The 57,671-nt window shown below is 51.8% G+C and carries 50 protein-coding genes, 3 riboswitches and 1 other annotated feature (2 of these 54 cut by a window edge); of the genes, 22 read left to right on the top strand and 28 right to left on the bottom strand.

Features of this window, described 5'->3' with window-relative positions; all coding sequences use genetic code 11:
- Positions 1–1,442, bottom strand: partial view of a phosphatase PAP2 family protein gene (locus DYE26_RS24130; protein WP_082207614.1) — the 5' portion only. Its footprint begins 850 nt before the window's first position; the window shows 1,442 of its 2,292 coding nt (coding positions 1–1,442); it begins with the start codon at positions 1,440–1,442; the stop codon falls past the left edge of the window.
- Positions 1,443–1,652: 210 nt separating this feature from the next.
- Between DYE26_RS24130 and DYE26_RS24125 the strand changes: the two genes are divergently transcribed.
- From DYE26_RS24125 to DYE26_RS34725, 3 genes are read left to right on the top strand one after another with little or no spacing between them, the layout of a single operon-like run.
- Positions 1,653–3,968: an AraC family transcriptional regulator gene (locus DYE26_RS24125; RefSeq protein ID WP_036618485.1), complete on the top strand. Its 2,316-nt coding sequence runs from the start codon at positions 1,653–1,655 to the stop codon at positions 3,966–3,968.
- Positions 3,969–4,019: 51 nt separating this feature from the next.
- Positions 4,020–5,261 carry an extracellular solute-binding protein gene (locus tag DYE26_RS24120; RefSeq protein ID WP_307719318.1) on the top strand — a complete coding sequence of 414 codons (1,242 nt, stop codon included), beginning with the start codon at positions 4,020–4,022 and terminating at the stop codon, positions 5,259–5,261.
- A gap of 46 nt (positions 5,262–5,307) precedes the next feature.
- Positions 5,308–5,649: a hypothetical protein gene (locus tag DYE26_RS34725; RefSeq protein WP_307719317.1), complete on the top strand. Its 342-nt coding sequence runs from the start codon at positions 5,308–5,310 to the stop codon at positions 5,647–5,649.
- Between the two features lie 30 nt (positions 5,650–5,679).
- Here the strand turns inward: DYE26_RS34725 and DYE26_RS24115 are convergent, their stop codons facing one another.
- Entirely contained in the window at positions 5,680–6,585 is a 906-nt protein-coding gene (locus tag DYE26_RS24115; RefSeq protein WP_036618482.1) for a methyl-accepting chemotaxis protein, read from the bottom strand.
- A 136-nt stretch (positions 6,586–6,721) separates the two neighbouring features.
- Positions 6,722–7,852 carry a MerR family transcriptional regulator gene (locus tag DYE26_RS24110; RefSeq protein WP_218568200.1) on the bottom strand — a complete coding sequence of 377 codons (1,131 nt, stop codon included), beginning with the start codon at positions 7,850–7,852 and terminating at the stop codon, positions 6,722–6,724.
- Between the two features lie 201 nt (positions 7,853–8,053).
- On the opposite strand from DYE26_RS24110, the gene DYE26_RS24105 reads away from it, so the two are divergent.
- Positions 8,054–8,371, top strand: a complete 318-nt coding sequence (locus tag DYE26_RS24105; RefSeq protein ID WP_371860980.1) for a stalk domain-containing protein — start codon at positions 8,054–8,056, stop codon at positions 8,369–8,371.
- A gap of 187 nt (positions 8,372–8,558) precedes the next feature.
- Here DYE26_RS24105 and DYE26_RS33620 read toward each other — a convergent pair whose 3' ends face one another.
- The 3 genes from DYE26_RS33620 to DYE26_RS24095 form a co-directional block, all read right to left on the bottom strand.
- The gene (locus tag DYE26_RS33620; RefSeq protein ID WP_164815219.1) at positions 8,559–8,729 is read right to left on the bottom strand and encodes a hypothetical protein; all 171 of its coding nucleotides are present in this window, start codon (positions 8,727–8,729) and stop codon (positions 8,559–8,561) included.
- A 431-nt stretch (positions 8,730–9,160) separates the two neighbouring features.
- Positions 9,161–12,616 (bottom strand): collagen binding domain-containing protein, encoded by a 3,456-nt coding sequence (locus DYE26_RS24100; RefSeq protein ID WP_227877068.1) that lies wholly within the window; start codon positions 12,614–12,616, stop codon positions 9,161–9,163.
- A gap of 306 nt (positions 12,617–12,922) precedes the next feature.
- Entirely contained in the window at positions 12,923–13,723 is an 801-nt protein-coding gene (locus DYE26_RS24095) for a transglutaminase-like domain-containing protein (protein ID WP_036618470.1), read from the bottom strand.
- 13 nt (positions 13,724–13,736) lie between these two features.
- Positions 13,737–13,824: riboswitch (cyclic di-GMP riboswitch) on the bottom strand.
- 55 nt (positions 13,825–13,879) lie between these two features.
- Positions 13,880–13,965, bottom strand: a riboswitch (cyclic di-GMP riboswitch).
- Positions 13,966–14,213: 248 nt separating this feature from the next.
- Between DYE26_RS24095 and DYE26_RS24090 the strand changes: the two genes are divergently transcribed.
- Positions 14,214–16,571: a glycoside hydrolase family 16 protein gene (locus DYE26_RS24090; RefSeq protein WP_036618466.1), complete on the top strand. Its 2,358-nt coding sequence runs from the start codon at positions 14,214–14,216 to the stop codon at positions 16,569–16,571.
- Between the two features lie 75 nt (positions 16,572–16,646).
- On the opposite strand, the gene DYE26_RS24085 is transcribed toward DYE26_RS24090, so the two are convergent.
- The 4 genes from DYE26_RS24085 to DYE26_RS24070 all read right to left on the bottom strand — a co-directional run bounded on the left by DYE26_RS24085 (position 16,647) and on the right by DYE26_RS24070 (position 18,976).
- The gene (locus DYE26_RS24085; protein WP_036618459.1) at positions 16,647–17,231 is read right to left on the bottom strand and encodes a uracil-DNA glycosylase; all 585 of its coding nucleotides are present in this window, start codon (positions 17,229–17,231) and stop codon (positions 16,647–16,649) included.
- Positions 17,232–17,568: 337 nt separating this feature from the next.
- Positions 17,569–18,027, bottom strand: a complete 459-nt coding sequence (locus DYE26_RS24080; protein ID WP_036618456.1) for an SRPBCC family protein — start codon at positions 18,025–18,027, stop codon at positions 17,569–17,571.
- Between the two features lie 2 nt (positions 18,028–18,029).
- A complete protein-coding gene (locus tag DYE26_RS24075) occupies positions 18,030–18,473 on the bottom strand; it encodes an SRPBCC family protein (protein ID WP_036618453.1) in 444 nt (147 codons plus the stop codon).
- Positions 18,474–18,475: 2 nt separating this feature from the next.
- Complete coding sequence (locus DYE26_RS24070) at positions 18,476–18,976, bottom strand: MerR family transcriptional regulator (protein WP_036618451.1); 501 nt, start codon at positions 18,974–18,976, stop codon at positions 18,476–18,478.
- A 188-nt stretch (positions 18,977–19,164) separates the two neighbouring features.
- Between DYE26_RS24070 and DYE26_RS34940 the strand changes: the two genes are divergently transcribed.
- The 6 genes from DYE26_RS34940 to DYE26_RS24045 all read left to right on the top strand — a co-directional run bounded on the left by DYE26_RS34940 (position 19,165) and on the right by DYE26_RS24045 (position 23,863).
- A complete protein-coding gene (locus tag DYE26_RS34940) occupies positions 19,165–19,347 on the top strand; it encodes an alcohol dehydrogenase catalytic domain-containing protein (protein WP_371860978.1) in 183 nt (60 codons plus the stop codon).
- Between the two features lie 137 nt (positions 19,348–19,484).
- Entirely contained in the window at positions 19,485–19,799 is a 315-nt protein-coding gene (locus DYE26_RS24065; protein WP_164815218.1) for a zinc-binding dehydrogenase, read from the top strand.
- A gap of 129 nt (positions 19,800–19,928) precedes the next feature.
- Positions 19,929–21,005 (top strand): iron-siderophore ABC transporter substrate-binding protein, encoded by a 1,077-nt coding sequence (locus DYE26_RS24060; RefSeq protein ID WP_082207995.1) that lies wholly within the window; start codon positions 19,929–19,931, stop codon positions 21,003–21,005.
- Complete coding sequence (locus DYE26_RS24055) at positions 20,998–22,038, top strand: FecCD family ABC transporter permease (protein ID WP_036618443.1); 1,041 nt, start codon at positions 20,998–21,000, stop codon at positions 22,036–22,038. Before DYE26_RS24060 ends, DYE26_RS24055 begins: the two co-directional genes overlap by 8 nt.
- Positions 22,035–23,066 carry a FecCD family ABC transporter permease gene (locus tag DYE26_RS24050; protein ID WP_036618440.1) on the top strand — a complete coding sequence of 344 codons (1,032 nt, stop codon included), beginning with the start codon at positions 22,035–22,037 and terminating at the stop codon, positions 23,064–23,066. Before DYE26_RS24055 ends, DYE26_RS24050 begins: the two co-directional genes overlap by 4 nt.
- Positions 23,066–23,863: an ABC transporter ATP-binding protein gene (locus tag DYE26_RS24045; protein ID WP_036618437.1), complete on the top strand. Its 798-nt coding sequence runs from the start codon at positions 23,066–23,068 to the stop codon at positions 23,861–23,863. The genes DYE26_RS24050 and DYE26_RS24045 overlap by 1 nt, the downstream gene beginning before the upstream one ends.
- Positions 23,864–23,884: 21 nt before the next feature.
- On the opposite strand, the gene hprK is transcribed toward DYE26_RS24045, so the two are convergent.
- Together hprK and DYE26_RS24035 are read right to left on the bottom strand one after the other, a co-directional pair.
- Positions 23,885–24,799 carry an HPr(Ser) kinase/phosphatase gene (gene hprK / locus DYE26_RS24040; protein ID WP_036618434.1) on the bottom strand — a complete coding sequence of 305 codons (915 nt, stop codon included), beginning with the start codon at positions 24,797–24,799 and terminating at the stop codon, positions 23,885–23,887.
- 42 nt (positions 24,800–24,841) lie between these two features.
- Complete coding sequence (locus tag DYE26_RS24035; RefSeq protein WP_036618431.1) at positions 24,842–26,197, bottom strand: amino acid permease; 1,356 nt, start codon at positions 26,195–26,197, stop codon at positions 24,842–24,844.
- A gap of 142 nt (positions 26,198–26,339) precedes the next feature.
- Positions 26,340–26,419: riboswitch (glycine riboswitch) on the bottom strand.
- Positions 26,420–26,703: 284 nt separating this feature from the next.
- Here DYE26_RS24035 and DYE26_RS24030 point away from each other — a divergent pair.
- Positions 26,704–27,738 (top strand): helix-turn-helix domain-containing protein, encoded by a 1,035-nt coding sequence (locus tag DYE26_RS24030; RefSeq protein WP_051985168.1) that lies wholly within the window; start codon positions 26,704–26,706, stop codon positions 27,736–27,738.
- A 154-nt stretch (positions 27,739–27,892) separates the two neighbouring features.
- Here DYE26_RS24030 and DYE26_RS24025 read toward each other — a convergent pair whose 3' ends face one another.
- The 4 genes from DYE26_RS24025 to DYE26_RS24010 all read right to left on the bottom strand — a co-directional run bounded on the left by DYE26_RS24025 (position 27,893) and on the right by DYE26_RS24010 (position 32,935).
- Complete coding sequence (locus tag DYE26_RS24025; RefSeq protein WP_036618428.1) at positions 27,893–28,351, bottom strand: C40 family peptidase; 459 nt, start codon at positions 28,349–28,351, stop codon at positions 27,893–27,895.
- A gap of 445 nt (positions 28,352–28,796) precedes the next feature.
- Positions 28,797–29,570, bottom strand: coding sequence for a TerC family protein (locus DYE26_RS24020; protein ID WP_036627258.1), 774 nt, complete (start codon positions 29,568–29,570; stop codon positions 28,797–28,799).
- 297 nt (positions 29,571–29,867) lie between these two features.
- Positions 29,868–31,550 (bottom strand): 2-isopropylmalate synthase, encoded by a 1,683-nt coding sequence (gene leuA / locus DYE26_RS24015; protein WP_036618426.1) that lies wholly within the window; start codon positions 31,548–31,550, stop codon positions 29,868–29,870.
- Between the two features lie 77 nt (positions 31,551–31,627).
- Positions 31,628–31,917, bottom strand: a binding site (T-box leader).
- Positions 31,918–32,014: 97 nt separating this feature from the next.
- Positions 32,015–32,935, bottom strand: coding sequence for an alpha/beta hydrolase family protein (locus DYE26_RS24010; protein WP_036618424.1), 921 nt, complete (start codon positions 32,933–32,935; stop codon positions 32,015–32,017).
- 152 nt (positions 32,936–33,087) lie between these two features.
- On the opposite strand from DYE26_RS24010, the gene DYE26_RS24005 reads away from it, so the two are divergent.
- The 3 genes from DYE26_RS24005 (at position 33,088) to DYE26_RS23990 (ending at position 35,333) form a co-directional block, all read left to right on the top strand.
- Positions 33,088–33,543 (top strand): MarR family winged helix-turn-helix transcriptional regulator, encoded by a 456-nt coding sequence (locus DYE26_RS24005; protein ID WP_036618423.1) that lies wholly within the window; start codon positions 33,088–33,090, stop codon positions 33,541–33,543.
- A 657-nt stretch (positions 33,544–34,200) separates the two neighbouring features.
- Positions 34,201–34,575, top strand: coding sequence for a MerR family transcriptional regulator (locus DYE26_RS23995; RefSeq protein WP_036618420.1), 375 nt, complete (start codon positions 34,201–34,203; stop codon positions 34,573–34,575).
- Positions 34,572–35,333: an SDR family oxidoreductase gene (locus tag DYE26_RS23990; RefSeq protein ID WP_036618419.1), complete on the top strand. Its 762-nt coding sequence runs from the start codon at positions 34,572–34,574 to the stop codon at positions 35,331–35,333. Before DYE26_RS23995 ends, DYE26_RS23990 begins: the two co-directional genes overlap by 4 nt.
- 129 nt (positions 35,334–35,462) lie before the next feature.
- Here DYE26_RS23990 and DYE26_RS23985 read toward each other — a convergent pair whose 3' ends face one another.
- The 4 genes from DYE26_RS23985 to DYE26_RS23970 all read right to left on the bottom strand — a co-directional run bounded on the left by DYE26_RS23985 (position 35,463) and on the right by DYE26_RS23970 (position 39,195).
- Complete coding sequence (locus tag DYE26_RS23985) at positions 35,463–35,984, bottom strand: DinB family protein (protein WP_240534073.1); 522 nt, start codon at positions 35,982–35,984, stop codon at positions 35,463–35,465.
- A gap of 96 nt (positions 35,985–36,080) precedes the next feature.
- A complete protein-coding gene (locus DYE26_RS23980; RefSeq protein ID WP_036618417.1) occupies positions 36,081–37,052 on the bottom strand; it encodes a helix-turn-helix transcriptional regulator in 972 nt (323 codons plus the stop codon).
- A gap of 127 nt (positions 37,053–37,179) precedes the next feature.
- Entirely contained in the window at positions 37,180–38,373 is a 1,194-nt protein-coding gene (locus tag DYE26_RS23975) for a YhgE/Pip domain-containing protein (protein WP_036618416.1), read from the bottom strand.
- A gap of 42 nt (positions 38,374–38,415) precedes the next feature.
- Positions 38,416–39,195 carry a nuclear transport factor 2 family protein gene (locus tag DYE26_RS23970; protein ID WP_036618414.1) on the bottom strand — a complete coding sequence of 260 codons (780 nt, stop codon included), beginning with the start codon at positions 39,193–39,195 and terminating at the stop codon, positions 38,416–38,418.
- A 193-nt stretch (positions 39,196–39,388) separates the two neighbouring features.
- On the opposite strand from DYE26_RS23970, the gene DYE26_RS23965 reads away from it, so the two are divergent.
- Positions 39,389–39,994, top strand: coding sequence for a TetR/AcrR family transcriptional regulator (locus DYE26_RS23965; protein WP_036618413.1), 606 nt, complete (start codon positions 39,389–39,391; stop codon positions 39,992–39,994).
- A gap of 131 nt (positions 39,995–40,125) precedes the next feature.
- Here the strand turns inward: DYE26_RS23965 and DYE26_RS23960 are convergent, their stop codons facing one another.
- The 4 genes from DYE26_RS23960 to DYE26_RS23945 all read right to left on the bottom strand — a co-directional run bounded on the left by DYE26_RS23960 (position 40,126) and on the right by DYE26_RS23945 (position 45,303).
- A complete protein-coding gene (locus DYE26_RS23960) occupies positions 40,126–42,036 on the bottom strand; it encodes a DUF4832 domain-containing protein (RefSeq protein WP_164815217.1) in 1,911 nt (636 codons plus the stop codon).
- Between the two features lie 98 nt (positions 42,037–42,134).
- On the bottom strand, positions 42,135–42,971 hold the full coding sequence (locus DYE26_RS23955; RefSeq protein WP_036618412.1) for a carbohydrate ABC transporter permease: 837 nt from the start codon (positions 42,969–42,971) through the stop codon (positions 42,135–42,137).
- 76 nt (positions 42,972–43,047) lie between these two features.
- Positions 43,048–43,917 (bottom strand): carbohydrate ABC transporter permease, encoded by an 870-nt coding sequence (locus DYE26_RS23950; protein ID WP_051985166.1) that lies wholly within the window; start codon positions 43,915–43,917, stop codon positions 43,048–43,050.
- Positions 43,918–43,992: 75 nt separating this feature from the next.
- Complete coding sequence (locus tag DYE26_RS23945) at positions 43,993–45,303, bottom strand: ABC transporter substrate-binding protein (RefSeq protein ID WP_164815216.1); 1,311 nt, start codon at positions 45,301–45,303, stop codon at positions 43,993–43,995.
- A 213-nt stretch (positions 45,304–45,516) separates the two neighbouring features.
- Between DYE26_RS23945 and DYE26_RS23940 the strand changes: the two genes are divergently transcribed.
- The 4 genes from DYE26_RS23940 to DYE26_RS23925 are packed head-to-tail and all read left to right on the top strand — an operon-like array spanning position 45,517 to position 52,175.
- On the top strand, positions 45,517–47,055 hold the full coding sequence (locus DYE26_RS23940) for a glycoside hydrolase family 31 protein (protein WP_036618407.1): 1,539 nt from the start codon (positions 45,517–45,519) through the stop codon (positions 47,053–47,055).
- A 27-nt stretch (positions 47,056–47,082) separates the two neighbouring features.
- Positions 47,083–48,720: a response regulator gene (locus tag DYE26_RS23935; protein ID WP_036618406.1), complete on the top strand. Its 1,638-nt coding sequence runs from the start codon at positions 47,083–47,085 to the stop codon at positions 48,718–48,720.
- Positions 48,721–48,738: 18 nt separating this feature from the next.
- Positions 48,739–50,469 carry a sensor histidine kinase gene (locus DYE26_RS23930; protein WP_036618404.1) on the top strand — a complete coding sequence of 577 codons (1,731 nt, stop codon included), beginning with the start codon at positions 48,739–48,741 and terminating at the stop codon, positions 50,467–50,469.
- The gene (locus tag DYE26_RS23925; RefSeq protein WP_051985165.1) at positions 50,466–52,175 is read left to right on the top strand and encodes an extracellular solute-binding protein; all 1,710 of its coding nucleotides are present in this window, start codon (positions 50,466–50,468) and stop codon (positions 52,173–52,175) included. Before DYE26_RS23930 ends, DYE26_RS23925 begins: the two co-directional genes overlap by 4 nt.
- Before the next feature lie 167 nt (positions 52,176–52,342).
- Here the strand turns inward: DYE26_RS23925 and DYE26_RS23920 are convergent, their stop codons facing one another.
- On the bottom strand, positions 52,343–53,728 hold the full coding sequence (locus DYE26_RS23920) for an MATE family efflux transporter (RefSeq protein WP_036618402.1): 1,386 nt from the start codon (positions 53,726–53,728) through the stop codon (positions 52,343–52,345).
- A gap of 146 nt (positions 53,729–53,874) precedes the next feature.
- Positions 53,875–54,756 (bottom strand): helix-turn-helix transcriptional regulator, encoded by an 882-nt coding sequence (locus DYE26_RS23915; protein WP_051985164.1) that lies wholly within the window; start codon positions 54,754–54,756, stop codon positions 53,875–53,877.
- A gap of 292 nt (positions 54,757–55,048) precedes the next feature.
- Between DYE26_RS23915 and DYE26_RS23910 the strand changes: the two genes are divergently transcribed.
- Positions 55,049–55,351: a Dabb family protein gene (locus DYE26_RS23910; RefSeq protein WP_036618400.1), complete on the top strand. Its 303-nt coding sequence runs from the start codon at positions 55,049–55,051 to the stop codon at positions 55,349–55,351.
- A 277-nt stretch (positions 55,352–55,628) separates the two neighbouring features.
- Here the strand turns inward: DYE26_RS23910 and DYE26_RS23905 are convergent, their stop codons facing one another.
- The gene (locus tag DYE26_RS23905; RefSeq protein ID WP_240534071.1) at positions 55,629–55,886 is read right to left on the bottom strand and encodes an SDR family oxidoreductase; all 258 of its coding nucleotides are present in this window, start codon (positions 55,884–55,886) and stop codon (positions 55,629–55,631) included.
- A 195-nt stretch (positions 55,887–56,081) separates the two neighbouring features.
- Between DYE26_RS23905 and DYE26_RS23900 the strand changes: the two genes are divergently transcribed.
- Positions 56,082–56,900 (top strand): helix-turn-helix transcriptional regulator, encoded by an 819-nt coding sequence (locus tag DYE26_RS23900; RefSeq protein ID WP_036618395.1) that lies wholly within the window; start codon positions 56,082–56,084, stop codon positions 56,898–56,900.
- 175 nt (positions 56,901–57,075) lie between these two features.
- Here the strand turns inward: DYE26_RS23900 and DYE26_RS23895 are convergent, their stop codons facing one another.
- On the bottom strand, positions 57,076–57,671 hold the 3' portion of the coding sequence (locus DYE26_RS23895; RefSeq protein WP_036618394.1) for a TetR/AcrR family transcriptional regulator. Its footprint extends 91 nt past the window's final position; 596 of the gene's 687 nt are visible here — the last part of the coding sequence; its start codon lies off the right edge, out of view; it ends in the stop codon at positions 57,076–57,078.

Here is a 57,671-nt window from a genome sequence, read left to right as displayed (position 1 = left end):
GCCGTTGCCGAACCGCCTTCAAGCGTGCCGGCGTTGATCCGTGTGCCGCCGGAATACGTGTTATTGCCCAGCAGCTTTAAGGTACCGGTTCCTTCCTTTGTCAGCTTGCCCGTACCGGAAATGTCGTTCCGCCACTGGTCCAATGCATGGAAGCCGCCCTTGCCGGCATCCATCGCCACTGTTACATCGCTGTCAAAAGCGCCGTATCCGTCTGCAGCGGCAAACAGATTCAAACGTCCCCAACCTTCCGGATCGTCCAGCAGCGGATAGCCGGACGGAAGGCCAGTCGTAGCCAGAACCTCACGGCGCTGCTCATCACTCAAATACGGAAGCCGGGTTTCCAGCAATACCTCGGCGCCTTTAGGAACAACCATAGGCTCCGTCGTGGAACCGATCGGCGAGAATCCATAGGTCAACCGCTTGGTAAATTCCGCTTTATTCTTCTCATAATCGCTGAACCGGTCTTCGGCCGTACCGCTCTGCTTCAGCAAAATGTCATGGGCCTGACCATAAGCGGCCTGTTTAAGCGCGGCATTCTCCGGGTCATTGAGGGTAGCCGCCGCCAAAGCCGTTGCCATAACGCGCCCGCCCATCACATCCAAAGGGGAATGCATACCGGCTACAATCCGGTTGTTCCCCATCTCCGATGCCCGGGTCAGCAGCTCCTGAAACCGCTCAGGCACAGCGTAGGCCAGAGACAACGCGGCGAGATACGATGCGTTGGTATGGCCGCTCGGGAAGCCGCCGTCCGTTTCGGGCGTGCTGCTTCTGGCAGGAAGCAAGACCGGCACAATAATGGAAGGATCCGTCCAACGGTACGGGCGAGGGTAGCTGAAATAATTTTTAGCCGGCGTCGTTGAAGCATAATTGCCCCGGAGCTTGCCGATCAAGTCGACCATGCTGCCCAACTGGGAGTTGGAATCGCCGCCTTTGTTCTGACCGTTGCCGTCGTTATATTTTACCGAAGTCGCATCGTCCGGGATATCGGTAATCGTGGTGTACGTTCCCGACATGGAGCGGTACACTTCAGACAGAGAACCCAGCCCATCGGCGGCCCCATAGGTTTGGTTCCTCCGGTCATCGTAATAGGCCGCTTGTTCCTCTTCAGGCGTACGGGCAGCCGCAATATCGGCCACGTATTGAATGTTGTAGTCCAGCACCTCGCTATTCAGCTTGGTTCCGTTATCCCAGGAAGATCCGGGCTTCCAGAGGTTCAGGTATCCGGAGAGTATTCCGATCGCCGGGTTGGAATAGACCGCATCATTCACGGAAGTGTTGTTTTTGTAGCTATCCACAAAGTGCCCCCATGCCGGCGCTGCCGGCAGCCGGGTGGAGGACGCGGCGGATGCGGCCACTGCCGGATTCCCAATCATCAAAGAATTGGAAATGACCGCCAGCCCTACAGCAGTTGACAACAACTTGGTTGTGAGCTTTGTTTTCATAACTTATCTGCTCTCCCATCATATTTTTTTCGATTCGAACCGGTGCTAATGTAGCATCCGGCCATGCCATCCTTCAATAAGACAATTTCTCCATTCTATCAATTTGGGATCATTTCGGCCGATTTCGGCGATTTAACATTCGCTTAACATAAACCGTGAATTAATTTGTCATAGTATGGTGTATAATGCCGCCGGGGAGGAGAGTAAGCTTTGAAAAAGTGGAACTCAGCATTTGCCAGCCTGGTTATTTCATATGTATCCATGGTGCTTGTCATCGTCCTATTGCTCTGCACTGTCTTCTATTTCTATTTCTCGGGCAAATATAAGGAGGAACTGCGCGACAAGAGTCGGATGATTCTTGAGAATACAGCCCATACGATTGAAACTTCGGTGCTTCAGAGGGCCCAGCAGGTCTATCTGGAACTATCGCTGGACAAAACCGCCGATCTTCGTTTATTCGCCGATGCTTCCATACCAAAGCATCCGGCCGGCGCGATCGACCTCCAGGCGCTGCTGAAGTCGGAGGTGGCCGCCCATTCGGATATCGTGCAAGCGGTACATCTGTACGATCCCAAGCGGAATGTCATGCTTTCATCGCTTTACGGGCTAAAATACAATGCCGATCAAGGGGACGGCGCCGAATTTTTGGCGGACTGGATGGACGGAATGCGCAAGCACAAGCAAAACAGCCTGTGGACCCCGGCAAGGTGGATCCCGGAAGATATTTTCTCCAACGTCCCGGGCGGCAACGGCAATAACTTGCTCACTTACGCGCACAGTTATCCCTTTCAGTCCTCCGGCGAGAACAGCGACCTGATCATCGCCATCGATGTGAAGGAAAGCGCGGTGAACGGGATTATCCGGAATATGATGCCTTCGCAATATGAGAGTACGTTTATTTTGGACCGGTGGGGACGCATGATCAACGGTTCGGACAAGGATACATCAGGTCTTCAGAGCGATTTCGACTTCAGCATCGCCAAGGTAACGGAGTCCGGGGCGGATGCCGGAAGCTTTCTCGACAAGATCGGCAGCATCGCCTATGTGGTTTCCTACCAAACCCTTCCGTCCACCGGCTGGAAAATGTACAGCGCCATGCCCTCCAGCTTCTTCTATGAAAAATCGCTGGTCGTGCAAAAGCTGACCCTTGGGATATGCCTGCTTGCCCTTCTGTTGGGCACTCTGCTATCCGGGATTTTGGCCGGAGTCAACTATAGCCCGATCAAACGGTTGGCCATGAAAATCAAGGATCTGACCGGCCATACGCCTGAACCTGCAACAAATGAGTATCGGATGATTGACTCCGCCTTCACCAGGCTTAGCGATAAAGTCAGCAGCCTGGAAGAGACCTTGCAGGCCACTGGCCCGATTATCAAGCGCAATGTTGTAATGAATATTCTGCACAACGATTTTACCCGCGAGACATTGGCGAAAGAGCTGCCATGCCTGGGCATCTCCCGGGAGTTCAAGCATTACTGCTGCCTGCTCCTCAATTCGGGGGGCGCCATTGCCGCATTAAGCTCCGGAGATATGCAGGTGGTCATGCAGCGGATGATCGCCCGGCTGGAGGCGGTTTGTCCGCCGGAGAGCCGGATCATTGCCGAAGAACTGCCGGATAAGAAGATTGCAGTGATCCTTTGCGCCCGTGAAGCGTCCGACGCTCTATTGGAGCAGTTCTCCCGTTTGGTGTTATCGGAGAGCAAGCAGCAGCATCTGGAACTTCAACTCTCGTGGGGCTCTTGGGTGCGGAGGATGGCCGATGTCCACATCAGCTATAACGAAGCCCGGACCTTGATAAAATACGCTTATTTCCTGCCGGAGGTTTCCATTTTGAAGGACCTGCGCCTCTTGGAACGGGAGAACAGCCTTGACGAAATTCCGCAATCGGTACTTGCAAGGTTCAGGGAAAAATTGCACGCGCGTCAGCTCCATGAGATCGAAACGGCGGTCAAGCAGCTTGTTACTGCTATGCGGGAAGGCATGTACCCCGCCGATTACTGCCACTTTGTTCTGGCGAATATCGTGTTCGTCTACTCCGATTATTTAAAAAGCGTCCGCTATACCCCACCTGTTCAAGGACATTTGGATCTGTACAATCAGTACATCGAGCTTCGCAATATCCATGACTTTCGGGATTGGCTGGTGGATTCGGCCGCCGCTTTCATCCATCACACGGAGAAGCGGAATAGCGAAAGAGCCGTCTCCACGATTGAATCGGCCAAGCAGTATATCGAACGCCATTTGTCCGAAGACCTGTCTCTGGAGGCGGTATCCGCCAAAGTGTTTATCAGTCCTAAGTATTTAAGCAAGCTCTTTAAAGAGGAGCTCGGCGTCACCTATACCGACTACGTCACCGGCCGGCGTATGGAACGGGCCAGGGCGCTGATCGAGAACAACAATATGACGGTCGAACAAATCGCGAGTACGGTCGGCTACGGGACGGCGGCCTATTTTATCAAGAGATTCAAGGAAACGTACGGCTGTACACCGGGAAACTATTTGCGAAATACGGTGAACCAGGGTTAGCCGCTTCGGCCGGCCGGCGGAAGCAGGATCATGATGAAAGAAGGACTCCCCATGAAAAAGAAGGAATTACGGCGTTTCACCATCCTTTTCGCTGTGGCCGTGTTAGGTTTGGGCAGCGGCTGCGGCACACCGCCAGGCAACCTGTCTGCCGCCGTGGATATTCAGGAGAAAAAGGCTTCCGTCACCCCGCAGTACAAGATTTCCTGGACGATGCATCAAAACCTGCCGGTGCCGGAGGATGCGGAGATGGTGCGGTATGTGGAAGATAAATTTCACGTGGATCTGGACGTCTGGAATCTGGAAAACAATAAATATGAAGCGCTCCTGGACATCCAATTAGCGCAAGGCGCAATTCCCGATCTTTTCAGGATTCGGCAGCCGCAGGACCTGCTCAAATATCAACAGCAAGGCCTTCTGGCCGAAATTCCCGAAGACAAGCTGATCAAATATGCCCCCTATATCATGAAAGCCATCCGGGAACATGCGCCCGCCTACCGGGATTACGGAAAAATCGACGGGAAATATTACGCCATTCCTGTCGTCAATCCCACGAACATTTATCGCATCCCTGTAGTTTACAGGAAGGATTGGCTGGACAAGCTGGGCCTGCCTATGCCGGAGACGCTGTCCGACTTTGAAAAGGTCATCTATGCGTTCGCGAATGAGGATCCGGACGGCAACGGGATCAAGGATACCTACGGTTTGTCCCTCGAAGGGATGAATGTGGTGTTTGGCGCCTTCGGGCAGATCGTGTTCGCGGACCAGATCTACTTCGGGAGGAAAGACGGGAATCTGGTGATCGGCGCTTTGGAGCCGGAAATGAAGGAAGCCTTGCAGTACCTTCGCAAATGGTACCTTGACGGCATCATCGATCCGGAATTTATTACCGGGGAGAATAAAGGGGGCTATAAACATCTGTCCCATGCTTTCATTAATGGAAGAATCGGCATGACCTCAATGGGCAACTACTATCACTGGATTCAAGACGGCGATTATTCGGCATGGACTTACGACGGCCATTCGGGGGGCAAGGAGACTCCGGTAGAAGCCGCCTATAATGCGAAGGAATTAACCGCCAAAAATCCGCAGGCCCGGATTGTGTTTGGTCAACCCTTTAGCGGACCCGACGGCAAACGGGGTTCCAAAGCCTATGACATGCTGATGAGCTTCACCGCGATCGGCGCGGACGCCGCCAAAGAGCCGGGCAAGCTGGAGACGATCCTGCAGATTCTTGACGATGTCAGCGCCAATCCCGACCCGGAAAGAAGATGCTTCGTTGAAATACGGGGTTAAGGGAAAGCACTGGGTATGGGCAGAGCCCGCAAAGGAGGATGTCATTGTGCTGCCTCCTTATGACCGAATGTTCAGCTATCAGAATACGATCGGCGCCAATCTGGGCATGACGATCCCTGTGATGCCTACAACGCGAAGAGAGCAATGGGCTAAGGCCTTGGGCCTCGACCGGGACGGTGTCTACAATGCCTTGGAAGTGGCGACCCCCTCCCTGATCAAGGATGGCCCCGAGCTCATTAAGCTGCGGAACAAAGCCTACATCTCTTTCATCACAGGCGACCGTCCTTTGGAGGAATTCGATGATTTCGTTCAGGAGTTTATGGCGGCCGGCGGAACCGAGGTCCTGCGGGAAGCGAATGCGTGGTATCATCAGCATGCCGTGAAGTGACTGCCCCGGTTGGGGGAACTAGGCCGTATTTTAAATATTTGCCGCAACGTTCCGTGCCTGCTCGTCCAATTTTTGGGCGGAGGCGGCGATATTGTTGAAGTCTTCCATGGTTACTCGTATCTGTTGCTGACTCTCCTCAATGGAAGATTGGACGCGGTGGATACCGTCCGATATCTCGGTTATCTCCTTTGTAATGCCGCTAATGGCGTTTTGCACCTTGACGATGGATTCCGACACCTCGCCCGACAGCTTGCGCACCTCTGCGGCCACCACATCAAACCCTCTGCCGTACGGCCCCGCATGGGCCGCCTCGATGGCTGCATTTAGGGCGAGCAGGTTGGTCTGAGAGGCAATATCGCGGATCGTCTGCACAATCCCCTGGATTGACTTGGCTTGCTCCTGCAGCCCCTCAAGGGTAAGGGTGTTATCCTCCGAAAACTCGGCAATCCGGTCCACGCTGAGCAGCAGCTCCCGGCTCCTTCCGATTCCCGCTTCCGCATGCTGATTTAAGCCTTGAGAGGCCGCCTCCAATTCTTTAACCACCATGGACAGGCTGAATTGGCGTTGGGTAATATCCGTTGCAATTTTAGAGACGCCGATGACCTCGGACTCCTGTTCATCATAGATCGGCATATAAGTGGCCTCCAGCCACACTGTTTCACCACGGGCATTTTTCCGTTCAATCTTATCCTGAAAGCTTTGCCCGGACAGCAGCGCCGTCCAGAACTGCTCATAAACCGGTGAATTAGCAAATGAGTCAAAGCAGAAGTCCCGATGCCGCATTTTCATTATATCCTCAATTGAATATCCCATGGTATCGGCAAATACCTCGTTTACATAGGTCACTTTACGATCGATATCGAAACGGATCATGGCTAAGTTCTTCTCCATCGCTCTGAAGACCAATTCGTTCGTTACCGCCGGTTTGTTCATCATTTGTGTCCACCTCTCACTGTTAAATAAAGCAGCGCACCCTAATATACCAGTTTAACAACTGCATCTGAACAATAAATAGACATGCTGGCAGCGGAAGCAGGCTGCCGGTTCGTTCCGGCAGCCTGTCGTCCTTTTATTAGGAGTTCTTCAATTTGACCGGGAACAGCAAATCCAATTGATGCTCATCGCTCTCCGGCCAATTGAGATGGCAATGATAAACGTAATTCAAATGTTCCTCCAACAATCCGCCCATAAACTCTCCATGGTCATTCAACATATTGGCTTCATATTTCGGATGATTATGAACCCAATCGGACAGCCACTTCCATTCATGGAAGTTCCCCAATGTTATGGTATGCGCCGCATACATACCGCCGGCAAACCGCTTCTTCACCAGCGGCGCCGGAACTTCCATTTCGGCAGGGATCGTCACCCAAAACTCGTACCCGTAATACGGTTTCTCATCGGAAGGGTTCGGATGATTAAACCCAAATACACGAGCGTCTGGTTTCACGTTATAAAGTCGGCTCTTCTTTAGGAATTCCGCGAGCTGCTCTCCGGCATTCTCCTCAGGGTTCTCCCCCACATAGTGACTCGCCGCGACTGTACAGGGGGGGACGTGGATCATTCTCACATTTTCAAGCTTTTGCAGTTTCGCCGCTGCCGCGTTTAGATCATTCATTGACTTTTCCTCCCTTGGATCGAAATGAGATAAGGATAAGGAGTCAATTTCATGAAGCATGCTTTCATCACACAAAAGATCGCGGTTTATTTCAAGCGCATGGTTTCTTTCCAACTCTTCGATCAGCCTCGTTATGATTTCTTTGATCGTGGCCAACGACTCTATAGTGCTCGTCAGCTCCTTCACTCGTTCTTTAAAAATGTCCACAGCCGCTGCCGCGTCTTCATGTTCAAGGATAATCGCGATCTGTTTTAAGGGAATACTTAATTTCCTTAAAATCATGATTTGTTCGAGACGCCTAAGAGAGGCTTTGTCATATGTCCGGTATGCATAGCCTTCCTTTTTCGTACTGGCGATCAGCCCGAGCTCTTCGTAGTACCGAATCGTTCGAGTCGTTACTTGAAAAAACCTCGATACTTCGCTAATGGTTGCAAGTTCCATAAAAACCCTCCTCCCCTTCAACATGAAGTCTATAGGACGCCGCGACGTCAAAGTCAATGGCACGATCAGCAAAACATAAGGACAGAAAATGCCGCTATTTTGAAGGTTCAGCCGCCGGATTGTCGTTGCAATAGCTGCCAGCAAGTTAGTATCGGTTATCCTCGCATCGCCATTTTTCTTGGGAACCTGCGAATACTACTTCTTTACCAGTAATATTGTTGTAAGGCAAGGAATTTCATCATCAATAACCGTTCAATATTACTAATTCCGCAGGATAATTGTGTCAAAAAAGCGACTTTTGCACCTTGGAGGACACAGGAAAAGTGGGTAGTCTATGCTTAGTTTATCCAAGATAAGATCAGGGAGAATCAGGTACAGCCGATTACGGTCGGGGGTACGACCCTTGTGCAGGTCCGTCCGCTTTTTGAAGCGATGGGACTGGAAGTGAAGTGGGATAAAACCAGCGGAGTATCAAGCGACGGCACGTTCAAGAGCACGGACCTGATCTTGGCCTCACTCGACGCTACGGATACGCTCGTCCTCACCTACGCGGACGGGACCGTCGTCCGCAGCCTTTTCTTCGATCACGCTCCCGGCAGCAAAAATTCGCTCAAGAATATCCAAATCGGGAAAAACAATTTCTATATTTCCGAGGATCAGTAGCGTCTTAAGCAAAGCCCCTTCTGCTGAATGAACAGCGGAAAGGGCTTTTTTAATGGATAATATTCCGGAATCGGCGTTCCCAGTCCTCGGAACATGGATGATTATGGCCAACAAGGCCCTATTCCACTTATTTCCTGATTATAATAATAAAAAAAATCCCGCAATAACTGCGGGATAATAGCTAATTCTAATACCAGCATCTATGCTTTCTTTCATTTTCAGGCAAAACCACTTTAACGGTTGTGCGTTGAATCGCTTTTACTTTGTTAGCGGCAATGTTTCTTGATTTGTTCTTATTTTTGTTTTTAGAAATTCCTTTAGCTTTGCTTGCAGGCGAAAGGATGTAATATTTAGCCATAATATACAGCGCCTCCCTTCCGCTTAATCTAGTATAGAATATGAAAAGTTCAGCAGATAGTTTGTATCGATATCTATAAAACTAAGAATAGTCAGATTATCTGATAAGCGCATCATGAAATGACGTTCATACCGAAAGAAGTTAGCGCCGATATTTTGACCAAATCACCATTTCATTTGACGAATGGCACAGAATTCACCAACATTTACGGAAATTTAATGTCCGCTATGTACGCGGCGGTAACACAGGAAGTATGCGTTATCATTGGGCGGCATGTGAATCTATAAATTAGGCTCATAACTCCCGAAAGCCAACTCCCCCCAATTTTCGATGCCAACTTCAATTTTAGAAATCCTAACTTTCTCAAAAAAAACAACGGCTCCCCCTGCCTGCTACCAGGACAAGGGGAGCCGAAGCACCCGGAAATATTGTTACTTGGTTAGTCGTCTGCGGCTTAACCATACACCGAGAACGATCAGTCCGAGACCCGTCAAATAGTACGGATAACGGCTTTCTTCACCGGTCTTCGGAAGCATGGATACCGGCTTCTCCGAAGCCGGAGTTTGCGGCTTCGGCTTCTCCGGCTTCGGCTCGCCGCGTGGAATATCCTCTTCTCCGACATCAACGGTAGGCGTTTCCGAATCATCCGCCGAAGGCGTTTGAGGTGTTGCCGGTTCGCCTCTCGGGATATCTTCATCCGGCACTTCTACTTCGCCGGTCGGCGGCGTCTCCGGATTTGACGGAGTCGAAGGATCGCCCGGCGTTACCGGAGTCGATGGACGGTCCGGTCTCGTTGGGTTCCCGGGATTGCCCGGATCGGACGGATCGGACGGATCGGACGGATCGGACGGATTCGACGGCTCGCCAGGTTTAACGGGTACCTTGCTGTTCGTTACGGTCATTTTCAGCACATTGCCTTGGCTCGTAATACTGGAGTCGATCGTTACGTTCCAAGTTGCCTGATCGATCTTATATCCTTCCGGAGCGGCTAACTCCTCCAAAATATAATCGTCATACAACAGTTTCGTAAACAGGGCTTTGCCTTCCGCATCCGTAGTAATTACGTTCGGCGCCCGTTTGCCCGCTGCATCGTAAAGCGCGAACTTCGCTCCCGCCAGCGGCTTCGTGTTGTCGTCGCGGTCCACCTTCGTCACTTCCAGGCTGCCCGTTACGCCGCCGCCCGAACCTGAACCGGAGGAAGTACGGACAATGACCTCTTCCGTCGTTTCCCTAAGCTCGGTCTTCAGCTGATCTCCTTCGAGCGCTACCTTATTTTGCACAGCTTCTTTATCTCCAGCGGCAATGAACGACTGGTATTCTAAAATATAAGCCGTGGAGATGGCGTCCGTGAACTTTAATTCAAACGTCTCTTGATCGCCGTCAAGCCTTGTGATGGTTAACGTGTAGTCCTTCCCTTTGGTCAATTCTTCCGCTTTGACCGCTTCACCGTTTGCATTGACCTTGGCTTTGTAGAGGCGGAACGAATCTTCGATCAAAACCTGATTCACGCTTGGATAATCGATAATTTTGGCGTTGGAAATATGCGACTGGCCTTCATTAATGCGAATCGTCCAATCGATTTTATTTCCATTTTGGGCGCCTTTCTTCGTCACGTACTCGCCGCCATGCGGAATCGTCACGCTGGCGTTCCATATCGCCGCTTTATCGCTGCCGTTCCACAGCTCAGCGGTATTATCCATCGTCTTGACAATCAACGTGTCCTGCAGCGATGTTTTGAACTCGATCCAATAGGCCGATGCGATCTTGTTCTTAAATTGAACGGTCAGTTTGTTTCCGTTCGCTTCGGACGGTTCCGTCACCTCGTATTGAGCAGCCGAAACTTCAGCGCCCTTCTTAACGCCATTGCGTCCCCCCGTCAGCTCCATCGCATACACCTTTACCGAATTCGGAACAAACTTCTGCTCCTGCTTCAGAACATCCGTTACGATGGCTTTGTCAAGCGGATCGAGATTGTAATTCATCTTAATGTTCCACGTGATCTCTTTGTTGACAGGATCGTAGCTGCCGTCTTTACCGCCATTGTTTTTCGTATAATCGTCGGAGGAGAAGGCGGCTTCCCGTTGGATCGGCCCTTTCTTCTCGCCGTCCTCGGTCCACGTCATGACAGCTCTGTTCTTAAAATCGAGCTTTCGCTCCTTCAGCCAGCCGATGTTAAACTTCGTTTCATACTCGATCGTATACGTGGTGTCAATGGTCTTCAGGAACTTGATGACAAAGCCGCTGCGTACATTGTCGTACTCAACCTTATAATCGCTTTTAGGAACGAGCTTCCCATCCGCTTTTACGATCATGGAATCCGGAACGAATTCAAGACCGCCCTGCGGGAACGTATCCGTAATGACTACATCCTTCATGCTGTACTTGCCGCCGTCCGGCCGTTTATCGCCGTTGACCGTAATCAGCCATTTCGCCGTTTTGCCGGCAAAATCGATGTTCTGTACGCCTTTCACCAGAGCGCGGCTTCCTTGGGCCGGGGTGGTCACTTCCTTGGACGCATCACCCGACACGACTTTGTTCTTCACCTGCTTCCCGTCGGCGATCGTCCGATCGACCGGCTTCGTCTGGTAAACGATCGTATAAGGCGAATCGATATCCTTCTCGAATTGAAGGCTGAATCCGTTCTTACCCGCCGATTCGGCGGTGTATTCATCCTTGGCAACCAGATCTTTATCAGCCTTCGAATCCCCGTTGTACACCTTCAGCGAATCGGCAATCCATGTATGAATTTCGCTGAATTCATCCGTGATGACCGCTTTCTCTTTTGGAATCTTCTTTTCATTGAAATTGTATTTCACAGTCCAAGTGATGATTCCGGTGCTGTTATCCACGCTAAACGATTTATCCAAAAATTGGCCGCGGTTTACCGTTACCGTAGCGGTCGATTTGGCATCTTCCGTTCCGTCGCCGGACAAGACAGCGGTGTTTTCAAAGCGCGACTGCTCACCGGTAAGCTTCGTCGAAAAGCGAATCTCATAAGCCTTGCCGATCGTCTCATCCTGGAACGCAAGCTCCAGTTTCGCGCCACCGTTCGTTTCGACCTTATATTTGCCGGAATCTACCTTGTCGCCAAGGGCCGCCGATCCGTCACCGTTAACTTGCAAACGGTAAACCTCCACAGAGTCAGCAATAAGCTCCAAACCTTCAGGCAGTGCGTCAGTGATCACCGCGTGCTTGATTTTTTCCAGCGACTTGTTAACTTGAACCGTCCAATCGATCCGATCTTTGCCGATCGCTTTCCCTTGCTTTTCGATCAGCTTTCCGCCCTTCGGCTTCAGATTCACGATAGCGGTCTGCACTCCGCTTTTTACTGGAATGGCAATAACGACTTCCGTACTGCCTTTAAGGACTTCCTTCTTAAATTCCGTACGAATTTCCAGCTTGCCGGCGATGTTGGAATGACTCTCCACGTAATCATTGAAGGTCATCACAACTTTCCCGTTCAGATCGACCGTAAACCGGCCGACTTTCCCTTGATCGGCAAGAAGCGGGGCATCAATATCCGTAAAAATTTCAAACTGCCGCGGCAGCTCGAAGCTGAATGTATCTCCATTCTTGTAGCCGTGTCCGTTTGGAAGCTCCCATTCATAGCTGAGGTTGACGGCCGCGCCGACGTCCAAACTGCTATCGGGATTATACACCGCATCAATCACGGTACCGTTTAAATCGGTTAACACGACTTTGGTTAAAATACTCTCCGCACTGGCGACTGGCCTGGCGACTGGCCTGGCGACTGGCGCCGGCCGGTCATATACGCTATCCGTCACGGATTCTTGCGCGCTGCCCGTTGATTCTTGCACGCCGGCCGCTGCGTTCGCCGTCCAAACGGATGCGCCATACAGCGTCTGCATCAGCAACAGCAATGCCACAACGATTCCACAAACCTTTTTCCTCGTAATCTCTCCCTCTGTCTCTACATCACCCTCATTATATTCGGTTCCGATCCGCCTTCCGTGCGCAATTCGGGCCATGCATCCATCGGACAACATGTCGATAGGGTAATTTTCAGTCCATCACCTCCGCTGATCTTTATTGGCGCACGATGAATTGTGCCTGTATTTTCTTCAGAACCAAATGGGCTTCCGCCATTATATATGCCAATACTATACAATTTCTCAACAACGCCAAATAAGCCTTGGACATATCGTCCAAAGCCTATGTTTATTTCGTAAAAATCAATAGTATTTCACCGGGGAATAACGCGAGGCGTCTTTAATCATGTTGACCCCTGTCTCACTGCTCTTCCAGCCCGCATCGACAGTTGTATCAATGGTTACCCATTGTCCGTTCAAATAAACTTCATTCCAAGCGTGGTAAACATCAACGTATTCCGAAGTTCCCATAACAAGCTTGGCCGGAATTCCGATACTCCGCAACATGGAAGCGAACAAGGAGGCATAGTCGTAACACATCCCTTTCCGCCCTGCCAACGTGCGGTTGCTATCGGGAAGGTAGTCCGTCAATTCGCTGGCTGCCAGAGTATGATCGTACCGGATCGTCCCGACAATATATTCATAAATAGCGTGCACTTTCTTCTCGTCGGACGGAGCGGATTGGGCAAGCTTCTTCGCAAGCTGGGCTGCCTGATCCCTATCGCTCCAATCGACATTTTGCACAGAGTTCAAAAACACTTTGCTGTCATCCGCAAGTTGAAGTGTAACGGCCGCTTCCTGAACGATTTTGTATTTGGTACCGCTGACTTGTTCCAGAACGGTAACCTTATATTCACCATTGCCCATCTGGAGCGGAAATACTTCCTGCCGCTTATCCGGCGAAAGGACATAGGTATATTTGTCATTACCTTTTGCGATCATGAGCTTCGTTTTGGCCCCGGCTTCCGCATCATAACGAATGACGACGGCGCCACGGTCCAACTGCTCCAAACCCAACCAATCTTCGGACGGGGCAGCTTGTACATCCGGAGCCCACATCAATAACGCAAAAAGCCCTACAATAGCGAACACAATGTTGCGCATACTGCAAACTCCCTTCGGCGGCCAGGCTGCCATTGACGTTTCGTCAAGAAGGCCCTGTGGCTTTGCGTCCCTGTCTTTCGACAAGTTTGCTATTTTCGTAATAGAGTTTCACAGATACTGATACATCTTCTCCAAAAAAACAAAAAAGCATCTTCGTTCGGTAGCTGGCTGCCATTGACGTTCGTCAAGAAGGCCCTGTAGCTTTGCGTCCTTATCTTTCGACAAGTTTGCCGTTATCGTGATCAGCTTTTGTGAATCTATCATATCAAATATATGGAATACCATCAAGAGAAAATTTGGAATTTTGTCGAACTATCATTCCTCCCCCGAACTCACTCGAACTCACCCGAAAAAATAGGACCCCACCAAAAAAATAGCACCTGTTCATCCGGTGATCACATTCGATAGAATAAAAATGTACTATAATGTTAGTATTTTCCTGACCGTGTATGGGATAGGAGAATCCACTATTGATTAAGGGAGGGTATTTATGAAGCAAAAAGTTTTCAGTTTGTTCCTGGCGCTAGTTATGATGGCCAGCGTCAGCCTGCTATCAACTTCGCCGGTTCAGGCCGCTGAAGGAGCGGGAACGGCCACTATCACCTCTATGGATTATTTTTCAGCGTCGGACGGACCTGTCATCACAAAATCAGGGGTTGGACAAGCCAGTTACGGATTTGTGATGCCTAAATTCAATGGAGGCTCCGCCACCTGGAATGATGTGATCCAAGACTTGGGCGTTAATGTGAAAGTGGGCGGCAGTTGGGTCGATATTGACAGTGCCGGCAGCTTTGTCTACAACCAAAACTGGGGCCACTGGAGCGACAGCGGCTTTAACGGTTATTGGTTCACTCTTTCCGCGACAACCGAAATTCAACTGTACTCCAAAGCGAATGGGGTTACGCTGGATTACACTCTTGTGTTTCAAAACATCAACAAAACCACCATTACGGCGATGACGCCTACACAAGGGCCGCAAATTACGGCGGATACTACGGGCGGCGCCGGCTTTACCTATCCGGTTTTCAACAATGATCCGGCAATCCCCTTTGCAGCTGTGGCCGATGATTTGAAAGTGTACGTAAAACCTGTAAACAGCAGTGCATGGATCGATATTGACAACAATGCGGCCAGCGGCTGGATCTACGATAAAAACTTCGGCCATTTCACCGATGGAGGCGGCGGCTACTGGTTTAACGTCACGGAGTCGATCAACGTCAAATTAGAATCGAAAACCTCTTTGGTTAACGTCATTTATACCATTATCTTTAATGAACCCGTAAGAAATTCTTATGTCATTACTCCCTACGACGGAACGACCTTCACGGCCAATGAAAGCGGTGCGATCGGTGTGCCGCTGCCTAAGATTGATGGAAACGCGCCGGTAGCCGATGAGCTTGGAAATTTCGTATACCAGATTAACATGGGTGGGCAATGGGTCAATTTAGGGGATTCCGGTCAGAGCGGATTTGTATACTCCGCCAACGGTTACAATAACATGTCCGCCGCCAATCAGTGGGGGTATTGGGTCGACCACATCTACGGGCTATGGTTCCAGCCCATCCAGGAAGATCTGCAGATCCGCATCGGCTATCCATTAAACGGGCAGGCGGGCGGAAATGTCGGTGATAATTTCGTCTACTACACCTTTATCGGAAACCCGAACGCTCCCCGTCCGGATGTAACCGATGGCGAGGATATTTCTGTCGGAACGCCAAGCAACCCGGCCATTGAGGGCATGGAGCTCATCTGGCAGGATGAATTTAGCGAAAATAAGCTGGATACGAGCAAATGGAACTATGAACTGGGTTACTATCTCAATGACGATCCCGGTACCTGGGGTTGGGGCAATGCGGAACTGCAGCACTATACAAACAGTACGCAAAATGTATTTATCCAGGACGGAAAGTTAAACATCCGGGCCTTAAACGAGCCCAAATCCTTCCCGCAGGATCCTAGCCGGTATGCACAATACTCCTCCGGGAAAATCAATACCAAAGATCATTTTTCGCTCAAATACGGCAGAGTGGATTTTCGCGCCAAGCTGCCTGCAGGAAATGGCATCTGGCCGGCCTTCTGGATGCTTCCGCAAGATAATGTCTACGGTTCGTGGGCCGCATCCGGCGAAATTGATGTGATGGAAGCGAGAGGACGGTTGCCCGGCACGTCCAGCGGCGCTATCCACTTTGGCGGACAATGGCCGGCGAATACCCATGTCTCCGGCGAATATCATTTCCCGGAAGGGCAAACCATCGCCAATGATTTTCACGTATATTCCGTAGTCTGGGAAGAGGACAACATTAAATGGTATGTCGACGGCAAGTTCTTCTTTAAAGCTAACAGGGATCAATGGTATTCCGCAGCTGCGCCGAACAATCCGAACGCCCCTTTCGACCAGCCGTTCTACCTGATTATGAATCTGGCGATCGGCGGGAACTTTGACGGCGGTGTGACTCCGAATCCCGGCGATATCCCGGCAACGTTGCAAGTAGATTATGTGCGTGTTTACAAAGACAACGGCGGCGGCCAGCAGAATCCTGAAGAACCGGCGCCCCCTTCCACGATCGTCATCGGCGATGAGGTGAAGGGCCTGAAGAAAACAGGCGATGACTTATTGTTCTATGTAAACGGCGCAACCTTCGCCGACTTGCACTACAAGGTCAATAACGGCGTACAGCTGAACGTGGCCATGACCGGGGCGGGGAACGGCAACTATACCTATGCGGTCAATAATCTGAAACAGGGGGATACCGTCGAGTACTTCTTTACCTATAACCCCGGGCAGGGAGCGCTGGATACCCCTTGGCAAACTTATGTCCATGGGGTAACGCAAGGAACTCCGGAGTAAACCGGGTAATAGTAGAATATTGCCTTACGCAGATGAGAGGGAAGATATATGACTTCCCTCTCGTTTTTCCTGTTGTTATGATGAGGTCGATCTTTCCTTCCACTTCTCTTTCAAAGCTTTCAAGTCCCCTACGAAGAACTTTAGCAAATTGGGCCTCCTTCTTACGGCAAGCGGGTGATAGGTAAAGCCGATAGGCAAGCCTTGGAAATCGTGCCAGCTCCCCCGCAATTCCTTGACACTGGCGTTCTCCTTCTGCGGGAATAAGGCTTGCGCCACGACATTCCCGAAGCCGAACAACACCGACGGCTGCTTCTGAAGCAGCTGCAACTGCAGATGAGGAAAACATGCCGCTCTGGCCTCGGGCTTATTGTAAGCGCGCAGCGGCCGGCATTTCAGTAAATAAGTGACATAAACCGAACTCATATCGATCCCCGCTTCCCTCATGCCGAGTTGGAAGGTCTCCCGGGTACCGCACAAAAACGGATTTCCTTCCCGGTCCTCCCGGGCTCCCGGATTATCCAGGATCATCATCAGCGGGGCTTGCGGATTTCCTTCCCCCCAGACGACGCGATTCCGCTGCTTGGACAGTTCGCAGCATACACAATGCTGAATACCTGCTGGCGCTTGTTCTTCAGGCAGAATTACAAAGGGATGATCCATTTCCGTGTCATGCGGCTCCTTTCTTCTTTTCCTTAGCACACAATGACTCCATTATGCCCATCCCAGACGAAAACTTGCTCTTATTGCCAGTTAACCGCGGCAGAAACTCCAGCGCAACACATAAGGACAAAAAATGTCGTTAATCCAGCGGTTTCGTTTGTTTGAGAGAAATAGCGGCAATTTATGCCGCTATTCCCCCTCGTCGCAAGAAAGTGCCTACGTTCTGGGCCTTTCATAGGAATATAAGTACAAAAAATGCCGCTAATGGGGATGAACAGACCTGGATTCGGACAATAAGCACATAAAGTGCCTCTATTTTGAAGACAACAAATGCCCTTTATTCCGAAGGACGCCCCTTGGTTTGCTCCAACGAAGCTTCCAGCCGGTCCAAGTTTTGTTCATTGCCCTCGGCGCAGTAGCTCTTGGCTTCTTCGAACTCCTCCGTTTTCATAAATAGCTGGCGAAAAACGACCTTTGTTCCGCCGTCAAGGTCCTCGAAAGCAGCCGTTACCAGAAATTCATGGCCGGACAAATGTCTGAGTACGATTCGTTCCAAAACCACGATTTCCTCAAAAACGCAATGGTTGGGATAGTCCACGCCATCCGGCCCGTGCATGACATAACGCCACGCTCCGCCCGGGCGTAAATCGAATTCATGGAACGTATTGGTGAAACCGTTCGGTCCCCACCAACGTGCCAATTGATCGGGGTTCGTCCACGCTTCAAAAACCCGCTCACTTGGCAAATGGAATTGGCGTGAGGAGATAATTTCATTATCACCAATGATAGCGGTCATGGTTATACCTCCTGTTCGAGCGTGTTGCCAAGGGTATCAAGCATCTCACTTGTGCCCTGCTCACGCACTTCCGGCGTATCGTGTCCATCGAAAAAGGCCCCTTGCTCGGTGAAGACCAGCTTCGTCCCGCCCTCGATCGGGATAAGCTCGACCGTGGTGAGCGAAACGGAGATTCGCTCGTCGCCCGAATCCAAAGTGTAGCTATAGACGATGCGCTGCTCCGGTACAATCTCCTGGTAGCAAGCATCAAAGGTAAAGACGGGCCCCTCCGGCGGACCTCCGCTGCTGTATTCGCGTCCTCCGACGCGGAATTCGAAAATATCGGCTTTTGAAAACCACTTTGCTTTGGCGGCCGGATCGGCCCAGGCCCGGTAGACCCTCGCAGGCGGTGCGGCATAAGTCCGCTCCACGACGAAGGTGGCGTGCTTGACAAATCGTTCGGTCACGGTCAGTCCTCCTTAGATTTCGATTGTTCCTCTGTTTCGGCAAGAAAATCGCCCAGTAAATCCAGACGGCGCTCCCAGCTTGCCCGGCGCTCGACGACCAGCTTCTCATGGCTCTTTTTCATCGCTCGCAAGAGTTCCGTGAAGTCTTCAACCGCTAAGGGCGCCTTCCCCTGCATCGCTTTGGATACATGCTGAAGCTGGTCAAGGAGCGTTTGCTGCTGTTTGATTTGCTCCTTGATTCGCGCCATTTGCAGGTTGACGATTTCCAGCGGGCTGATCTGTCCGCCGTTTAAGACGGACCTGACCTCCTCCAGAGACAAGCCCAATTCCTTAAGCGATAAAATCTGCTGCAGGCGCGACAGATCGGATTCATTGTACAGCCTGTGACCGGACTCCGTCTGGCCGGATGGTGAGAACAAGCCGATTTGATCGTAATATCGCAAAGTTCGCACGGTGAGTCCCGCCAGTTTGGCAAGATCCCCGACCTTCCAATGTCGTTTCATAGGAACCCCTTCGTTAGCGCTAACTTGTTTACCGGTAGCTTAAGTATAAAAGATAACGTTGCGTAAGGTTCAACCAAAATATTTATTTGGGAAAAAGACCTTTTATATTTTAGGTTGACGACCACATTAATAAAGAAAGAGAGATAAAAATAGAAAAAGTTGAATGCCCTCAGCCGCAAACGGATGAAGTGCTCGTTCGCATCGTGTATGCTGCAGTCATTCCACTTGACTACATCCCGGGATTCTATGCTTCCGGAGTTGTCGAGGAGGTGGGGCAAGATGTAACGGAGTTTAAGCCAGGGGATCGCAGATTTTTGGTAGTGTCAAAGGGGCCTATGCAGAATATGGCATTGCGAAAGCCCAAGAATTAGTCAAGATGCCAGGTAATCTTACCTTTGAAGATGCGGCAACGACTAAGGCAGGAGCTGAAACGGCCTGGAAGGCGCTGTTCACCGAAGGCGAACTCCAGCCTGGCAAACCGTGCTAATTCATGCGGCGGCAGGCGGTGTTGGTCGATTTCGTGGGAGGCGATACCGAGAATCGTTCCTGGGCCGCTCTCAAGAAAGGGGGGATTCTCGTCACTTTGGCTCAGGATTCATCCCAAGAAAACGCGCAAAAGCATGGCATTACAGCTAAATTCAACACCAAATTCCCAACCTACGCGAATCTGCAGACCATAGCGGAATTAATTGCCGATGGTACGATTAAAGCAAAGATCGATTCCATATTCCCGCTAAACCAAGCTGACAAAGCACTGGAGAAAAGCAAAGCAAGACATGGACGCGGAAGAATTTTGCTGGACATAAACTCAGGTTTAATTTGAAATACGCTCTTACAAATTTTTCATTGACAACCCGGCAAGGGGACTGTATATTGACTTTGATAATCATTATCAATTAAAAGCGCTATTTAAAAATACAGTTCTTGATAGGAAAGGGTATGCCGTATGCCAATGAATGCAAAACGAAATGCCTCATTAGGCACATTACTTGTTTCGATTGTGCTTATATTCTCGCTAGTTGGTTGCTCAAGCCAGCAATCAAGTTCAACATCCGCACCAACTTCGGCCGAAACGTCTAAAACTGAAGCGCCCGCTTCGCCAGATACGAATTCCGCATATCCGATCGTGATCAAACACGCTTTCGGTGAAACTGTCATTGAAAGCAAGCCTGAACGGGTAGTTACCGTTCAATGGGCGAATCATGATGTTGCTCTCGCTCTCGGAGTTGTTCCCGTAGGCTTCTCGGCGGCGAACTTCGGCGTTCAGGATGGCAGCGGGCTTTTGCCTTGGACAGCGGAAAAACTCAAAGAACTTGGCGCAAGCGATCCTAACGTTTTTCAGGATACGGACGGCCTTGATTTTGAGGCGATTTCCGATGCGGACCCGGATGTCATTCTTGCCGCTTACTCCGGGATAACTCAGGAGGACTACGATCTTCTTAGTCAAATCGCTCCGGTTGTGGCCTATCCGACCGCTCCTTGGTCCACCACATGGCGAGAGCAAGTCCTGCTGAATGCAGAAGGCATGGGCATGAAAGCGGAAGGGGAACAACTCATCAAGGTCACCGAGGATATGGTTAACGAAAAGCTAAGTCAATATCCGCAGATGAAAGGCAAGAAAGTGGTTTGGGTTAACTTCTCGGCTGAAGATTTGTCGCAACTGCATATCTATACTCCTGTAGACTCTCGCGTCGCTTTCTTGTATGAGCTGGGAATGGTTTATCCTGAAAGTGTTACGAACCAGATTACGGACCCTACTAGCTTCTCCTTGAATTTAAGCGCCGAGAATGTCGAGGCCCTTTACGATGCCGATCTCATCGTTGGATATGGGAATGACGAATTGTTGAAGACGCTCCAAGCCGATTCACTACTAGGTAAAATTCCTGCGATCCAAAGAGGTTCTGTCGCATTTATCGACAGCGATACACCTTTAGTAGCTGCCGGAACTCCTAACCCGCTTTCGATAGCTTATACCATTGATGAATATCTAGCATTAATAGGAGGAGCTATTGACAAGATAAATGAATAGTTCTTCGGTTTCAAAAGATAAACAGCAAAGCTTCCATATGCCGGAGCACTTTATGACGGTTCTGGTGATTTGTATTGTCTTGCTCGGCGCGTGCGTAGTTGCATCTCTGGTTTTAGGCTCTCGTATGGTTAGTTTTAATGAACTGATAAACGGTTTATTTCATCAAGATATCCAATCCTTCGGGGCTAACGTGGTTCGCAAAAGAATTTCCCGAACCGTGTTCAGTTTGTTTTGCGGTGCGGCGCTCGGAGTCTCTGGAGCGCTTATGCAATCGGTCACGCGCAACCCAATTGCGGACCCGAGTATACTGGGAGTGAACACAGGCGCGTCCTTGTTTGTGGTTTGCGGAATTGCATTTTTGAATATAAGCACCGCAAATCAATATATATGGCTAGCTTTAGCCGGAGCCGCGATCACTGCGGTGTTCGTATTTGGAATCGGCTCTATGGGGCGTGGCGGCGCCACGCCCATTAAGCTTGTTTTGGCCGGAGCCGCCACAAGCGCCGCGCTTTCTTCTCTGGTCACCGCCATCATGATTCCGCGCTCTTATGTCATGGATCAATTCCGGTTCTGGCAAGTGGGCAGCGTCGGCTCGGCAACCTGGAGCGCTATAGCCACATTCACCCCGTTTATGATCGTTGGCATACTGATCGCCGTAATGACTGCACCGGCGCTAAATGCGCTGGCATTGGGGGATGATGCCGCGACCGGACTCGGCGTTCGAACAGGACTACTGCGGTTTGTCGCGGCTTTTGCAGGTGTTGTTCTATGTGGGGCAACTACGGCCCTCGCAGGCCCGATCGGTTTTATCGGGCTATTGGCCACTCACGTCATCCGTCTCATGCTTGGGCCCGATCTGCGTTTGGTAATCCCCGTGTCAGCTATTGCGGGAGCCATCATTTTGACATTAGCGGATGTGTGCGGCAGGCTCATCGGCAGCCCGGGAGAACTTGAAGTCGGTGTGGTTACTGCGTTTATAGGAGCTCCAATCCTAATCATATTAGCGATGAGATCGAAAGTGCGTTCACTATGAAAAATGAATCTATTGAATTTATTATGGCGGGCCGGCGTCAAAGACGCCGCCGGTGGATACTGATCACCGGCTTCCTTGCAGTACTTGCATGCGTGCTTTGCTGCGCTATGCTGTTACTGGGAAACACCATTTATCCGGTTCAAGATGTCATCCGGGCGCTTTCGGGCGAGCAGCTTAAAGGCGTGTCTTTTGCGGTGAATACGATACGTCTACCGAGAATGCTGGCAGGTCTTTTCGCCGGATTTGCTTTTGGTGCAGCCGGCTGCATCTTCCAGACTATGCTGCGCAACCCCCTTGCGAACCCGAATGTCATCGGGATTACCTCCGGCTCAAGCGCGGCGGCTGTTTTTTGCATCACCTTACTTCATTCAAACCGGGCGGTTGTTTCCGTTGCTTCGGTGATTGCCGGTCTTGTTACGGTTATCATCATTTATTTATTGTCCAGGGGGAAGTCATTTTCGGTCGGGCGCTTGATCCTCGTCGGAATCGGCATACAGGCCATGCTTGACGCCCTGATTTCCTACCTGCTGCTGGTTGGCGCTCAACAAGATATTCCCGCAGCGATCAGATGGCTTAGCGGCAGTCTGAATGGCTCGCAAATGCACGAACTTCCGCCTCTTGTCCTAACGGTATTGATCTTTACGCCTATCGCTATCGTCCTGGGAAAACATCTAAGTCTATTGGAACTTGGAGAACAATCGGCCACTTCGCTTGGAGTGAACACGGACAAGACAAGAATAGCGCTTATTTTGAGTTCTGTGTGCATGATTGCTCTGGCTACCGCTACCACCGGGCCAATCGCTTTTGTCTCCTTCCTTTCGGGGCCGATCGCGAAAAGACTGGCCGGAGCCGGCTTCTCGAACATAATCCCGGCTGGTCTTGTTGGCGTAAATTTGGTGTTGGCGGCAGATTTAATCGGACAATTTGCTTTCGAGTACAGATTCCCTGTGGGCATCATGACCGGAATACTCGGAGCGCCGTATCTGATCTTCCTGCTCATCCGAATGAATCGAAAGGGCGAGTTATAATGAAACCAACGCATCTATTTCAAGCCGAACAGCTCGTGGCCGGCTATGATCATAAAACGATTATCCAAGGTGTAGACCTTGTTATCCCCAGTCATAAAATAAGCGTTATTATTGGAGCCAACGGCTGCGGAAAGTCCACGCTGCTGAAAACACTGGCAAGGCTGATAAAGCCTAAGTCCGGCAAAATCACGATTGACGGAAAACCCATCGGCAAAATGCCGCCAAAACAGCTGGCTCGCGTGGTCGGGCTGCTGCCGCAATCCCCTATTGTTCCGGAAGGCATTTCGGTAGCGGATTTGGTTGGACGGGGAAGGTTTCCGCACCAATCGTTGTTCGGCGGATGGACTAAAAAAGATTATGAGGCCGTTGCCGAAGCGATGCGAATTATGGACATAACGGAGTTTGCGAATCACAATATTGACGAGCTTTCCGGCGGTCAACGGCAGCGCGTCTGGATTGCCATGGCTCTGGCGCAACAAACCGACATTTTATTTCTCGATGAACCGACAACCTTTTTGGATATCACCTATCAAGTCGAAATTCTTGACCTGCTCACGGACCTTAACCGAAAACACGGAACTACGATTGTCATGGTTCTTCACGATATCAACTTATCCGCACGTTACGCGGACCATATTTTTGCGCTTCAGCAAGGAAAGCTTGTGGCGGAGGGCGAGCCGTCTCAGGTGATTACAACCACATTGGTGAAAGACATTTACGGGCTCGATTGCACGGTGATACAAGATCCCATTTCCGGCTCTCCATTGGTAGTGCCCAAAGGGCGGTATCATGTATGAGTGATTGTAATCCAACCGCGCCTACTGCATTTTGTTTTCGATCCGCTGCATGAACTCTTCGGCGGCACTATAGCCGAGCTGCTTGAGATACCAATTGTTGGCCGCCGCCTCAATCAGACCGGCCACATCCCGTCCCGGCTGGAGCTGGACCTCGATATGCGGGATCTTGACGCCAAGATATTCCGTGAATTGAGGTTCCAGTTCCAGCTCGTTATTCAGAGAGTCTTCCCTCCATGGCGCTAATTCAATGTCGAGTACAATGCGTGTCTCGTCCTGAAAAGCCCTGCGCCCGTATTGGCGTACGACATTAATCAGGCCGATGCTGCGCAGCGCGAGGAATTCGCGTGTGGTTTCATTATGCGTTCCGAGCAAAGTCGTTGGCCCTAACTTCTTCAGCACCACAATATCGTCCGCAACGAACCGGTGGCCCCTTCTGATGAGCGTGTGGGCGGTTTCGCTTTTGCCGATCCCGGATTTGCCGCGGAGCAGGACGCCAATCCCCGATACATTCACGCATACCCCATGGATCGATATCTCCGGGGCAAGCGCTTTGACCAGATAGCTGTCCAGCTTGGCGATAAACTCCGTTGTCGTCTCCTCCGTCCTTAGCAGCGGAATCCCCTCCTGATCGCAGAACAGGGTCAGATACGGGATCTCCTGCTGTCCTGACGTCACAATGAAGCAGGGCGGATGATATTTGACGATGTTGCCGATATGCAGTTTGCGTTCCTCAATGGATAATGTCAATAGATAGTTAACTTCCTTACGGCCAAGCACTTGCACCCGTTCCATCGGAAAAAAATCAAAATACCCCACAAACTCCAGCCCGGGTCTGTGCGCCCGCGGACGGGTAATCACACGGTCCATACGGCCCGCCCCGGCAAGCACTTCCATATGAAACATATTCGCAAGACTTTGCACCGTGATCGTCTTCATGTTGTTCTCCCCAATGATTAATAATTCTTATGATGACACTGTTTATGATGATTTACCCGCTTTTCTTCTATTCGAATAATACAAAGCAAACAGCAGAATAAACCACAGCGGCGTCAATAATAAGGCCATGCGTGTCTCTTTGGCAACCAGCATAATTATAAGAATTATAGCAAACAACGTGAGAACTGCATAATTAACAAAGGGGGTAAACGGAGCTTTAAATTTCGATTTTGCCTGCAGCTCTGGCTGTGTCTTTTTATACTTGATGTGACAAACAAGAACCACACCCCAGACCCAAATAAAACAAATGGCGCTAATGGTGGTGACGACGCCAAACGCTTGCTCCGGAATAAGCTTGCTCAATAGAGCTCCCCCGGACAAGACAAGCGTGGAGATCAACAACCCGTTTCTGGGCACATGGTTTTTATTCAGCTTGGCAAAATGGGATGAAGCCTGTTTATTCTTGCTTAAATTATATAAAATTCGGCTTGTTGAAAACATCCCGCTATTACAAGCGGAAGCGGCTGAAGTTAATACGACAAAGTTAATAATTCCCGCGGCAATCGGAATCCCGACTAAACTAAACGTTTTAACAAAAGGGCTTTCTGACGGGCTTAGCTCCGTCCAGGGATTGATGCACAATAGGGCAATAATGGCGCCGACGTAGAAAAATAAAATTCTAAGCGGAATTTTATTAATCGCCGAAGGGATATTTTTTTCCGGGTTGGATGTTTCCGCGGCCGATACCCCCACCAACTCCACACCAACAAAGGCAAACACAACCATTTGGAAGGAAAGCAAGAACCCGGGAACTCCGTTTGGAAATATGCCGCCATGTCCCCAAATATTTTTGACCGTAACCATTCCCGCATCCGTTTTAAATCCAATCACCAGCAAGACGACCCCAATGGCAATTAAAGCGAGAATCGTCACTACCTTAATTAGGGCAAACCAAAACTCCAATTCGCCAAAATTTTTTACGGTTAACAGATTAAGTCCTAATAAAACAACTAAGCAGATAATTTCAGGCACCCATTGCGGGATATCAAACCAATATTGTACATACACCCCAACCGCGATCACATCGGCCATAGCCGTCATAATCCAGCAAAACCAATAGGTCCATCCGGTTACAAACGCGGCCCGCGGTCCAAGATAGTCTTCGGCAATGTCCGTAAAAGATTGATATCCGGCTTTGGACAACAGGAGTTCTCCCAGCGCCCTCATCACAAAAAATATGGCGATCCCCACGATGAAATAAGCAAAGATAATGGACGGACCCGCCAGTTGAATGGCTTTGCCCGATCCGAGAAACAATCCCGTACCAATGGTGCCGCCAATGGCAATCAGTTGAACATGCCGATTTTCTAAATCCCTCTTTAATTCTTGTTGTGCCAAACCAAACTCCTCCTTAACGTGAAAAGTTGAACAATGGATTAAACCCAATAAAAAAAGAGACTGGATGCGCTCCAATCTCCTGGTCATAAGAATAACTAAATAGACTTGTTATTAATTATTTTCGAAATAACAAATAGATATTCAGTACTCTTCTGTCCTTTTGCCTGAGATTGTGAACCCTTCGGCGCCGCGGAGTCCCGCGGTCTCTCCAGAAGCTGCTCCTGCTATAGTACGATCCATAGCCGTCATAGCTTGCCAACTATTTAATTTTTTTATTGTAACAACCCATTTAAATATTTTTCAATATTACTCGCAGTGAAAAAATTTGTCAACGAGATAATTCCCATTCGCCCAGGTTTGATTACGGCAGTGTTTCCCCGGGCTGTCTGTAACGGTAAACGTAACGGATAGGTTCATCCATTTAACCGGGCGGTCATTGAGAGCATATTTAACAAACAGTTACAATGCAATTGACTAGTCGAAATAGTAAAAACGGGAGGTTCTCAATGAATATTGAAATAGGCAAAAAAATCAAAGCACTCCGTTTACAAAAAGGAATGACTCAGGAAGAACTTGCGGCAAAACTGAATATGTCGTCCCAAGCCGTATCCAAGTGGGAAAACAATGTAACCATGCCCGATATCCAATTGCTTCCCAGGTTATCTGCGATTTTAGGGGTTACCATCGATGAACTGTTTGCATTAACCGATGATATCCACTTTGAACGGATTGAAAACATGATTGGACATGAACATTTTATATCAAAAGATGATTTCACCTATGCTGAACAATTTCTTAAGGAAAAACTTAATGATGACGCAAAAAAGCCCCGATGCCTCACATTGCTGGCCGAGCTGCACATTCATCGTTCACAGGAGCATCGTGAATTGGCTTCTCGTTACGCCAAGGATGTTTTAATATTAGCTCCAGATAACAAAAGAAATCACAACGCTTTACGGGATGCGGAGAATGGAGTTATTTTTGACTGGAACCTCTCCAACCATCGTAAACTCATAGAGTATTATATAGATTTTGTGACAAATCATCCGGATTACTGGCCGGCTTATGTATGGCTTATGAACTACTTGCTTGCAGATGGCAGATGCGCTGAAGCCAGGGGAATTCTGGAAAAATTAAACGAAACCCATCCAGGTTATTTATATCAATTATATGGGGGCCTGATATGCAAAGAAGAAGGCAACCTTTCTCAGGCATTCGTTCTCTGGGAGCAGATGACCGAACTGTATCCTCATGATTGGCAGGCATGGTCCTCCAGAGGAGACTGTATGGCGAAGCTATGCAGATACGATGAAGCCGTTAAGTATTATTCCAAAGGTTACGAACTGCAGCCCAATCCCAAATATACAGATTCATTGGAAGCAATTTCCTATATCTACAAAATTCAAGGGAAGTATGACAAAGCCATTGAAAAGCTCAAAGAAATCCTTGCACTTTTGAGCAGTGATTGGAAAGTGACGGAGGGGAAGACAGTCGATTTGTATAAAGAAGAAATAAAGCTTTTAAAAACATTGCTGAAATAATGAACGACAGAACAAGGTCCGATGTGAGATTTCTCCGAAAAAATACCGTTACAAATGATGCGCCCAGCTTAAGGGCCGCTTCGGCAAATACGAAAGGAACTGCTGCGGCAGTTCCTTTCGTAACTGTATTGGTTACGCAAAAGCCGGCCTTTTCTTATCTTACTCGGCGAGCAGTAACGTAATGGTCTTCCCAATAACCGGAGTTCAGCTTACTGAATCCAACCTTGTTAATAGGAGAGCTGTGAATGAAGCGGCCATTCCCCATATAGATACCGACATGGTTGATCTTACCGTCGTTGTTTGTATCAAAAAATACCAGATCGCCTTTTACCAGATTACGCTTGGCTACATAACGTCCCGTTTTGGCCTGTTCTCGGCTTGTACGCGGAAGATACACGCCTTCACGCTTAAATACCAGCTTTGTGAAGGAAGAACAGTCGGAATACTTATACCCGCTATTCCACGGTTCAGAGCCAAATCTGTATTTGAAATCCCCTAAATAATTGTCAGCCCGACTTGCGATTTCAGAACCGGTGGCCGCGAACGTCAATGTTCCGAACAGCATCGATCCGGCCAATAATGAAGCGGTTGTACTAACTAGCTTCTTGAACATCTGTATTCACTCCCCTTCTGTATTGCTGCATCCCCTTGTTGTATTCTGGCGGATTCTTCAGAACACCCAATGGATATATCCGAATTATTGCCTTGCCTGCAGGGCTAGTCCAAGTGAATGCGCTAACCCATGCTAACATATATGAATAGCAGGCTAAACCCCACATCATTTACCAAATCCCTGAATTTATGATCGCTAAAAACTCCGAACACCTTGTGACAACTGGCTGAATTGACGCTGAAAGCCGCGCAACACCGAAAGGTAAATTCCTTATATTACCTGGGGTTCCAGGTTACACACATTCCCTTCATATTGAAATTTTGGTATAAAATATTAGTTTGGCTAGTAAGCCCACGGTATTAATTGTGAATTATTCAACAAAAAAAACGCCCCCGAATTTATCGAATTGGCGTTTCTCTCTAATTGAAAATCGGCGAATGTTCCGTTAGGCATTACCTGCCTTAGACGGTTTGTTGCTGGGTGCAAACCACCCAATTAGGGCAATCGCCACCAAGACAGCGTAAAAAATAATCGTCCAGACCGTGCTATGGGGAAAATGAGGATCCAAAACCCCAATATCCTCATGGGCAAGGGTGATGACGGCGAGCTTTACTCCAACCCATGCAACGATCGCATAAGCCGTCGTCTCAAGCGCCGGACGTTGGGCTAAAAGTTTTACAAACCAAGTCGCCGCAAATTTAATTAAGATAAGGCCCGCAATTCCGCCGAGCAATACGACCATAAACTGGCCTGCGTCCATCCCCCCGAATTCGCCAAGCGGCGAGTCCGGCAGCCCTAGCGCAAGCGCCACCGCAGCCAGGATGGAATCGATCGCAAAGGCAAGGTCTGCCAGCGCAATTTTTCCTACTGTAGGCCAAAAACTTTTCCCTGCCGACTCTTGTTTCGTGTCCTTGTGCACATCCTCATTCTTCTTGCCGAACCGCGCTTGGATGATGTGCTTCAAGCCCAAGTATAGGAGATACGCCGCACCAATCGCCTGCACCTGCCAGACGTTAGCAATAAAGGAAATCGCAAATAACGCGGCAAAACGAAAGACAAAGGCCATCATGATTCCATAATTAATCGCTCGTTTCTTCTGTTCGTCCGGCAAATGTTTCGCGATAACCGCAAGAACGAGCGCATTGTCGGCCGATAACAATCCTTCCAAACCGATAAGAATGAGTAGTGCCCAGGCATACTCCAACCACATTTGCTCCATCTCCCTTTGTAAAGTAAGTTGTATCAACCCGACAATGCCGCACGTAAATAATATTGACTTGTACAGCAATGGGTATACGAGATGTTATACGAAATACCCCCCCGATAGAGTTCCATTTTTTTACGATGAGAATAACATCGCTACTTCCTCCTGAAACACCTCTCGATCTTTTCCGTCCATCCATGTTCGTAAATGCCGGGCCAACAGGGGATAACAGGCCCTTTATAACCAATCTGACATTAAAATAAGAAGACAAAAACATAAAAGGAGCTGCCAAGCAGCTCCTTAGTTATTGAATCATATATTCCCCCAGTTTGCGGTATTGCGGCTAAACCGGTTCACGGCGCTAAACAGGGCTTTCACGGAGGAGGTCATAATATCAACGTCAACGCCGCAACCCCAATATACGCTGCCGTCGGATGCCGTGATGCCGATATAAGAGACGGCTTGCGATTTAGAGCCGGTTTCCAGTGCGTGCTCCGTATAGACCAGATCGCTGTATGCCAACCCCAGATAGGATTGCAGCGCATTGCTGATCGCATCGAGTCTGCCGTTTCCGGTGCCTTCGATTTCCTTGACTTCATCGCCGGTCCGGATCGTGACGATGGTTTGAAAATCTTCATTGTCCGTAATGCGGTATTTGATAAACTCGACAGGCGTTTTAATGTTCACATATTCCTTCAAGAAAATATCGTAGATTTCCTCGGGCAGCAGTTCTTTTTGCTGCTGATCCGATACGTTTTTAACGAAATATCCGAAGTTTTCGCGCATTTTTGCCGGAAGATCGAGTCCGTACTTCAACTGCAGCACGTATCCGATCCCGCCTTTGCCGGACTGGCTGTTGATGCGGATAATATCGCCTTCGTACTCCCTGCCGATGTCCTTGGGATCAATCAGCAGATAAGGGACCGACCAATGCCGGGGTTCTTGTTCCTCGCGCCATTTCATGCCTTTGGCAATCGCATCCTGATGCGAGCCGGAGAAAGCGGTGAATACCAGCTCGCCTCCGTAAGGATGTCTTTCGCTGACTTTCATTTTGGTCAGCCGTTCATAAACGGAGGCGATGGCAGGGATGTTCTCAAAATTCAGCCTCGGGTCCACCCCGTGGGAATACATGTTGAGAGCCAGCGTCACAATGTCTACGTTTCCCGTTCTTTCCCCGTTGCCGAACAAAGTGCCTTCGACGCGCTGGGCGCCGGCCAGCATCCCCAGCTCCGCGTCCGCTACCCCCGTTCCCCTGTCGTTATGAGGATGCACCGACAAAATCACATGCTCCCGGAAGTTCAGGTGATTGCTCATATACTCGATCTGGCTGGCGTAAACGTGAGGCATCGACATGGACACCGTTGCCGGCAGGTTGATGATGACCGGGTTCTCCGCAGTCGGCCGCCATACACCCAGCACGCTGTTGCAGATGTCCAGGGCAAAATCAATCTCTGTACCCGTAAAGCTTTCCGGCGAATACTGGAACTGAAAATTCCCCTCCGTTTCCTCCGCGCACTGCTTGAGCAGCTTGGCGCCGCTTAAAGCGATGTCGATAATTTCTTGTTTGGATTTGCGGAATACCTGTTCCCGCTGCGCCACGGAGGTCGAGTTGTACAAATGGACTACGGCTTTTTTCGCGCCTTTCAGCGATTCGAACGTTTTGCGGATGATGTGCTCTCTCGACTGGGTCAACACTTGGATCGTAACGTCGTCCGGGATCAAATTCTGCTCGATCAATGTGCGCAGGAAGGTAAACTCCGTTTCGGACGCTGCGGGAAATCCAACCTCGATCTCCTTGAACCCGATCTTCACAAGCATTTTGAAGTACTCCAGCTTTTCCTCCAAATTCATCGGAACGATTAAGGCCTGATTCCCGTCGCGAAGATCGACGCTGCACCAAATCGGCGCCTCTGTAATGTATTCCTTCTTGGTCCAATTCAAGCTCGTCTCCGGCGGCATAAAATATCCTCTGGCGTATTTTTCAACATTTTTCATGGCGATCCTTCCCTTCATCAATTTTCCGTACTTATCTAACAAAGATCGGATGCGAAAAAAAGCCTTCCATCTCCATTAACAGAGACGAAAGACTTTGACATCTTACGCGGTACCACTCCGAATTCACGCCACCCTTTGGCATGCCCTCTACGGATACGGGTTTGCCAAAACGGACAAACCTGGCATCCTCCTGATGATAACGGTCAGGCTCCGGCTCCGCCTACTTAAAGAGGTTGTGCAAAAACCGTCTTTGGGGTTCAGCGGGCAACTCCAAGGCGAGTTCCGATTTCCCCCGCGGCTGTTTCACACCGCCCAACAGCTCTCTGTTCGCTCGGAAAACCGTACTATTCCTTCTCAACGTATTTCAAATATTAGAGATAATGTTATATCAGCAAAACGATGATGTCAATTATAATCTGATACCATTCCTGCCCGCGACTGTAGTTCGATACTCCCCTAGTCCCTTATTTGGACTCGATGCGCCCCAGCGGGTGGGCGCTCGCTTCCAGAGCCGCGCGGGCTGCCGGCCAGCTGGAATCGTCGAGATCGAGCGCGGTGAGGAGGTAAGCCCGCGTCAGCCGCTGGATTAGGGCGACTCGTTCGGGGTTCTCATCCGTTGTTTCCGTAACGTTGTATCCGGGAATTCCGCCAAGCGAGTGTTCGGCCCCGAAGAGGGTAAGCAAGCTCTTACTGCCCGGGCTTAGGAAATACGGGTCAGTGAACCAATCCGGCCCCCGAGTGGACAGATGGGACTGGTCATGGTCCCCTGCAACCACAAGGGCTGGCGTGCTCATATTCGCGAAGCTCGGACTCATGAAGGGAAAGTGCTCGGCCGCGAACGGAGTCAAATCAGCTCCACCCTTGCCGGTTGTGGCAAGCAATACGCCTGCCTTGATCCGTGAGTCGGACATGTCCTCTCCCGGTTCGCCGCGGGCGTCGAGGACTCGCGCGCCGAGCAACATGCTCGCCGTCTGGCCGCCCCAGGAGTGTCCGGCAACAGCGATGCGGCTTCGGTCAAGGCGCCCGCTGAGACCGGGAACGGAAGCTTCAATGAGATCAAACTGGTCGAGGATGCGTTTCATGTCCTCCACCCGGAACCGCCAGATCAGCGGTGTACGCGGATCGTCAGGAGGAAGGTTCAGCGTCCTCGAGTCGAGATGGGTGGGCTGAACGACCACGAAGCCGTGAGCAGCCCAGAAGTCGGCCAACGGGCTGTAGCCGTCCAACGACCAGCCATAACCGTGCGAGAAAACAATAATAGGCAATTCGCTTCCAATCGCAGGCGCAGACACTTGCACTTGCAAATTCTCACCGCGGCCCGGAGCGGATAGCACTACCGGTTTCACCGAGACGACTGGAGCGGGTGCACTAACTTTAATATCCATAATAAATGTTCCTTTCTTTACGGGAGATTGGCTAAACCGTTTATGGAGGAAGCGGTCAAGCGTGCTTTGCATTATTAATATTGGTTGATACGTCAACCCGGACTTACTGTATCATGTTGTGGTTGATGTGTCAACCATGATATTATGTTCTTATGGATAAAAACGAGCTGAATGAAGAGGAAATGCGAATATGGCATATGTGGAAAGGCACCTTTCAGAGCATCTTCGGCCGCGTTGTCAAAGAGATGTCCGAGCACACAGGACTATCGGAGGGTGATTACGGGGTATTGGACCGGTTAGCCCTTCTGGGGAACGGCAGCCTTCGCCAACAGGAATTGGCCGACTCGATGAACTGGGATAAGAGCCGATTGTCACACCATCTGACGCGGATGGAAAAACGCGGACTTGTGATGAGGAAATCATTAGATACGAATCGCGGTGTTCAAGTCATCATCACTTCCACCGGACAATCAGCGTTGGATGATGCCCGGCCCATAGTCGCAAAGGCAATCCGCAAACATTTCCTTGATCGATTAACAGATCAAGACATTGAATTGATTACTAAGCTGGCGCAAAGTACAAAAACAGGGCCTTCAGCGTCTTGTTAAACCCCTGCGCCTTGACCGCGTTTTTGATGTTGTTCATGAAGCAGATAAGATGATCGGTACTCATAAGAAAAACGTCTATCTACCGGTAGAGTAGACGCTGAATCAGAGCGAAAAGCTTCCTGACTTTGGGAGCGACTTCATGAATCAGTTTCAGCAGTTGTTCGTTATTTTATGGGAAGTAGGACGGTTTGATGGGATCAAATGCAAAAGTACATTTGAATTTCGGTAAATTTCTGCGTTTGAGCGGTTGAAGTGCAAAAATACATCTCATTTGCGGTGATTGGATAAAAAAGTAGCTTATGATCGGAAATGAACTGCATATTTGCAGTTGAACCCCCCGTTTCGAGGCGTTTCGACGAATATCGCATGCACTTTTGCATTTCATGGGATTTCCCCCTTCCTTTTTTCAAGCCCCGCATTCCAGCCTGTCAAAGCCATACTCTATCCGCTTTTAAGTTGGTTTTCGCCCTGGTCGCACCGAAAGTTGAGTTATAAATTCTATAATCTTAAAAATGAACCCTCCAGACGCGGAGGGTTCTTGCATTTTATCGATTTTGGAGAGCAACATTTCTTTAAACCCACTATTGACTTAAACTATGGTTTAAGTCGTATCATTTTCATGTCGACAATGAAATGCAAGAAATCGGAGGCCTCCAAATGAAATATTATTCCATCGGCGAAGCTTCAACCAAATTCAATATTCCGGAATCAACCTTGCGGTATTATGAAAAAAGGGGACTGCTGCCGCTAATCGAGCGTGATGAAGCGGGCCGGCGCTTATTTTCAGAACATCAAATGGCGCTCCTTGAAGCCGTCATTTGCTTAAAAAACACGCATATGCCAATAAACAGCATTAGAGAGTATATGGCATGGATCGTAGAAGGAGACACTACCCTCGAACGCCGGCTTGACATGATGAAGAAGCATAAGCAAAGAGTGCTGGATGAGATTGCATTGCTGACCCAGTACTTACCGGGAATTGATGAAAAGATTGAACGCTATATAAAAAAGATCGAGGAGGAACGTTCATGAAGCTTTCAGGAAATACAATACTGATTACAGGCGGAAGCACCGGAATAGGGTTGGCATTTGCTGAGCGATTTATGAAAGCCGGGAATACAGTCATTGTTTGCGGCCGGCGTGAAAGTGCACTTCAAGACGCGGAAGAAAAAGTTCCCGGTCTGATCACCCGTGTATGTGATTTGGATATGGAATCGGAACGTTTAGCGTTGTTTGATTGGGTAACCGCAAACTATCCGGAAGTGAACGTATTGGTGAATAATGCCGGCATTCAGTTGCGCTATAATGTGCTAAAGGCGGATGCGAGAGACCATTGGAATGATTTCAGGAAGGAAATCACAACGAATATCGAGGCTCCTTTCCATCTGTCCATGCTGTTCGCGTCTTTTTTTGCGGCAAAAGAAACGGCGGCGATCATTAACGTCACATCCGGGCTGGCTTTTACACCGTTCGCGATTGCCCCCATTTATTCAGCAAGCAAAGCGGCGCTTCATTCCTTCTCCATAAGCTTAAGACACCAGCTCTCCGATACGTCTGTGGAAGTTATTGAGATTGCCCCGCCAGCGGTGAATACGGATTTGGGAGGAGCAGGACTGCATACGCAAGGGGAACCGTTAGATGCCTTTGCGGATGGAATTTTCAACGATTTGGCGGAGGGTAAAACGGAGATCGGGTATGGTTCTTCTGTGGCCCGCTTGCGCATGTCCCGAGACGAAATAGACGTATACACAGAAAAACTGTATCAAGCTACGAAAAAGTTTATTGAATAACTACACCATTCCGCTACTTGCAACACGGTTCACCGTATGAGCATGAAGCTAAATCAAATGGCACCCATTTGGGGTGCCATTTTTAGCAGCGGTTAGAAGTTTAAAAATCCCTTTCTCTGCGAGCGGCTTCTATTCTTCCGCCTGCCGTTCCAGCAAATAAAACATGTAGTCGGTCGGGACGCCGGCATACCCTTGCTGTCTCAGCATCGCGGTCACATTGCCCCGGTGATACGTCCCGTGGTTGACCACATGCCGCAGGATGTCGGAGAAATGCGTATCAAGACGGCCGTACTTTGGATGCTCGATCGTCATCGCCTTGTCCGGGTCGGGCGTACGCCGCAGCAAATCGCGGAACTGTTCGGCGACTTCGGCGAACAGCCGCCGCATCTCTTCCACGGTTTTGCCCTGCGCTTCCTTCGTCCAGTCCGGGATCTTCGGAAAAATCTCCTCGTTTGGAACTTCCGCGAGTACGGACATATAAAGCTGTTCAAACAAGTACATGTGTCCGAGCGTTTGCGATACGGACGGGAACACGCTTGTCACTTCCGCATCGAACACTTCCTTCGGAAGCTGCTCCAGGTGGGCGAACAGCCGCTCGTTCGCCCAAACATGATATTCGTACAATTGATGTGAGTGCTCTCGCATGGACATGGATGGATTCACCTTTCCTTTATTCGTCGTCGTTTGGCCGCCGCAGCCTTGTCTCTATCGTATACCGGGTTCGCTGACAACTGCTGTCAGCGAAGTTCAACCGGGATCATCTTCGTAATGTTTGGCGATTTCGCAGGCCATTTCCCGGATCCGGCGCTTAAGTTCCAGCGGCTCCCGAATGCGAATGGCCGTGCCGAATGTGATCAGATACCTCGGAAGGTACTTGTCCATCGTCGGGACATCGAGCAAAAAACGCGCCTCCCGATCGGTCCGTTCCGTCAAATAGTGGCGCATATGCCAGTGGCCGCAAACCGCGTTCAGCGTATCGGGTTCTCCCTCAATGCGGATGACCGTCAGCGGTCCGTCCGCCTCCCGCTCCTGCTCGGACTGGTCGCGGAAATAGGCGGACGCGGAAAAGTGCTCCGGCTTTTCGAACCGCGCTTCGGTCGGCTCGAGCCGCGCGATGCGGTCCACGCGGAACGTCCGCACCGCCCGCGACCGATGGCAGAACGCGACAGCGTACCATTCGTTGCGGTCGTAAGCGAGCCCGTACGGATCGACTTCACGTTCATCAGCCCGCTCCGCTTGCGCTTTGCGATAGGCGATGCGGACCGTTCGCCCGTCCATCACCGCCTGCTCCAGGTCCCTGAGCAACGCAACGACGGAAGGCGGGCGCGCCGGAGAGATCACATCCAAGCCGCTCGTCTGACGGGACAGATCGTCGCGCTGCTCTTCGTGCAACCCGTTCTCCACCTTCGCAAGCGCGCTTTCCAGCTCCTCCGTGTACGGATAGCCGGCGCCTTGCGCAAATTTATACGCGTCCACAAGCGCCTTCAGCTCTATGGAGTTGAAGAACAACGGCGTCTCCTTGAAGCTTTCCAGTATGCGAATGCCGCCGTCATGGCCCGATTCCGCGACGACCGGCACGCCGCTGGCGCATAATGCGTCGATATACCGGTACACGGTGCGGACGCTGATCTCCAAACTGTCCGCGATCTGCGCGGCGGTGAGCTTCCTTCCGGAGCGCAGCATCCACAGCATGGACAGCATGTTATCCCATTTCGCCACCCTAGCCCTCCTCTTTTCCCCGTGAAAATGAAACTGATCAGAGTACTGCACAAATTCACATTTCAGAAAAGCACTTTTAGCCAGATACGCAGAGGCACCCGTTAGGGTGCCTAATGAGATGATTCTATTAGGGGTTATGCGCAATTTCAACCTCTTTTTTCTGTTCTGGCTTACGGGAACGTTTAAAGGCCGATGCAAGCAAGACCAAAAGGCCACAGGCGCCGATCCAAATTAAAGCGAATGTGGAATGATTCATGCGCAGGCCTTGCCCAAAGAAGAACAGCTCACGCAGCCCATCAATCATGAAACGCATCGGCAGCCATGATAATATCCAATCCCGGTAAAACGAAGATAACAACTCGGGAGCGAAACTAAGGAGCGGCGCACCGATAAATAAGAACAATACAAAAATAATCATGCCTTTAAATCCAACCCAAGAGAAAACAGCAGCTATCATGAGAAAAAATACTAAATAAGCAATGGCCAAGAATAAAGCCGTATCCGTGAAATGAGGAATGTGCAACCCCCAACGCTCGGCGAACCAGGCGAGGCTAAATCCGCTCGCCAAAGCCATGACCGCTCCCCATAAGACTTGGACTATATTCGCCCGAAACCGTTCATTGCGATTCGCGTAATTTGTTTTGTTTCTTACAAGCAAGAAAATCACGTTTCCGATCAGACTGGCCATCCACAAAGGTTGGAACATCAAAACCGGTGAATTCCCGTTCGCACTATGCGTACCGACTGCATTCACACGGGTGACTTCGCTAACGATTGGCGAAGCTAATGCGGCGGCTTGTTTCGTTGAAATCGCAGCGCCTTGCCGTTCGAAAGCCGTTAATAGCTCAGTACGCATTTCCTCATTTATCCCACTAATCGCTTGACTTAGCATTTCCCCAGCCATACTCGATGCCGATGCATTCATGCCTTGGTTGACATAAATCCGCACCCGGGGTGCAGACGGATCCGGCGTCATCAGCGATGCCTGCTTCTCGCTAAAATCCCGGGGAATCACCAATGCGGCATAGTATTCTTGGTTATCAAGTCCTGCTTTTACTTCCTGTTCACTATCAACTTCGCTCCATTTCATCGCCGGCTCTCCATCCGAATTCGCGAAGGTTGCCGACTGAATCTCAGACACAACCGTCTCACCCATATTGGCGTTTGAGGCCGTCAAGCCTTGATCCTTATTCACAATGGCAATGGGCAGGTTATGAGGAGCAGGATTAATGCTGGGAATCATGGCAAGGCTAAAGATGAAGATGACAGCAATGACGATAAGGGGTAAGGCCGCAATTAATCTATTTTTAAATAAGCCCATACGTTTTCCTCTGTCTTTCCTTGCGATTAAGCTGCACCAGCCTTAAAATCTGCTGTTCGAATTTTTTCGTTTTTCCGCCGGCAATATGGACTCGATAACGTCCCAATGTTCGGCGATCTTCCCATCCTCCACGCGGAACAAATCGTAGAAAGCGGTAGGCTGACCATTGAAGAGCCCTTCACTCACCGCGAGCACAAAATCGCCTTGTCCGATGACTTGATGGACATGAGTATATTGAAATTCAATGTTTTTCTCCTCCAGCGCCTGCAAAGCGGCATGAAGACCGGAAAGGCCGTCCGCAATATGCGGACTATGCTGAATGTAGTTATCCCCATCAAAATAAGAGGCGAGCAGGCCGGGATTCTTCCCAAGCAAAATGTTTTCAACATAGCTTTTGACAAATGCTTTGTTGACATCCGTCTTGTCGATATCCTTAATCTCAACCGGCCCGTCAATCATCGTATGATGGCTTGGCGTCTTGTCCTCCATCTCTTGCAAGTTGTCCCAATGCTCAACGATTAGTCCATTCTCAAAACGGAAAATATCAAAGGCGATTTTAGGGCCATGAAAATCATATACAGAATGAAGAGCCACATAATCTCCGTCGACTAAAGCGCGTTTAACGCTTACCTTTGTACCTATTTCCTTCAAATGATCAAGCGCGCCAAGCATGGCCCCGCGGCCATCGGGCAAGGCCTGGTTGTGCTGAATATATTTATCGGGATTTACGTAAGCCGTAATCGCCTCGGGATTGCCGCTCTCAAAACTTTCCAGCACAGCGATGGCCTTACGGACAAGCTCATTTTGATGGTTGAATGTCATTAGAATATCCTCCTTGAGTCTATAGTCATTTAGATAAATAATGAACACTACGTTGTTTATTTACCTGCTGCTCATTATAATGAAGGTTAATACAGCGCTCAATATTTAATATTTTTAATTTTGAAGGATAACAGACAATTCATAAGACCTTTGTCGCTTAACGGTTAAAATTTAATGCTGGGGGAACGAAAAAGTGAACAAAAAAACCGATCTAAGAATACTGCGTACGAACAAATCGATTCGAAAGGCGTTTTATGAGCTTATTCAGGAAAAAGGGTATGAAGCGATAACGATCCAGGATATTGCCGATCGGGCTATGATCAATCGAAACACTTTTTATCTCCACTATCAAAATAAACCTGATTTATTGGATATATGTATGAATGAACTGCTGAGCGAATTAAAAGATGTAGCCGTTCAATGTCCAATCAGCGCGAGTCCTTTCAGCACCTCCAAACTCGAGACAGTCATGCAAGCCGTATTGGAACATATTTCGCGCAACACTTCTTTTTACTATGCCATGTTGGTTGATGAAAATAGAATTTATCAGTTTCGAGATAAAATGGAAAAAATTATTAAAGATAAACTGAATGAGGGGTGGAATCCCGCTCAGGGAAATTCGCCTTTAGCGATATCCAAGGAATTGCTGCTCGAATTCCTCGTATCGTCTTTCATGGGGATTGTCATTTGGTGGCTTAAAAACGAGCAGCCTCTTCCTGCGGGTGAAGTTTCATCCCAGTTTAGCAGAATCGTCGCCTACGGGCATTGGAAAGCGGCCGGCATCGCCGTCGAGGAATAAAATGAGCGGAGGGCTTTTGCTTTCCGCAAGCAGAAGCCCTCCCTTAAGGGCCGGCACGCGATAGTCGGCATCTTATTTTACGGCGTATTCTAGATTTCTACGACATCCTGCGGCATGTGGTCAACCATGTATCACCGGGGCAATGGACTTGCGCTCACGAGGATACGGTCGATATCCGGCGCGTAGCCTGTCGGCTGGGAAAGCAGCAGCGTATTGGAACCAGCCTGCAGATGCACGGTCGTTTCCAGCAAGGAGACCGTGTCCCAGCCGCCGGAGCTCGGGAAGCTGAGCGGCATGCCCGTACCGCCGTTCACGCTTAACACAGCCGGGCGGCTCGCCTCGCCGTTCAAATAGTGGATCGTCAACGTATAGTCACCGGCGGACGAGACCGTAATTCCGTTGAACTGCAGCGTGCCGCTGCCGTTGCCCAGGTAGCCGACCTTGCTCCCGCCGGAGCAGGCATCGCAGCTCGCAATGACCGCGGAGCCCCCAAGCGTGTTGCCTGTTGCCTCCGCCTCATAGGCAGTTGCGCCGGAGCCGGACTGCGGCGGCGTGCCCGGCGTCACGGGCGGGTCTGACAGTACCGTAGAAGTGGTGGCGCTCGCGGACACGCGGAAGCCCGACAGCGTCAGCCAGCCGCTCTGATCCGCATCCTGCCGCGTGTTCGCGAAGCGAAGCGTCTTGCCGCCGGCTAGCGGATTGACCACCCGCATGACCAGCTTGTATTGGCCCGGGTCCAGGTTGTGATTCGCGCTGAACGAGAAGGTGTAGTCCGTGCCGTCAGGCAGCACGCTTCTCAGATTCCAGTCGGCTGTACCGAGCGACTTGATCCAGGCGCCGGCGGCGTCAAGCACGCCGAATTCGACTGGCCAATTGTAGTAAAACGGGGCCACGCCCTTGTTCTGCAGCTTGACGCCCACCTGTAGCGAGGATGCCGGCGAATCAACCAATTGCACGGCGGAGTTGTATAAGGTGTAGCCCAACATCTTGTGCGCCCGCAGCGCGTTAGCCGAGGCGGTCTCGCCCGGGAGAGAAGATTTGTACAGCCGGTCGTACATGAGCCAGGAGGCGTGCGTCGTCTCGACGGAGGTCTGAAAGTCTTGGCCATTCCGGTTCGGCCAGTATTGCCAGAAGCTCGTATCCTGCTGGAGCGGCGGATAGAACTCGCCCCCGATCGGATGCGTCCGCCAAATGTCCTGCAGGCCGTTCTGGGTGATGAGATTCCAGAAGTCCCAGTCATGCTGGAACAGCGTCTCGTACGAGAAGGAATCGTCATGATAGCCGAAAGCGCTTTTTAACTCAGCCGTACTCGCGGAATAAGGATACCGTGCCAGCACATGGGTCGTGTGGAACGCGTTCTTGAACGCGGACAGCAACGCGTCCCGGTTGCTCTGGTTCATTTCCCAGTTCGTCGGGTCGGTATTGTAGGGCCATGTATGCCACTCTCCCCAAAAGCCGTACAGTCCCGCCGTTACGAAGCCTATCCGAGGATCGCCGTCGTAACGGGCTCCGAGCGCGGCAACGAATTGGCGTAACGCCAGATTAAGATTTGCGTCGTTCCAGTCGGGGGCCAGGCTGTGCGTCGCCGTGTCGTGGTTGCCGTTCTGATCGTAATCGCGGGTCTGCAGCCCGCCGTCGAGCAGAAACTGCGGTATGCCGGTCGTACGTCCCGGATAGTCGACATAGACGCGGAAGGCTGCCTGGTTGCCCCGGCTCGCGATATCGTTCAGATAGGCGTCCAGCGGCGCCCAGTTGTACGTATTCCAGTCGGTCATCACGTCGCGCAGCGAGACGTAGAACCATTCCATGCTGTGCGGAAAGCTGTTGTTCGGATCGGTGCTGTCCGTGGGCTGCTTGGCGAAAGGCAAAAAGCCCTTCAGCGGGTTCAGCTCCAGCCCCGGCTTGTTCGGGTCGTACGTCTGGGCCTGCCACTCGCCGGAGGCGGCGGCATGCGGGAGCTTGAAGTTCATGAACAGCATCGAGCCGAGCAGAACAAAGACGAGCATCATTACTCCTAGCCTTGCGAGTCTTGCATTCAACATTACATCGTTCACTCCTGTCCACATGGGATTGACTGTTGAAGCTAGCGGCGAGACCGCTCGCCGCCCTTGCTCCTCACCTCCTCTCCGGCGCGTCTCGGTCAGCCCTTGCTAGCGCTGAAGGCGACGCCCTCGATGAACCGCCGCTGGAACATGAAAAACAGGACGAGCATCGGAATCACGGCCATGAACGCGCCGGCCATCAATACCGGATAATCTGTGCCGAACATGGAGACAAGCGTGGCGAGGCCTGCCGACAGCGTCAGCTTCTCCGGCGAGCTGTTGATGATGAGCGGCCACTGCAACTCATTCCACGACCAGAGCAGTTGGATGATGACGACCGCGACAAGCGCCGACTTGACGAGCGGCAGCATGATACGGCTGAAGATCTGGAACGGATTGCACCCGTCCAACACCGCCGCTTCCTCCAACTCCTTGGGGATGCCCAGGAAAAATTGCCGCAGCAAAAAGGTGGCGAACGGGCTGACGAGTGAAGCGATCCAGAGCGCGGTCACCGTATTCACCAGTCCGAGCTTGCTCATCATCAAGTATTGCGGCGTATAGAACACTGGGTTCGGAATCATCATGACCGAGATAATCAGAAAAAAACACAGCCCACTGCCCGGAAAGCGAATGCGCGCAAACGCGAAGGCCGCCATCGCGCTGAAGATGACAGGGAACACCGTCTTCATAAACGCCGAGATCAGCGTGTTCGCATAGTAATGCATGAAAGGCGACTGTCTAAGCGCGTCCGTATAGCCTCGCGGGCTCGGTTCGGCAGGGAATAGGGTGATCGGAATCTGAGTTGCTTCCGTCGTCGTTTTAAGCGACGTAAGGATCATCCACAGGAACGGGAGCACCATGACGACGGACCCCGCGATTAGAATCAGATGAATGACAAGGTTGCTTCTACGCTTGGCAGAGACATCTCTACTCATTTTTGCACCTCCTTAAAGTTTTGTGAGCAAGGTTTCCTTGGTATGACATGTACAAAACTTGCTTCGGAAGCATTGGCTAGTCATAAATCACCCATTTTTTTTGCAGCAGGAATTGAATACCCGTCAAAATCAGGTTAATCAGCAGCAGGATGTTGACGATGGCCGCTCCATAGTTCTGGTCGTAGTAGATGAACGTATTCTGGTAATAAGCGTATACGAGTGAGCGCACGGCGGGAAGCGCAACGTTCGTCTTGCCGATGATCAGATAGATGCTGTCGAAGATTTGCGTGGCGCCGATCACGAGCACGATGGACGTGAAAAACAGCGTCGGAGTAAGCAGCGGCAGCGTGATGGAGCGGAACTTGCGGAAGCCGACGGCCCCGTCGATCTCGGCCGCCTCGTACAGAGGACGCGGAATCCCTTGAAGCCCGGCAAGGATCAGCAGCATGTTGAAGCCGATCGAACCCCATACGCCGACCATAACAAGGGCATACATGGCGAACCGCTTGTCCGAGATCCACGCGATATGGGTGCCGAGCACGGAATTCAGCAGTCCGTAATCCTGCGCGAATATAATGACCCACACCATGGCGGATGCGGCCGCCATCGTGACTTGCGGCAGAAAATAAATGACCCGATAGGCGGACCGGCCCTTAATCTTGGCGTTCAGCAACACGGCGAAAAACGTGGAAAGCACAATCGTCGCAGGCACGAACAACGCGGCATAAACCATCGTATTGCGGAGATTTTGCCAGAACTCTCCGTCATTAAACAATCTCTCGTAGTTGGCCCAGCCGACCCAATGGTTTACGAGGCCGAAGTTTTCGGACTTCAGGAAGCCCAGGTAGATGGAGTAGACGGCCGGCCAGAACCAGAACACCAACGTCCCGATCAACGTCGGAGCGATCATCGTATAAGCCCATGCGTACCTGCTTTTCGAATTCATTGCCCTCACCTCATATTTGCCAAAGGCGTCCCGGATACCGGAACGCCTTTGGCGATTTTGCCCGGCCTGCGGCGCTTACTTGGCGTCCGCGATCGCCTGGTTCATCATGTCCGCCACTTTCTTGGCGCCTTCCTCGATCGAGATCGCACCGCCCCATGCCTGGGACATGATCTCCGACTCTTTTGCAAACCAGACCGGATACGACTTCGAGCCGCTCGGGTACGGCGTCGCGTCCGCCGCCTGGTCGATGAACACCTGCAGGTTCAGGTCCGGTTTGCTCTTCACCCAGGCGTCCTGCGTGTCCTTGAACGCCGGGATCGCCGCGCCCATTCGGGCCGTGATTTCGGCCGCCTCCTTCGAGCCGAGGAACTTCAGGAACTGCCACGACTCCTCTTTGTGCTTGCCTTTCGCGGACATCACGTTGCCGAGTCCGTTGATGATGTTGCCGCGCCCCGCCTTGCCCTTCGGCAGCGGCGCCCAATCGTACTTGTCCTTGATGATGTCGCTGCTGGCCAGGTTGCCGTTATCCCAGGAACCGTCGAAAATCATCGCAAGCTTGCCCGATTTGAACATCTCGACCGAATCCGTGTCGGTCATCTGCTGGTGCGTCGGTGAAGCCTTGTCGAGAATCATCCGGTAGCGGGCCTTCAGCGCCTCGATCGAGGCCGGCTCATCGTAGCCGGACTTGGTCATGTCTTCATTTAAAATGCGGCCGCCGTTCGCCAGCATGTCGTTCCAGTAGCCGGCCTGAGTGTCCATCTTGGCGCCGAAGCCGTAAATGCCCTTGTCCGGCTGGCTGAGCTGCCCCGCGACCTCCGCCAGCTTGGCGTAGTCCCACGTATCGTCCGGATACGGAATGCCCGCCTGGTCGAACAGTTCCTTGTTGTAGGCGAGGCCGATCGTGTCAAAGTCCTTCGGAACGCCGTAGTTTTCCCCGTCCAGCGTATAGATCGAACCTAGTCCCGACGCGTAGTTGTTCAGATCGATCTCGCCGGCCTGCACCTTGTCCGTGATCGGCTCGAGGAACCGGCCGGCCGCGTACTTGTTGAACTGGCCGGCGTGCATCCAGAACACATCGGGCAGCGTGCCCGCCTGCGCGGCAGCGGACATCTTCGTCCAATACTCGCCCCATGGAATGGCGTCGACCTTGACCTCAATGTTCGGGTGCTGCTCGGTGAACGCCCTGGCGATCGCCTCCATCGCCGGCTGCTGGTTTTTGTCCCAGATCGTGTAGGAGATCGTCACGTTCTTTTGGGCGCCGCCGCCGGCAGACGCGCTGCCTGCAGCCTTGTCTCCATCGTTCGAATTGCCGCAGCCGGCCAGCGCCAGCGATGAGACAAGCAGCGCACCGGCGACCGCGGCCGCCAATTTTTTTCTCATATTCATCGTGATACCCCCTCGGCTATTTTTTGACGCTCTCATTATAAGTCACGCCAGATCCGAGTTTGAATGCCCCGATTTTAAGATTCAAGCCCCATTCTTAAGATCCCCTTCCCAGTCGAGAACGTTGTCTGCATAATAAAATCAGAATCAAAATCAGACGATTTTGGGTGTACACTCCGCAAGGTTGGACCCGCTATCGAAAAGGAGAACTCTGCCATGACCAATATCTCAATCGCCCGGCTGCCCGGCGAATACTGGTGGGGCGGCGCGATTAACGAAGGCAGCGCCATGCCGTTCGGACGGACGGCCCATACGCGGGATTTGCGTGTGACGGACGACAACCAGGCCTCGCCGTTGCTGCTCTCCAGCAAGGGCCGGTACATTTGGAGCGAGGAGCCGTTCGCTTTCCGCGTGGATGAGAACGGGCTGTCCGTCTTTGACAGCGCCGGCGAAGTCGTCGTCGAAGAAGGGCATAACTCACTGCAGGGGGCCTATCGCCATGCCGCCCGCAGGCACTTCCCGCCGTCCGGGCTGCTCCCCGACGCGCTCGCGTTTACGGCCCCGCAGTACTGCACCTGGATCGAGATGTTCTATGCGCCCGCACAGGACAAGATCCTCCGCTACGCCGAGGCGATCCTAGCGAACGGACTGCCGCCCGGCATCCTCATCATCGACGACAACTGGATGAAGGACTATGGTATGTGGGACTTTGACAAGCACCGCTTCCCCGATCCCCGGGCGATGATCGATACGCTGCACGGCATGGGCTTCAAGGTGATGCTCTGGATGTGCCCGTACGTGAGCGCGGACTGCACGCTGTTCAAGGAATTGCACGGCGGCGATCTGCTCATGAAGGGCGCGGACGGCGCGCCCGTGCTCCGGCATTGGTGGAACGGCTACAGCGCCGTCGTGGACTATACGAAGGAGGAGGGCGCGGCTTGGTTCAGGCGGCAGATGGACCGGCTGATCGCGGATTACGGCGTCGACGGCTTCAAGCTCGACGCCGGCGAGCCGATCCTGCCGGGGGGGAAGGATACGACGCAGCTTGTCGCCTGGACACGCCCGCTGCGCCTGCTCGAGGATTGCGAAGCCTATGCCGCCCTCGGGGTCGGCTACCCGCTCATCGAACTGCGCATGTGCTGGAAGCTCGGCGGGCAGGGACTGATCCAGCGTCAGCGGGACAAGAAACATACGTGGGACGACGACGGGCTCGGCGGCCTCATCCCGAACGCGATCGCGCAGGGGCTGCTTGGCTATGCCTTCAACTGCCCGGACATGATCGGCGGCGGCATGGACGGCGACATCAACTCCCCGGACTTCCGCTTCGACAGCGAGCTGTTCGTCCGGTACACCCAGTGCGCCGCGCTGTTCCCCGTCATGCAGTTTTCCATGGCGCCCTGGCGCGTACTGCGCGGCGACGAACTAACCTGGTGCCTGAACGCCGTGCGGCTCAGATCCGAGCTTGGCTCCGAGCTGCTCGCGCTCGCCCGCCAGGCCGCGAAAGACGGTCTGCCGATGCTGCGCAGCCTGGAGTTCGAATATCCCGGCCGCGGCTACGCGCTTGTACAGGATCAGTTTCTGCTCGGCTCGAACTTGCTGGTCGCACCGGTCGTCGCAAAAGGACAAACGTCGCGGCGCGTCGTCTTCCCCGAGGGCCGATGGCAGGGGGATGACGGGAGCGTCGTCAGCGGCCCGGCCGAGCTGGAAGTCGCGGCTCCCCTCTCGCGTTTGCCCTGGTATCGCAAAATTCAATAGATTGTCAACCGATCGGGGGAGTCAACCATGTATGAGCTGCTAATCGTCGATGATCATACTCACCTTGTGGATAGTCTCGAACGCAACATGCCTTGGGAAGCGCTCGGCATCGGCAAGGTTCACAAGGCTTTCTCCGGCGAGGAAGCACTTGAATTTTGCAAAAGCTATCCCGTCGATATTATCATTACCGACATTCGCATGCCCGGCATCTCCGGACTCGAGCTGATCGGGCATATCAAAAAATACGACAAGCACTTCAAAAGCATCCTGCTGTCCGGCTACGGCGAATGGGACTACGCGCAGGAGGCGATCAGACATCAGGTGGACGGCTACCTGCTCAAGCCGGTCGACCATGGGGAGCTGGCCGGCATGCTGCGCCGGCTGACGGAAGCCCTTCGCCTCGAATGGGACGAGCGGGGCAAGCAGGAGAAGGCCGTAAACATGCTGCGCCAGCATATGCCGTTGTTCCGAGAGAAGCTGCTCATGGATCTGCTGCAAGGGCGGAGGCTCCCCCCCGAGCTGCTTGAGGAGAAGCTGGCTTATTATCAGCTACCGTTCCGCCCAAACGACGAGACGGCGATGTGCCTCCTCCGCATCGAATCGTCCGCGGAAGAACTGAAATGGCAGGACCAATCGCTGCTCGCCTCGGCCGTCGTCAATATCGCAGAGGAGACGTTCTCGGATTTGTTCCACGTCTGGCACGGGCGTGATCCGTTCGAGCATGAAGTCTTCATCCTCAAGGCCCGGGATGAGTCCTGGTTTAAGCGAGAGCCGCATCCGGAGCGGGCCCGACAACAGTCGCTGGAGCATTTGGCGTCCAGGCTGCAGCACCGCGTCAGGCACTTTCTCAAAATCAGCATCTCGATCGTCGTGAGCCATTGGCAGATGATGACGGACGGCCTGCGCGGGACGTACCAGGCTTCGCTGGCTGTATTCGCCCGTCATCTCGGTGGCGAAACGGATCTGTACATCCGCCTGCAGGACGCCGCCGTGCCCGAGATGCCCTACCGCGTCTACAGCCTGTACGAGTCGCCCACGCTCATCCAACTGTTCGAGATCAGCCAGTGGGAGGCGATTTCCGCCAAGTGGGACGTTATCTTCCAGGAGGTGACGGACAAGCGGATGGAGTCGCGGGAGACGCTGCTTGAGCTTTATTATCACGCGATGGGCGCCTTCAGCTTTTTTGCCCACAAAAACGGGCTCAGCCTGCATGATATCATCCCGCCCGAGCCGGACAAGGCCGGCGACGCGAGCCGCTTTCGCCATATGCGCCAGCTGCAGGACTGGATCGCCCACACGCTTAAGCGGTTCCAGGATATGACCAAAAGCGAATGGGACAACGAGCAGGCGGCGCTCATCCGCAAGGTCCAGCAATACATCCAAGACCGGCTGGCGGATGCCACGCTGCAGACGGCGGCGGATCACGTTGGCCTGCATCCGGCATACCTGTCGGCCCTGTTCAAGAGCAAAACAAACGAGAATTTCAGCGAATATTTATACAGGGTGCGCATGCAGCGAGCACGAGAAATGCTTATCGAGCAACCTGTGCTCAAGGTGGGCGACATCGCGGAGGCGATCGGCTACCACAAGCCGCAATACTTTATCAAGCTGTTCAAGGAACATTACGGACTGACGCCGCAAGACTTCCGCCACAAATCCACCTGACCGAACGGAGACGCTGACATGAGGCTTACGATTTTTACGAAAATTGTGCTCGTCATCTTCCTGCTGCTCGTCTCGACCCTGTTGCTATACTATCTGACCAACCGCTCCAGCGTGCGGCTCATCAAGCAGGAAATTCAACGCGTGAAGCTGAACGAGCTCACCTTCCTGGCCGGCGACATCGACAACAATCTGTCCAAAATATCGTCCTTCAGCGATTTTCTCGTGCTCGACAAGGATGTTCGGCTGCTCGCGACTCCTTCCTTTCTGGAAGGGGACTTCGAGCTGAACAAACTGAAGCTGCGGGTGTCGGACAAACTGAACCTGTTGCACGCCCTGAACAACTGGAACGCCGAATTCACCGTGATCTACGCGGAGGACAGCTCCGCTTTCTCCTCGCTGTCCTCGCCGCCTACGCTGAGCGGCCTGTACCTGGAGACACACTTCCGCCCATTCTGGCAATATGAGCAAACGGACAGCGGTTCGTATTTGACGTATTATCTGGCGCATCCGTATACGTTCCGCTTCGATCCGGACGAGGTGTCCTATGTCGTCAGGGCCAGGATCGACACCAAAAACGTGCTCGACTACTTGGACCGCGCCAAGGGGACAAACGACAACGGCCCTATCTTGTTCTCGGCGGCCGGGGACGTGCTGGCCAGCGATACGGATCAGCTCCCGTTCATCCGCGAGCTGATCCGGCGGCTTCAAGCCGGAAAGGAGACGAGCGGCAACCGGCTTATCAAAATGAACGGTGAACAGTACCTCGTCAATTTCTCCGCGCTGGGCAACTTTAAGGATTGGTATGTCGCGGACTATACGCCGATAGGCGAGGTGCTGGGTCCGATCTACGCCAACCAGCGCCTCTACTATTTCTCCAGCGTCTTCCTGCTGCTGTTCAGCATCCTGCTCGCCCTGCTGCTTTACCGGGACGTGCAGATCCCGATCCGCAAGCTGATCTGGGGCGTCAGGAAGATCACATCCGGCCAGTACACGATCACGCTGCGCCAGGAGAGCAACGACGAATTCGCCTATTTGTTCGAGCGCTTCAATGAGATGTCCCAAGAAATCAAGGAATTGATCGAAAAAGTGTACATGGAGCAAATCCGCTCCAAGGAGGCGAAGCTGCGGCAGCTTCACTCCCAGATCCAGCCGCACTTCCTGTACAACTCGCTCGCGTTCATCAAGAGCATGGCCGAGCTCGACGAAAAGCAGGCCGTCATTGATATGTCCATGAACTTGAGCCGCTATTTCCGGCAGTCCGTCAAGTTTGAGAATACGTTCACGACGCTGCGGGAGGAACTCGAGCTTGTCCGGTTGTACCTGACGATCCAGAGTCTGCAGATGGACCGCTTCGTCTTCGCCATCGACGTCGAGGAGCGGCTGCTCGATCTGCAGGTGCCGCGGCTGCTGCTGCAGCCGCTCGCGGAAAACGCCATCCTGCACGGCATCGAGCCGCTGCGCAAGGTCGGGGACATTCGGATCGCCGGCCATGCCGACGGAGAATATTGCGTGCTGAGCGTGGCGGACAACGGCCGCGGCGTCGAGCCCGGCCGGCTCGCCGCGCTCCAGGGCGCGATCCGCTATGGCGCGGACGCAAATACCGCGTGGGCGCTGCAAAATGTGTACGAGCGGATGTGCGCGCTCTTCGGCCCAAGCGCCCATATGGATCTGGCGAACGGAGAGCTGGGCGGACTCAAGGTGACGATGCGATGGAAAATCGTGCGCGAACAGGGGGGAACGGAGCCATGAAAGGCTGGAAATGGCTAAAGCAGACGGGGCTGTTCGGCCTCGCGGTCGTCTTTTTCGTCGTCGTCATGACATTTTCCTTTATCTATTGGGAGGATCAGACGGGACGCCCCGGCCTGCCAAAAGCGGGGTCCCCGTCCATACAGCCCCCATTGTTCGTCGGGGGAAAATACGAGCCTCCCGCCGTCCTGACGACCGTTGGGCATCTGTACCCGGACATCGAGTTCAAAAACGGCGAAGATCTGCAAAACAACGTACTGAACCGGCTGTTCGAGGACAAGCTCGGCATCAAGGTGAATTACCTGTGGACAACGACCGGGGACGAGGATGTCTACATCAACAAGTTGAACACCTCGATTGCGACTGGACAGCCGCTCCCCGACATCGTCTCGTTCAAAGGCGGACAAAATCTGTATCCGCTGCTGCGCTCCGGCGCCTTCCGCGACGTCGGACCGCTGTTCGAGCAGTACGCATCGCCCAAGTGGAAGGCGGCCATGGCGCAGGCGCCCGAGGCGTGGGACCGTTATACGATCAACGGCAAAAAGATGGCGTTGCCGATCCTCGACGGCAAGATGAACTCGAACGAGGTATTGTACATCCGCCAGGATTGGCTCGACAAGCTTGGCCTGAAGGCGCCCTCTACCCTTGATGAGATGGAGTCTGTCATGGATGCGTTTGTCCATCGGGATCCGGACGGCAATGGTATGGACGACACCTACGGGCTCAGCATCAGCCTGAAAAATTCATTTTTTACCTGGATGTCGGACGCGGGCTTCGTGTTTGGGGCTTACGGGGAGATGCCGGACATCTGGAGGGTAGGCCCGGACGGGAAGCTGTCATACGGCTCGGTACAGCCAAACATCCGGCAGGGACTGATGACGCTGAAGCGCTGGATGGAGCGGGGCTACGTGCCGAAGGATGCCGAAATCCTGGACGAGGTCCAGGCAACGGAGTTATGGAAGCAGGGCAAGACCGGCATGATCGTGGCACCGCTGTGGGCGGCCGGCTGGCCGCTCGGGGACGTAACCGCGAGCGTACCGGATGCCAGGTTCGACGCTTACCCGATCCCCGTCGGGCCGGGCGGACTGTCCGGTACGCGCGGCACGCCTCCGGAATACGGCGCGATCGCCATCAACGCGGACATGGCGAATCCCGAGATTTTTTTCACCTATATGAACTTTGTCTACGACAATTTCATCGATCCGCCTGCCGGCTCACCGTATCGCTGGGGCATCGCTGAGGGCTATGACTACGGCTATTCGGGGGGAAAGGTGACATTTCGGAAGAGCCAGGTACCGGGCGGTCTGGCGGACCCCCAGAAGTATCTGCTGAGCCTGTCGCTCCCCTCGGTTCCGAACCTGCTCAGTGAATCGATCGCCCGCATCAACAGCGGAGCGTCCGACCTGACGCCTTACGACATCAAAAACAAGCTGCTGCGAACGCCGCAGGAACTGAAGGGTTGGAAAATCGCCCTAAGCAATCCCGACATCTACAAGACGGACGCCTTCACCGGCGCGCCGACGCCGACGATGGAAAAAAACGGCGACGCCTTGGACGAGTTGCTCCACGACGCCATGCTCAAGATCGTCTACGGCCAGGAGCCGCTGCCCTACTTCGATCGCGTCGTCGCCAGATGGCACGCGCTGGGCGGCGACAAGATGACCGACGAGGTGAACGAATGGTACGCCTCGTCAGGGAAGACGCGCTGAGCGTGACCGCTTATGGTATGCATTCCTCTTCTCCTCCCCTCTCTACCTGCGCTTCTCCTTCTACCGTTTCCGAAATTTTATAAATATAAGGTAAAAAAAAGCAGCTGATCATTTCTGATTAGCTGCTGCCGTGACTTATTTCATTATCTTTTACTCTCCATAATATCTCACGCCCCCATGCCGTTTTCCGGAACGGAGACAGGCTTCACGAGCGCTTTCTTCTCCCAGGCCCGGCTTCTCCAGCGAAGCAGCATGATGACCCCGCGCAGCCATTCGTCCACCACAAAAGCAATCCAGATGCCAAGCAGCCCCATCCCGAAGTGAACGCCCAACGCATAAGCAAGCGGCACTGAGACGCCCCACATCGAGAGCACGCCCATCAAGACGGGAAACCGCGCATCCCCGGCGGCGCGCAGCGAATTGATGATGACCATGTTGAAGGTCCGGCCGGGTTCGAGTACGATGGAAAGCAAAAAAATACTCGCTCCGGCGGCAATGATCTCGGGGTCCTTCGTGAACATGCCGATCAGCCCATGCCGAAATATCGCTGCCGCACTGACGATAGCTAAAGTTAATACAAAGCTGATCCGCACGCTTTTCATGAGCCGCTTGTAGGCTGCATTCATTTCCCCCGCACCGACCATTTGACCGACAATGATTTCCGTACCCGCTCCGATCGCCATCGCTAGCGCCATAAAATAGTTTGATACGTTCATGACGTAAACATGGGTGTTTAGCGCCGTAATGCCGATCATATTGACAAAACTGATAATCATCAGGTACTGCGACTGCCAGGAAAGATGCTCACCCGCGGCAGGCAAGCCGACGCTCAAAATCTGTTTCAAGTAGGAACCGTTCCAGGTAATATAGTCCTTTCCGCGAATCGGTGCAGGAACCCGCCGATACAAAATGATAAAAAGAACGACGATGCCGAGCAAACGGCTAACGACCGTTGATATAGCCGCCCCCGTCACACCCCACTCCGGAAAGCCCAGGTTCCCGAAAATGAGCAAATAATTTCCTGTCACATGAATGATATTAACGCCTAAAGTTACGAACATAACACTTTTGGTGTGTCCGCTCGAACGGATGACCGACGACACCGCGTAAGAGAGCGCCTCAATCCACATAAAACCGCCGATGATTTTTAAATAATGGCTTGCGATTCCGATTTGTTCGGGATCTAATTTCAACAGATGCAGAAGAGGCTCCCCATAAAAAACGAGAACCAAGCTGACGAGAATCCCGAAAACCAGGTTCATCGTAATGGCGAGCGCCGAGATGCGGCTTGCCTCTTTCTCCCGCCCGGCGCCGATATACTGGGAGACCGCAACGCTGGTGCCGATGCCGACAAAGCCGAACATCAGAATGCAGAAGTAGATAATCTCGTTGGCTAAACCTACTGCCCCGGTCGCCTTATCGGAGATGCGGCTTAACATAAACACGTCCACCGTGCCCAGCAGCATCCGCAGTACGGAATCGACGAAAATGGGCCAAGTCACGGCAAAAAGACTAAGTTTCTTCCATGATGGAACACGATCTGCTAATGTCACGTTTTACAAGCTCCTACTGTATCTATTCTTTGCAACCTTCCCTAGTGTAGCGCCCGATAGGCCAATACGTCTATGGTGTATTTTATAATTTCATGACTATCTTTGTTCAACAATCGTTCCTTGTTTATGTAAAATCAAGTCGGGCTTCACAATTGATCTCGGGTGACAGCATAAAGGGGAAAAATGCTCTGATAATCGCTTACCAGCCGCTGCATTTTTTCCACCGTGCCGTCTTGATGGGGGACATGGATGGAAACCGTCAGGTTTGAATCGTCCAAATACTGAAACGAAACAAGATCAAAATTCAAGGTCCCGAGATTCGGACACTGCAGCGCCTTGGGTGCATCGATGGCATCGAGAACCTCATGGGAGTCCCAAAATTCCCGAAATTCGCTGCTAACTTGGCACAGCGCCTCGAACTGTTCAGACCACCAAGGGTCGTCAACGTGACGTGCATACCCGGCATGGAATTTTGCGGCAATCCGCCGCGCATGCAGTTCCCATTGGTCCCCCTTGATGTAGCGGAAGCGGGGTGATGTAAACGTCATCCAGACAAAATTCCGCTCCCTTTCAGACATCGCCGTGAGATCCCCGTTCAACGCGCAATAGGCTGCATTCCAGGCAATAATGTTCATTCGCGCATCCATGACATTCGACGGGGACAGGTTTTGGCTGTCCAAAAAATGCTGAAGCGCAGGTGTTACCTTAGAGGGTTTCTCGGTTTCGATCAAGGGGAACTCTTTACGGGCGAGATGAAACAAGTGCCTGCGTTCCGACTCATCCAACTGAAGCGCTCCCGCTATTCGATCGAGGACCTCGGCGGATACGTTGATATGACGCCCTTGTTCCAGGTAGGTATACCAATCCAATCCTACATCCGCCAACAGAGCGACCTCGCTGCGGCGAAGCCCGGGTGTACGGCGTCTGCGTCCGGACTCCGGCAATCCTGCTTGCTTAGGGGTTATTCGTTCCCGGCGCGTCCGCAAAAAACGGGACAACTCCTCGTAACGATCCAATCCGCCCGCCATGATCTCCATGCCTCCTATTCATTGATGAACGTAGGATTCGCGATCCTACGATAACCAGATCTCTTCCTAGCCTCGTTAGGTCCATATACACTAGTCTATGTTCTCCTTAGGGAGAATAGCAAGAATCGGCCTGGTTCATGAAAAGATCAATGATCAGGGCGAGCTGACGGACGAACCTGCCATAAAGCACCTTGATCTTGTAGGCGAAAATTTCGTGAAATGGATGGAGATACCATCCAGATTGAAGCAGCTGCAAAGCGAAATATAATCAGGAACCTTGGAGGAAAAAAAGATGTTCGAGCATATTGTACTATTGAAACTCAAGTCCAATGTTTCCATTGACCAGCAGGAGGATGCGGTGAAGCGCGTGCATGCCTTTAGGGGGAATATCCCGGGTATTGTCGATCTGAGCGCCGGGGTTAACGTTACGGAGGAAACAGGGCACATGCAGGGCTTTTCGCTGGGGATCAGAGTCACTTTTGAGAATCAGCAAGCTTGCCGCGATTATATTCAGCATCCCCTGCATCAAAATTTTTTGCAATCCATTGGCCCATTTGCCGAAGGGATCGTAGTCATGGATTACCCGATTGCTTAATGTCGCCCCTGCTTACGATATAGTTTACCGCGTTGCCTGTAACGGCAAGTTTTAGGGCCATCCTCTTGCAGGATGGCCTTTTCTCAGGAAACCGGTAGGGCTGAGGTTAACCGTTATAATAATATCCGAACTTTCCGTACCCTGTGAGCGGTTAATACCAAAATTTCGCGTCATTTGGGGTAGGATGCCTAAAGCGGAGATGCTTGTTGAGGGAAAGCCTCTTCCGCTTAGGTTTTGGTGAAAGAGGCTTACGTGCACCGTTTATTCTACAAGAAACTTAAACCAGAGTAGAACCGCCGTCCACGACAACGATCTGACCGGTGGAATATTTCTCGCGCATTAAGTAGAGAAACGCCTCGGCACCATCCTCCGGTTCGCCGATTCGCCCAACCGGCAGTGATCTCGCGGCATTTTCATACATCGCGTTCCGGTGTTCTTCAGGAACGCCGTCCCATAGCTCGGTACGCATTATGCCGAAGCAAACGGCGTTGACGCGAAGCGGACTCAATTCGACGGCTTGCCATCCGGTTTCCATCAGCCGCGAACAGCTAATCCATGCGAGTTTCGGTACAGCTTGTTTAATCTCCGACTCTCCTTCACGACGGATGATAATAAGATTATAATGAGTCATAGAACCTTCAAACAGGTCTGCATTTATAGTACTGTTCCGGATACTATTGGCACGAATACTAATATAAATTCTTTCACCATATGGAGAGGTAACATCTTTATGAATGATGAAAGAAGACGTAAACAATTGGCCGACTTTCTCCGGTCACGCCGCTTGCGTCTATCCCCGAGAGAGGCGGGTTTGGCGGTTGAAACATCGCGCCGTCGCACAACGGGCTTGAGACGGGAGGAAGTGGCAAGCTTATCAGGTATTTCTTTGCCGTGGTATACTGCGCTGGAGCAAGGCCGGGACATTCATGTCTCCGAGCAAGTCTTGGAAAGCCTGGTACGAACATTACGGCTTAGCAGCGACGAACGCCACCATCTTCTTGTATTGGCCAATCATTCCTCGCTTCCTCAACCAAAAGCGGACGATTCCGTTCCTTCTTCCCTGCAGCAGATTCTGGACAGGATGGGAACCTATCCGGCCTACATTATCGACAAACGCTGGAACGTTCTCGCATGGAACCAAATATCGGGTAAGTTGTGCAAAGACATCAGTCGAGAACCGGAGCTCGGAAAAAATATGCTTTGGCGCGTCTTCGCGGTGGAGGAAAGCAAGTCTCGCATCGTGAATTGGGAGCATGTCGCCTCTGCGATGGTGGCCCATTTCAGAAGCCGGTTTGCCTTGTACATGAACGATTCGTGGTATCAAGAACTGGTCGACAAGTTATGTGACAGGAGTGAGGAGTTCCGGACGCTATGGGAACGGCATGATGTTTCCGGTACTTTGGAAGGGGAACAAATCATCCGTCTCCCCGAAGCAGGTCTGCTGACTTTCCGTTACCATACGTTTACAATCTCTGAGAGCAGCGCTTTTGCAATGAGGGTGTTCACGCCACTTGAAAACTCGGGGACCGACGAACGGTTGGAAGAATAGCTAAAGTAAGTTCATGATCCTAAACAACATTTTTTGTTGCCGCAACTTCCTACATCAAGGTCCTTGCCCTCGAAAGGCCACTCGTAGAAGAAGTGCCGAGCAATGCAAAAACCGCCCGAATCCTGACCGCGTTAGGCGGCTCGGACTTGGGCGGTTTTCATTTTGCGGTTACATTCTACTTCTCCCGCTCCTTGATCACCTGCTCAATCCCCAGCAGAATCAGCTTCAAGCCGAACTCGAACGCCCTATCGGTCCCCATCAACTTGAACAGCCCGCTTTTGAACATCCTCCGGAACAGTCCCGCTTCCGTCTCGCTCATGGAGTCCAGAAGGCGGACCATCTCCTCGCCCGGAAGCGCTTCTGCTCCATGCTCCTTAATAATCGCCGAGACATTGCGCTGATGTTCATAAGCGTCCAGAACGAAGAAGTAGACATAGTTGACAAACGTAGTAATGACTTGCATTTTCTGCTCTTGCTCAAGCGGTGTCGATTCTACGCAGAGCATCATCCGGTTGGTAAACCGGATAATGTCCGGTTCATGGGGGAGCGTCATCATCATGAGCTGCGTGGAGCAGGGATACCGGCTGAGCACGCTTCGTACCGTTCCCGCAAGCTCTGTCAACTGCTCCTTCCAGTCTCCCGCGGAGTGAAACTCCTCCAGAATGATTTTCGATACCTGATTGGCCAGACGCTGATAGAGATTCTGCTTGCTCTTGAAGTACCAGTACAGAGAGGGAGCCTGAATCCCCAGCCGGTCGGCCAGTCGTCTCA

Origin of the sequence: Paenibacillus macerans (genome assembly GCF_900454495.1) — a bacterium.
GTDB classification, from domain to species: Bacteria; Bacillota; Bacilli; order Paenibacillales; family Paenibacillaceae; genus Fontibacillus; species Fontibacillus macerans.
This window is presented reverse-complemented; position numbering and strand designations above follow the sequence as displayed.

Excerpts from the sequence above, each read along its gene's own strand:
- DYE26_RS23950 (WP_051985166.1), bottom strand. The coding sequence starts at position 43,917 with ATGAATTCGAAAAGCAGGTACGCATGGGCTTATACGATGATCGCTCCG.
- DYE26_RS24055 (WP_036618443.1), top strand. The coding sequence starts at position 20,998 with ATGAATAGTTCTTCGGTTTCAAAAGATAAACAGCAAAGCTTCCATATG.
- DYE26_RS23940 (WP_036618407.1), top strand. The coding sequence starts at position 45,517 with ATGACCAATATCTCAATCGCCCGGCTGCCCGGCGAATACTGGTGGGGC.
- DYE26_RS24020 (WP_036627258.1), bottom strand. The coding sequence starts at position 29,570 with ATGGAGCAAATGTGGTTGGAGTATGCCTGGGCACTACTCATTCTTATC.
- DYE26_RS24060 (WP_082207995.1), top strand. The coding sequence starts at position 19,929 with ATGAATGCAAAACGAAATGCCTCATTAGGCACATTACTTGTTTCGATT.
- DYE26_RS24025 (WP_036618428.1), bottom strand. The coding sequence starts at position 28,351 with ATGTTCAAGAAGCTAGTTAGTACAACCGCTTCATTATTGGCCGGATCG.
- DYE26_RS23935 (WP_036618406.1), top strand. The coding sequence starts at position 47,083 with ATGTATGAGCTGCTAATCGTCGATGATCATACTCACCTTGTGGATAGT.
- DYE26_RS24120 (WP_307719318.1), top strand. The coding sequence starts at position 4,020 with ATGAAAAAGAAGGAATTACGGCGTTTCACCATCCTTTTCGCTGTGGCC.
- DYE26_RS23945 (WP_164815216.1), bottom strand. The coding sequence starts at position 45,303 with ATGAATATGAGAAAAAAATTGGCGGCCGCGGTCGCCGGTGCGCTGCTT.
- DYE26_RS33620 (WP_164815219.1), bottom strand. The coding sequence starts at position 8,729 with ATGGCTAAATATTACATCCTTTCGCCTGCAAGCAAAGCTAAAGGAATT.
- DYE26_RS23925 (WP_051985165.1), top strand. The coding sequence starts at position 50,466 with ATGAAAGGCTGGAAATGGCTAAAGCAGACGGGGCTGTTCGGCCTCGCG.
- DYE26_RS24090 (WP_036618466.1), top strand. The coding sequence starts at position 14,214 with ATGAAGCAAAAAGTTTTCAGTTTGTTCCTGGCGCTAGTTATGATGGCC.
- DYE26_RS23995 (WP_036618420.1), top strand. The coding sequence starts at position 34,201 with ATGAAATATTATTCCATCGGCGAAGCTTCAACCAAATTCAATATTCCG.
- DYE26_RS23990 (WP_036618419.1), top strand. The coding sequence starts at position 34,572 with ATGAAGCTTTCAGGAAATACAATACTGATTACAGGCGGAAGCACCGGA.
- DYE26_RS24010 (WP_036618424.1), bottom strand. The coding sequence starts at position 32,935 with ATGGATATTAAAGTTAGTGCACCCGCTCCAGTCGTCTCGGTGAAACCG.
- DYE26_RS24085 (WP_036618459.1), bottom strand. The coding sequence starts at position 17,231 with ATGGATCATCCCTTTGTAATTCTGCCTGAAGAACAAGCGCCAGCAGGT.
- DYE26_RS24050 (WP_036618440.1), top strand. The coding sequence starts at position 22,035 with ATGAAAAATGAATCTATTGAATTTATTATGGCGGGCCGGCGTCAAAGA.
- DYE26_RS23905 (WP_240534071.1), bottom strand. The coding sequence starts at position 55,886 with ATGGAAACCGGATGGCAAGCCGTCGAATTGAGTCCGCTTCGCGTCAAC.
- DYE26_RS24005 (WP_036618423.1), top strand. The coding sequence starts at position 33,088 with ATGGATAAAAACGAGCTGAATGAAGAGGAAATGCGAATATGGCATATG.
- DYE26_RS23985 (WP_240534073.1), bottom strand. The coding sequence starts at position 35,984 with ATGTCCATGCGAGAGCACTCACATCAATTGTACGAATATCATGTTTGG.
- DYE26_RS24030 (WP_051985168.1), top strand. The coding sequence starts at position 26,704 with ATGAATATTGAAATAGGCAAAAAAATCAAAGCACTCCGTTTACAAAAA.
- DYE26_RS23955 (WP_036618412.1), bottom strand. The coding sequence starts at position 42,971 with ATGAGTAGAGATGTCTCTGCCAAGCGTAGAAGCAACCTTGTCATTCAT.
- DYE26_RS24070 (WP_036618451.1), bottom strand. The coding sequence starts at position 18,976 with ATGAAACGACATTGGAAGGTCGGGGATCTTGCCAAACTGGCGGGACTC.
- hprK (WP_036618434.1), bottom strand. The coding sequence starts at position 24,799 with ATGAAGACGATCACGGTGCAAAGTCTTGCGAATATGTTTCATATGGAA.
- DYE26_RS23910 (WP_036618400.1), top strand. The coding sequence starts at position 55,049 with ATGTTCGAGCATATTGTACTATTGAAACTCAAGTCCAATGTTTCCATT.
- DYE26_RS23975 (WP_036618416.1), bottom strand. The coding sequence starts at position 38,373 with ATGGGCTTATTTAAAAATAGATTAATTGCGGCCTTACCCCTTATCGTC.
- DYE26_RS23930 (WP_036618404.1), top strand. The coding sequence starts at position 48,739 with ATGAGGCTTACGATTTTTACGAAAATTGTGCTCGTCATCTTCCTGCTG.
- DYE26_RS24115 (WP_036618482.1), bottom strand. The coding sequence starts at position 6,585 with ATGATGAACAAACCGGCGGTAACGAACGAATTGGTCTTCAGAGCGATG.
- DYE26_RS24045 (WP_036618437.1), top strand. The coding sequence starts at position 23,066 with ATGAAACCAACGCATCTATTTCAAGCCGAACAGCTCGTGGCCGGCTAT.
- DYE26_RS23960 (WP_164815217.1), bottom strand. The coding sequence starts at position 42,036 with ATGTTGAATGCAAGACTCGCAAGGCTAGGAGTAATGATGCTCGTCTTT.
- DYE26_RS23900 (WP_036618395.1), top strand. The coding sequence starts at position 56,082 with ATGAATGATGAAAGAAGACGTAAACAATTGGCCGACTTTCTCCGGTCA.
- DYE26_RS24095 (WP_036618470.1), bottom strand. The coding sequence starts at position 13,723 with ATGCGCAACATTGTGTTCGCTATTGTAGGGCTTTTTGCGTTATTGATG.
- DYE26_RS23915 (WP_051985164.1), bottom strand. The coding sequence starts at position 54,756 with ATGGCGGGCGGATTGGATCGTTACGAGGAGTTGTCCCGTTTTTTGCGG.
- DYE26_RS24080 (WP_036618456.1), bottom strand. The coding sequence starts at position 18,027 with ATGACCGCTATCATTGGTGATAATGAAATTATCTCCTCACGCCAATTC.
- DYE26_RS23970 (WP_036618414.1), bottom strand. The coding sequence starts at position 39,195 with ATGACATTCAACCATCAAAATGAGCTTGTCCGTAAGGCCATCGCTGTG.
- leuA (WP_036618426.1), bottom strand. The coding sequence starts at position 31,550 with ATGAAAAATGTTGAAAAATACGCCAGAGGATATTTTATGCCGCCGGAG.